General features: G+C 47.2%; 41 protein-coding genes, 2 tRNA genes, 1 rRNA gene and 1 other RNA gene (2 of these 45 running past the window's edge). 7 read left to right on the top strand and 38 right to left on the bottom strand.

Annotated features, from left to right (window positions below; all coding sequences use genetic code 11):
- The 13 genes from DWX26_RS10325 to pheA form a co-directional block, all read right to left on the bottom strand.
- Nucleotides 1-139, bottom strand: a 16S ribosomal RNA gene (locus DWX26_RS10325) (its annotated part extends 1,346 nt beyond the left edge of the window); the annotation flags it as partial.
- Nucleotides 140-258: 119 nt separating this feature from the next.
- Nucleotides 259-432: a hypothetical protein gene (locus tag DWX26_RS16750; RefSeq protein ID WP_158580601.1), complete on the bottom strand. Its 174-nt coding sequence runs from the start codon at nt 430-432 to the stop codon at nt 259-261.
- A gap of 455 nt (nt 433-887) precedes the next feature.
- Nucleotides 888-2,444, bottom strand: a complete 1,557-nt coding sequence (locus DWX26_RS10320) for an ABC-F family ATP-binding cassette domain-containing protein (RefSeq protein ID WP_117761760.1) — start codon at nt 2,442-2,444, stop codon at nt 888-890.
- Nucleotides 2,445-2,852: 408 nt separating this feature from the next.
- The gene (locus tag DWX26_RS10315) at nt 2,853-3,644 is read right to left on the bottom strand and encodes an HAD-IIA family hydrolase (protein ID WP_243030621.1); all 792 of its coding nucleotides are present in this window, start codon (nt 3,642-3,644) and stop codon (nt 2,853-2,855) included.
- A gap of 29 nt (nt 3,645-3,673) precedes the next feature.
- The gene (locus DWX26_RS10310; RefSeq protein WP_117761795.1) at nt 3,674-4,402 is read right to left on the bottom strand and encodes a glycerophosphodiester phosphodiesterase; all 729 of its coding nucleotides are present in this window, start codon (nt 4,400-4,402) and stop codon (nt 3,674-3,676) included.
- Nucleotides 4,403-4,721: 319 nt separating this feature from the next.
- Nucleotides 4,722-6,140 carry an ABC transporter substrate-binding protein gene (locus DWX26_RS10305; RefSeq protein WP_118601379.1) on the bottom strand — a complete coding sequence of 473 codons (1,419 nt, stop codon included), beginning with the start codon at nt 6,138-6,140 and terminating at the stop codon, nt 4,722-4,724.
- A 53-nt stretch (nt 6,141-6,193) separates the two neighbouring features.
- On the bottom strand, nt 6,194-7,006 hold the full coding sequence (locus tag DWX26_RS10300) for a carbohydrate ABC transporter permease (RefSeq protein ID WP_416388109.1): 813 nt from the start codon (nt 7,004-7,006) through the stop codon (nt 6,194-6,196).
- Between the two features lie 101 nt (nt 7,007-7,107).
- Nucleotides 7,108-7,935 carry a carbohydrate ABC transporter permease gene (locus DWX26_RS10295; RefSeq protein WP_117761797.1) on the bottom strand — a complete coding sequence of 276 codons (828 nt, stop codon included), beginning with the start codon at nt 7,933-7,935 and terminating at the stop codon, nt 7,108-7,110.
- Between the two features lie 55 nt (nt 7,936-7,990).
- The gene (locus DWX26_RS10290) at nt 7,991-9,145 is read right to left on the bottom strand and encodes an ABC transporter ATP-binding protein (protein WP_117813997.1); all 1,155 of its coding nucleotides are present in this window, start codon (nt 9,143-9,145) and stop codon (nt 7,991-7,993) included.
- A 621-nt stretch (nt 9,146-9,766) separates the two neighbouring features.
- Nucleotides 9,767-11,953 carry an RNA degradosome polyphosphate kinase gene (locus DWX26_RS10285; RefSeq protein ID WP_118601375.1) on the bottom strand — a complete coding sequence of 729 codons (2,187 nt, stop codon included), beginning with the start codon at nt 11,951-11,953 and terminating at the stop codon, nt 9,767-9,769.
- Between the two features lie 16 nt (nt 11,954-11,969).
- The gene (locus DWX26_RS10280) at nt 11,970-13,511 is read right to left on the bottom strand and encodes a Ppx/GppA phosphatase family protein (RefSeq protein ID WP_117510294.1); all 1,542 of its coding nucleotides are present in this window, start codon (nt 13,509-13,511) and stop codon (nt 11,970-11,972) included.
- Nucleotides 13,512-13,594: 83 nt separating this feature from the next.
- On the bottom strand, nt 13,595-14,923 hold the full coding sequence (locus tag DWX26_RS10275; protein ID WP_118601374.1) for an ATP-binding protein: 1,329 nt from the start codon (nt 14,921-14,923) through the stop codon (nt 13,595-13,597).
- 76 nt (nt 14,924-14,999) lie between these two features.
- Complete coding sequence (gene pheA, locus DWX26_RS10270) at nt 15,000-16,130, bottom strand: prephenate dehydratase (RefSeq protein ID WP_055228688.1); 1,131 nt, start codon at nt 16,128-16,130, stop codon at nt 15,000-15,002.
- A 413-nt stretch (nt 16,131-16,543) separates the two neighbouring features.
- Here pheA and pyrB point away from each other — a divergent pair, with 413 nt between their 5' ends.
- Together pyrB and DWX26_RS10260 are read left to right on the top strand one after the other, a co-directional pair.
- A complete protein-coding gene (gene pyrB / locus DWX26_RS10265) occupies nt 16,544-17,464 on the top strand; it encodes an aspartate carbamoyltransferase (RefSeq protein WP_022462762.1) in 921 nt (306 codons plus the stop codon).
- Between the two features lie 19 nt (nt 17,465-17,483).
- Nucleotides 17,484-17,921 (top strand): aspartate carbamoyltransferase regulatory subunit, encoded by a 438-nt coding sequence (locus DWX26_RS10260; RefSeq protein ID WP_022462761.1) that lies wholly within the window; start codon nt 17,484-17,486, stop codon nt 17,919-17,921.
- A 60-nt stretch (nt 17,922-17,981) separates the two neighbouring features.
- Here the strand turns inward: DWX26_RS10260 and DWX26_RS10255 are convergent, their stop codons facing one another.
- A complete protein-coding gene (locus DWX26_RS10255) occupies nt 17,982-19,163 on the bottom strand; it encodes an MFS transporter (RefSeq protein ID WP_118601373.1) in 1,182 nt (393 codons plus the stop codon).
- A gap of 194 nt (nt 19,164-19,357) precedes the next feature.
- On the opposite strand from DWX26_RS10255, the gene DWX26_RS10250 reads away from it, so the two are divergent.
- Both DWX26_RS10250 and DWX26_RS10245 read left to right on the top strand, forming a co-directional pair.
- On the top strand, nt 19,358-19,642 hold the full coding sequence (locus DWX26_RS10250; protein ID WP_118601372.1) for an autorepressor SdpR family transcription factor: 285 nt from the start codon (nt 19,358-19,360) through the stop codon (nt 19,640-19,642).
- The gene (locus DWX26_RS10245) at nt 19,626-20,258 is read left to right on the top strand and encodes an SdpI family protein (protein ID WP_118601371.1); all 633 of its coding nucleotides are present in this window, start codon (nt 19,626-19,628) and stop codon (nt 20,256-20,258) included. The genes DWX26_RS10250 and DWX26_RS10245 overlap by 17 nt, the downstream gene beginning before the upstream one ends.
- Nucleotides 20,259-20,384: 126 nt before the next feature.
- On the opposite strand, the gene nadC is transcribed toward DWX26_RS10245, so the two are convergent.
- From nadC to DWX26_RS10225, 4 genes are all read right to left on the bottom strand, one after another.
- Nucleotides 20,385-21,245 carry a carboxylating nicotinate-nucleotide diphosphorylase gene (nadC, locus tag DWX26_RS10240; protein ID WP_118601370.1) on the bottom strand — a complete coding sequence of 287 codons (861 nt, stop codon included), beginning with the start codon at nt 21,243-21,245 and terminating at the stop codon, nt 20,385-20,387.
- The gene (locus DWX26_RS10235) at nt 21,211-22,587 is read right to left on the bottom strand and encodes an L-aspartate oxidase (RefSeq protein WP_118601369.1); all 1,377 of its coding nucleotides are present in this window, start codon (nt 22,585-22,587) and stop codon (nt 21,211-21,213) included. Before DWX26_RS10235 ends, nadC begins: the two co-directional genes overlap by 35 nt.
- A gap of 40 nt (nt 22,588-22,627) precedes the next feature.
- Entirely contained in the window at nt 22,628-23,536 is a 909-nt protein-coding gene (nadA, locus tag DWX26_RS10230) for a quinolinate synthase NadA (protein WP_118601368.1), read from the bottom strand.
- Nucleotides 23,537-23,916: 380 nt separating this feature from the next.
- Nucleotides 23,917-25,131: an AI-2E family transporter gene (locus DWX26_RS10225; RefSeq protein WP_243002094.1), complete on the bottom strand. Its 1,215-nt coding sequence runs from the start codon at nt 25,129-25,131 to the stop codon at nt 23,917-23,919.
- A gap of 275 nt (nt 25,132-25,406) precedes the next feature.
- Here DWX26_RS10225 and DWX26_RS10220 point away from each other — a divergent pair, with 275 nt between their 5' ends.
- Entirely contained in the window at nt 25,407-26,561 is a 1,155-nt protein-coding gene (locus tag DWX26_RS10220; RefSeq protein WP_022462754.1) for a DUF4317 domain-containing protein, read from the top strand.
- A 94-nt stretch (nt 26,562-26,655) separates the two neighbouring features.
- Here DWX26_RS10220 and DWX26_RS10215 read toward each other — a convergent pair whose 3' ends face one another.
- From DWX26_RS10215 to DWX26_RS10130, 18 genes are all read right to left on the bottom strand, one after another.
- Nucleotides 26,656-27,078: a flavodoxin gene (locus DWX26_RS10215; protein WP_022462753.1), complete on the bottom strand. Its 423-nt coding sequence runs from the start codon at nt 27,076-27,078 to the stop codon at nt 26,656-26,658.
- A gap of 91 nt (nt 27,079-27,169) precedes the next feature.
- A complete protein-coding gene (locus DWX26_RS10210) occupies nt 27,170-27,724 on the bottom strand; it encodes a DUF3793 family protein (RefSeq protein WP_118601367.1) in 555 nt (184 codons plus the stop codon).
- 18 nt (nt 27,725-27,742) lie between these two features.
- Nucleotides 27,743-28,033, bottom strand: a complete 291-nt coding sequence (locus DWX26_RS10205) for a DUF2325 domain-containing protein (protein WP_022462751.1) — start codon at nt 28,031-28,033, stop codon at nt 27,743-27,745.
- Nucleotides 28,034-28,397: 364 nt separating this feature from the next.
- The gene (locus DWX26_RS10200; protein ID WP_118601366.1) at nt 28,398-30,485 is read right to left on the bottom strand and encodes a heavy metal translocating P-type ATPase; all 2,088 of its coding nucleotides are present in this window, start codon (nt 30,483-30,485) and stop codon (nt 28,398-28,400) included.
- Nucleotides 30,486-30,582: 97 nt separating this feature from the next.
- Nucleotides 30,583-30,894: a DUF6110 family protein gene (locus DWX26_RS10195; RefSeq protein ID WP_022462749.1), complete on the bottom strand. Its 312-nt coding sequence runs from the start codon at nt 30,892-30,894 to the stop codon at nt 30,583-30,585.
- A gap of 176 nt (nt 30,895-31,070) precedes the next feature.
- Nucleotides 31,071-31,526, bottom strand: coding sequence for a transcriptional repressor (locus tag DWX26_RS10190; protein ID WP_022462748.1), 456 nt, complete (start codon nt 31,524-31,526; stop codon nt 31,071-31,073).
- A gap of 33 nt (nt 31,527-31,559) precedes the next feature.
- On the bottom strand, nt 31,560-31,694 hold the full coding sequence (locus DWX26_RS10185) for a FeoB-associated Cys-rich membrane protein (protein WP_022462747.1): 135 nt from the start codon (nt 31,692-31,694) through the stop codon (nt 31,560-31,562).
- A 97-nt stretch (nt 31,695-31,791) separates the two neighbouring features.
- The gene (gene feoB, locus DWX26_RS10180) at nt 31,792-33,942 is read right to left on the bottom strand and encodes a ferrous iron transport protein B (RefSeq protein ID WP_022462746.1); all 2,151 of its coding nucleotides are present in this window, start codon (nt 33,940-33,942) and stop codon (nt 31,792-31,794) included.
- Nucleotides 33,943-34,057: 115 nt separating this feature from the next.
- Nucleotides 34,058-34,279, bottom strand: a complete 222-nt coding sequence (locus tag DWX26_RS10175) for a FeoA family protein (RefSeq protein ID WP_022462745.1) — start codon at nt 34,277-34,279, stop codon at nt 34,058-34,060.
- 19 nt (nt 34,280-34,298) lie between these two features.
- Nucleotides 34,299-34,508 (bottom strand): FeoA family protein, encoded by a 210-nt coding sequence (locus DWX26_RS10170; RefSeq protein WP_022462744.1) that lies wholly within the window; start codon nt 34,506-34,508, stop codon nt 34,299-34,301.
- A 233-nt stretch (nt 34,509-34,741) separates the two neighbouring features.
- A complete protein-coding gene (locus tag DWX26_RS10165; protein ID WP_118601365.1) occupies nt 34,742-36,916 on the bottom strand; it encodes a M3 family oligoendopeptidase in 2,175 nt (724 codons plus the stop codon).
- A 16-nt stretch (nt 36,917-36,932) separates the two neighbouring features.
- Nucleotides 36,933-37,529, bottom strand: a complete 597-nt coding sequence (locus DWX26_RS10160; RefSeq protein WP_117510305.1) for a Maf family protein — start codon at nt 37,527-37,529, stop codon at nt 36,933-36,935.
- A gap of 182 nt (nt 37,530-37,711) precedes the next feature.
- Nucleotides 37,712-38,062, bottom strand: an RNA gene (gene rnpB, locus DWX26_RS10155) — RNase P RNA component class A.
- 91 nt (nt 38,063-38,153) lie between these two features.
- The gene (locus DWX26_RS10150) at nt 38,154-39,809 is read right to left on the bottom strand and encodes a nucleoside kinase (protein WP_242998460.1); all 1,656 of its coding nucleotides are present in this window, start codon (nt 39,807-39,809) and stop codon (nt 38,154-38,156) included.
- Nucleotides 39,810-39,927: 118 nt separating this feature from the next.
- Nucleotides 39,928-40,626 carry a tRNA (adenine(22)-N(1))-methyltransferase gene (locus DWX26_RS10145; protein ID WP_118601364.1) on the bottom strand — a complete coding sequence of 233 codons (699 nt, stop codon included), beginning with the start codon at nt 40,624-40,626 and terminating at the stop codon, nt 39,928-39,930.
- A gap of 22 nt (nt 40,627-40,648) precedes the next feature.
- Nucleotides 40,649-41,791 carry an RNA polymerase sigma factor RpoD gene (rpoD, locus tag DWX26_RS10140; RefSeq protein WP_022462739.1) on the bottom strand — a complete coding sequence of 381 codons (1,143 nt, stop codon included), beginning with the start codon at nt 41,789-41,791 and terminating at the stop codon, nt 40,649-40,651.
- Nucleotides 41,792-41,896: 105 nt separating this feature from the next.
- Nucleotides 41,897-43,675, bottom strand: coding sequence for a DNA primase (gene dnaG, locus DWX26_RS10135; protein WP_118601363.1), 1,779 nt, complete (start codon nt 43,673-43,675; stop codon nt 41,897-41,899).
- Nucleotides 43,676-43,691: 16 nt separating this feature from the next.
- The gene (locus DWX26_RS10130) at nt 43,692-44,699 is read right to left on the bottom strand and encodes a deoxyguanosinetriphosphate triphosphohydrolase (RefSeq protein WP_118601362.1); all 1,008 of its coding nucleotides are present in this window, start codon (nt 44,697-44,699) and stop codon (nt 43,692-43,694) included.
- Between the two features lie 203 nt (nt 44,700-44,902).
- Here DWX26_RS10130 and DWX26_RS10125 point away from each other — a divergent pair.
- Both DWX26_RS10125 and DWX26_RS10120 read left to right on the top strand, forming a co-directional pair.
- Nucleotides 44,903-44,987: transfer RNA gene (locus DWX26_RS10125), tRNA-Leu, on the top strand.
- A 25-nt stretch (nt 44,988-45,012) separates the two neighbouring features.
- Nucleotides 45,013-45,097: transfer RNA gene (locus DWX26_RS10120), tRNA-Leu, on the top strand.
- A 202-nt stretch (nt 45,098-45,299) separates the two neighbouring features.
- On the opposite strand, the gene ilvA is transcribed toward DWX26_RS10120, so the two are convergent.
- Both ilvA and ftsY read right to left on the bottom strand, forming a co-directional pair.
- Nucleotides 45,300-46,511 carry a threonine ammonia-lyase gene (gene ilvA / locus DWX26_RS10115; RefSeq protein ID WP_118601378.1) on the bottom strand — a complete coding sequence of 404 codons (1,212 nt, stop codon included), beginning with the start codon at nt 46,509-46,511 and terminating at the stop codon, nt 45,300-45,302.
- A 35-nt stretch (nt 46,512-46,546) separates the two neighbouring features.
- Nucleotides 46,547-47,274, bottom strand: partial view of a signal recognition particle-docking protein FtsY gene (gene ftsY, locus DWX26_RS10110; RefSeq protein ID WP_022462735.1) — the 3' portion only. 214 nt of this gene lie beyond the right edge of the window; 728 of the gene's 942 nt are visible here — the last part of the coding sequence; its start codon lies off the right edge, out of view; it ends in the stop codon at nt 46,547-46,549.

The following is a 47,274-nucleotide window of genomic DNA, read 5'->3' as shown; positions in this document are numbered from 1 at the left end:
CACCCACGCGTTACTCACCCGTCCGCCGCTCAGTCAGTTAAGAATCATCCGAAGAATCTCCTTAACTGCTTCGCTCGACTTGCATGTGTTAAGCACGCCGCCAGCGTTCATCCTGAGCCAGGATCAAACTCTCTGATAAAATGTTTGTTCCAAGTTCAAAATCAACATACTAGCTAATTTATCCCTTTTACTGTTTTAAAGGATCTTTCGATCGTTTTGAATTACTTATTCAGAACTTTCGAGGATGTGTTTCACTGTTTAATTATCAAGGATCTTTGCTGTTCCGACTTGGATCAGCTCGTTTATTTTATCACAGAACCTTTCGTTTATCAAGAACTTTTTTAATTTATTTTTTGAAGCTTTTTCGAACTTCTTTGCTGTTCTCTCGATCAGCAACTCGTTTATTTTATCAAACTCATTTGCTTTTGTCAAGAACTTTTTTCAAGTTTTTTTGAAGCAGTTTTTGCAACCCGCGGCAGCCACCCGGCTCCGAACTAGGTTTTTCTGTTTCAAAAGAACTCATTCACTGTAGCTCTCGCTGACAGCTTAGTTATAATAACACCACCAAAAGCAAAAGTCAACACCTTTTTTCGAATTTTCTTATTTTCAGAAAAATACACACAATTCTGTATATTCATTTTTTTATCTAACTACTTGTTAAATACAAAAAATCAGCAGAAAACACCTTCTATAAAGTCCGTTTTCTGCTGACTTTTCTTCTTAATATTAGTCAAGCGGATGTTCGCAATCCGTTTCGCTACTTGCTCATAACCAAATAACTGCTTCGCAGCTTATCAGGAGTGACTTGTACCACTCCTGATACAAACAAGTCCCAACCCACTGCTTATTGCTCCACGCAATGGAAGCAGGGAACTTACTTGATTCGATTAAATCACTTTCGTCGTCCACTCCGAGCAGTCCCATACGCTGGTTGCCAGGCCATCATAAAATTCCGGCTCATGGCAGACCATAAGAACAGTTCCTTTGTACTCTTTCAGTGCGTTTTTCAGCTCCTCTTTCGCGTCCACGTCAAGATGGTTCGTCGGCTCGTCGAGGACAAGGAGGTTAGTTTCGCGGTTGATGAGTTTGCAGAGGCGCACTTTTGCCTGCTCGCCGCCGGAAAGGACACGCACCAGGCTTTCAATGTGCTGTGTGGTAAGACCGCATTTGGCGAGCGCTGCGCGGACTTCATACTGGGTATAGGATGGAAATTCTTCCCAGATTTCCTGGATACAACTGTTGGTGTTGCCTTTTGGCATTTCCTGCTCGAAATATCCGATTTCCAGATAATCGCCAAGCTCCACGTTTCCGCCAAGGGACGGAATCAAACCGAGGATACTCTTTAAGAGTGTTGTTTTTCCGATTCCGTTGGCACCGGTGAGCACGATCTTTTCGCCACGCTCGATCGCAAAGGTCAGCGGTCTGGAAAGCGGTTCTTCATAGCCGATCACAAGTTCTTTTGCAGTCACAACGAAACGACCCGAAGTGCGCGCAGTGCGGAAATGAAATTCCGGCTTTGGTTTTTCTTTCGCAAGCTCGATCACATCCATCTTATCCAGCTTCTTCTGCCGTGACATAGCCATGTTTCTGGTTGCCACACGGGCTTTGTTTCGTGCCACGAAATCCTTCAGTTCACTGATCTCCTGCTGCTGACGGTTATAGGCAGCTTCCTTCTGCGCTTTTTTGACCGCATAAACCTCCTGGAAGTGATCGTAATCACCCACATAACGATTCAGCTCTTTGTTTTCCATATGATAGATCAGATTGACAACACTGTTCAGGAATGGGATATCGTGAGAGATCAGAATGAAGGCATTTTCATACTCTTCAAGGTATCGTTTCAGCCAGGTGATATGTTCCACATCCAGGTAGTTGGTCGGCTCATCTAAAAGAAGGATATCCGGTTTTTCCAGCAGCAGTTTTGCCAGAAGGACCTTCGTTCTCTGTCCGCCGGAAAGCTCAGTGACATCGCGTTCGAGACCGATCTCCTCGAGGCCGAGTGCACGGCCGATCTCTTCGATTCTCGAATCCAGAATGTAGAAATCGTGTGCATCCATCATCTCCTGAATCACACCAAGTTCCTCCATCATCTGATTCAGCTCGTCCTCGGAGGCATCTCCCATGGAATCGCAGATCGTGTTCATCCGCTCTTCCATCTCGTACAGCCAGGAAAAAGCGCTTTTTAACACATCACGGATCGTCATACCTTTTTCCAGAACGGTATGCTGGTCCAGATAGCCGACACGGACATTTTTTGCCCACTCAACCTTTCCCTCATCCGGCATCAGCTTTCCGGTGATGATGTTCATAAAGGTTGATTTTCCCTCACCATTTGCGCCTACCAGACCGATGTGTTCCCCCTTTAAGAGGCGGAACGATACATCTTCAAAAATCGCACGGTCGCCGAAGCCGTGGGACAGATGTTCTACATTTAAAATACTCATGCATAAATTCTCCTTCTTCTGTTGTATTGGAATTTTCCGATCTCCTGATCGTTTTCTTTTTCATATGTAACTATTCAGAGCCATGCAAAATGGAAGAAAATTGCGAATCATGCTTGCATGAATGAGCGGTTTTCTTCCTTTTCATATGGCGAGAAGCAACATCGAGATGCAGCGTAAGCGGAATCGAGATGGGGCTCTGAATAGTTACTTTCCTATTATAGTCTGAATCATTATATAGGGAAATTCCCTCTTTTGGCAAGCTTTTTCTATACCGTCCCAGGCTTTTATCCCATATCCGGAAAGTATCCTTTTCCGCAGCAAAAAAGAAGAACTCCTTCGGAAAAAGGTTCTCCTCTCAGAATTCTTCTTTTTGTTTTTTTGTTCCAAAACCATAACCATTTCGGAATTTTAAGAGCATTTCTTTTTTTGTCCATACACCCAATCCGCATACATTTCCTTCACGGATGGATAGACATACTCCACAAGATACTGCGAGTTCTGCATTTCTTCGCGTGTAGATTCGCCTGAAAGCACAAGGGCTGCAGAAATATCCGCCATGTTTGCGCACGCAATGTCCGTATAGAGACGGTCTCCCACAAGAACAGCCTCATCGCGGGTTCTGCCTGTCATATCAAGTGCCATCTCAACCATCCGTGTACCTGGTTTTCCGATATAAGTCGGCATGCGGTGGACCGCATGTCCGATCATCTCGCAGATGGAACCGCAATCCGGCACGTAGCCGAATTCAATCGGACAAGCATAGTCCGGGTTCGTTGCAGCGTAATCGAGCTCCGGGCGCTCTGTCAACAGCCGACAGATATCCGTCAGTTTTTGATACGTCAGTTCATTGTCATAGCTTGCAAGCACACATGCAATTCCTTCTTTCTCCGGATCGTGGGTGGTACACACACCGAAGCTCTCCAATTCCCGGATCAGAGAGTCCGTTCCCAGCACATAGACGGGACGGGATCCATATTTCTGCTTCAGATAATGCGCTGTTGCAACAGAAGCCGTCAGAAAGTTCGCGCTTGTTGTCGGGATGCCCAGCTTTGCAAATTTTTTCCGGTAATCTGCTACGCTCATCGTCGTATTATTTGTGATAAACACATAATCTCCACCGTACTCGGACAGTCCGTTTAAAAATCGGTCTGCTCCCGGAATCAGACGGTTCCCCACGCAGATGGTTCCGTCGATATCCAAAAGGAACAGCTTTTTTTCTCCAATCGGTATCACTTCGCGTTGCGGCAGGAAACGGCCACATCCGGATAATTAGTGATGACTGCGTCAACACCGGCCTCCATCAGACGCTCGATCTCCGCCTTATCATTGACCGTCCACACATGCACCGCAAGATCGCTTTCCACATACTGCTGAAGAAAGTCTGCCATCTGCACATGAAAGGTTGCCGGATGAAGAGCTCCTGTTCCGATTTTTTTCGCATAATTCACGACATCATAAATAATATCTGCGTAGAGGATGCCGGTGCTGGCTTTCGGATCCAGTTCCAGAATTTTTGCAATGCTGTAATGGTTAAAGGAAGAATAAATCACGCGATCTTCCATCTCCATCTCTTTTGTCAGCTCGAGTACCTTTTTTTCCAGGTCTTTATACCAGAAAATACCGGTTTTCAGCTCGACATTGATCGTCATTCCCGTTGGCTTTAATGCTTCATATACTTCGCGAAGCGTCGGAATTTTTACATTCTGATATTCCAGATGTGTCTTATTAAAGTTCAGGTTCTTCAATTCCGCAAGCGTATAATCTTTGACAAATCCGCTTCCGTCACTGACCCGGTCGATTTCTTCATCGTGGACAACAACCATCTCGCCATCTTTCGTCAGCTGTACATCCAGCTCCACACCGTCTGCTCCCTGCTCTGCCGCAAGAAGAAACGCTTCCAGTGTATTTTCCGGTGCATATGCACTGGCTCCTCTGTGTGCCCATACTTTTGTTTTCATCTCGTATCTGTCCTCCATTTTCCGTTCCCATTTCCAAATCTGCACTCTTTTCTATCTTTTGTCCCGACTGCAGCTTTTTTCCTTTTATCGTAAGCCTGAAAACAAGTGAAAAAAGCGGTGCTGATTTTTTTACATCTTCTGCGGGATTGCTATAGATTCGGAAGCGCGCCGGATTTTTGTCTCCGACGCATTTCCAGTCATATCTGAAAAATCATTTCCGTAAATCGGATCTTCCCATTCACAAAACCGTTCAAACACGCTTTGGGAACTCGTTTTTCTTCACTATAGGACGAAATCTTATTTTTGTAAAGCCTGTCTCTTATTCATTTACCAGATTATAATCCTCGATGGAGCTGTTGATCTGGGAAGCCATTGATTCTACTGCTTTCTCCGGGGTCTCATTTCCGTTGATCATATTCTCGATTTCTGTTTCCACAATCTGTCTTGCCTCCGGGAATACAGAGAGAAGTGCGCCGGCGTACTGCGGCTTGGAATCGTGCAGCTGATCAATCGCGGTCTGGAACTGTGGATACTGTGCCACATTATCTTTGAAGGTCTGCTCCTCATCAGCAGCTGTTGTTACTGGGAAGTAACCAGTCTCGGCATTCCAGTATGCCTGAGACTCCGGGGAAATCAGGAATTTGATAAATTTCCAGGTGGCGGCTGCTTTTGCATCATCGTTGTTGTTCAATGCCCAGAGAGATGCTCCTCCGATGGAAACACCGCCCTCATCGCCGTCCTTGATTGTCGGGAAATATGCGGTTCCAACTTCGAAACTTCCGTTGACATCCTGTAAAATCTGTTTCAGGGATGCGGTAGAGCCAAGAGTGATCGCTGCTTTTCCGGAAGTAAAGTCTGTTGTTGCGGTATCGCTTCCGGCACGGCCTACGTTTGGTGCAACGTCGGCATCATTCAGGGCTTTCCACGCATTTAAGATGTTGAGCGCTCCGCCGTTGGAATCAAATTCAACCGCAGTAGCAGCAGCATCACGGCCATTTCCATTATCCGCATAGGAAAGTCCCTGTTTGCAGAGCCACTGTTCGAAATACCATCCATAGATGGAGAGTGCCAGCGGTTCACCGGCTCCGCCCTTTGTTTTCAGATCATCACCGATGGCAAGAATTCCTTCCAGGCTTGTAGGAACCTCGGTGATCCCTGCTTTTTCAAACATATCTTTGTTGTAATACAGAATCGGTGTGGACGAATTGAATGGCATCGAGTACAGCTCATTGTTTACCGTATAATAAGCAGCGATATTCGGCTCGATCTGGGAAATGTCATAGCCATCTGCATTAATCAGCTCCTGCATCGGAATGACCCAGCCGGAATCAATCATAAAGCGTGTTCCGATATCATAAATCTGTACCAGGTCTGCTCCCATATTTCCGATCTGTGCACTTTTCAGTTTGTTAATCGTATCATCATATTCTCCCTGATAAACCGCCTCAACGGTAATGCCATCGGTATTCTCTTCATTGAATTTATTGACAAGATAATCCATTGCCTCGCCATTGACACCGCCCATGGAATGCCAGAAGGTAATCGTGGTTCCCTTCGTATCCTGGTTTAAATCCGGTGCTTCTGCGCCATCTGCCGTACTTCCTGCCTCTGTGCTGGCTGTGGTTTCATCCGTTGTTGCACCCTGTGCCTCACTCGTTGTTTTTCCGCCTCCACATCCAGTAAGCGCCATAGCTGCCATAGAAGCCGCAAGAATCGATGCAATCACTTTTTTCTTCATTTTTTTCTCCTCGTTTTTCATACAGTTTTCTATTCTTTTTTCTGTCACAGGAATCAGCCCTTGACTGCTCCTGAAAACATTCCTTTGATTAAGGCCTTCTGGCCTACGATAAAGATGGAAATGGATGGAATGATAATCATTACCACGCCCGCCAGCATCAGGGTAATCGACTGTGCGTCGACGCTGTTCAGCATACTGATACCAATCTGTACGGTACGCTTGCTGTCCGAACCTGTAACCAGCAGCGGCCACATGTACATATTCCATGCATTGATAAAGGTGTAAACCGCCATTGCTCCCATTGCTGACTTTGTCAGCGGCATCAGGATTTTTACGATAAACCGCAGATTCCCGCAGCCGTCCAGCTTCGCCGATTCATAAAGCGAAATCGGAAAGGTCATGTAGAACTGGCGGAACAGGAAAATTCCCATTGCAGAGGTAAGAGAAGGCAGGATCAGAACAATATAGGTATCGAGCAATCCGAGACTTCCTACTGTCAGATAATTGGAAATAATGGTTGCCTCACCCGGCACCATCATGGTCGCCATGACCAGCATAAACAGAACATTTTTTCCTTTGAAATTCAGGAAAGAGAAGGCAAATGCCGCAAGAGAACACGTTACAATCTGACCCAGCGTAATGCTGCCCGCAACCAAAAATGAGTTCAGGACAAAGCGTACCAGCGGAATTTTATGAAATGCTTCCACGAAATTTTCCAGCGTCGGATGTTTTGGCACGATGTTCATTGCCATTGTGTAAAGCTCGCCGGACGGCATAAACGCTACACTGATGGTATAAAGCAGCGGAAACAGCATAAACAGACAAACGATCAGGTTCATGGTAACCAACGCTGTTTTCTGAAGCATTTTCTTTCTTTTTGCTTTTGCATTCATTGCCAGATGCAGTGCCTGCAGCTCCTCTGCAGAATAAGTTTTTGGTCCGGCAATCGTAGTTGCTATTGTAGACATCAGTATTTTACTCCTCTCTTTTCCACGCGGAACATAACCAGGGTAAGCGCCATGACAATCAGAAACAAAACAACGGACTGTGCGGCTGCGCTTCCAAACCGGTAATTAAAAAACGCATCACGGTATATCGAATATACAATCAGGTTCGTGGATTCTCCCGGTCCTCCCTGTGTCAGGATTTTCACCTGTCCGAATGACTGGAATGCCTGAATAATGTTAACAACCAGTGTGTAGAACATGATCGGAGAAAGCCCCGGCAGTGTCAGCTTAAAAAATTTCTGTACTGCATTCGCTCCATCTACAGAAGCACGCTCATAAATCGAATCATCAATGTTTCCAAGTCCCGCCGAAAAATACAGGAAATTGATGCCACTGTTCAGCCATGCCGTAAGGACAGCCACACAGATCAGCGCATATTTCGGATCACTGACCCAGTTAATGCTCACATGCAGCAATTTGTTTACGATACCGATCGTGGGATTTAAGATAATCTTGAAAATCATGGCACCTGAGCTCGATGCTACTGCCATTGGGAGTGCATAGGAAGTACTGAATACCCGGATTCCCGGAAAAGCCTTGCTGCAAAGAACTGCTCCCAGAAGGCCAAGCGCCATACTTCCGACTACAACAATCGCCACAAATTCCAGTGTAACCCAGAGACTGTTGTAAAAGGATGGATTCGATAATAAGCTTTTATAGTTGTCCAGTCCCACATACAATTTCGCTTCTCCAAGCTTGTTTGTCTTATACAGGCTCAGATAAATGGTTTTAAAAAACGGATAAAACAGAAAGATGCTAAAGATCACCATACTCGGGATCAGATACATATAAACTTCTGCTTTTTTACACTTTTCGATTACTTTTTTCACTTTCTGCTCCTTCTTATGCTGTTGCACGTTCTTCTTTTTCAACCGGCCGAGATAAAATATTTTCTTCTGTAAACGGATCAAAGATCTGTGCTTTTTCCATATCTGCATACAATGTAATGCTTTCCTTTGCAGTAACCGGCACCTCGGAAGGCACTCTTGCTGTAATCAGATTTTTTCCGGTATTCATATGCAGATACGCTTCTGCACCTATCATCTCCCGCAGGTCAACAAATGCCTTCAACTGATTCTCTTTATAACAGATCCGATGTGCGGAAGCGGTTATTTCGTCCTGTAAATCCTCCGGTCTCAGGCCTAAGATCACCATTTTTCCGAGATAAGTGCGACGAAGCACCATTTCGTTCTCTCCTCTGGCACGAAGGGTAACTCCTCCGTCTCCTTCCAGATAAACCGCTCCGTTTCTTTCCGTCACCATCGTTTCCATAAAATTCATACTCGGAGCTCCGATAAAACCGGCCACAAATTTGTTTGCCGGATGGCGGTAAATCTGCTCCGGTGTATCCGCCTGCTGCACAACACCGTCTTTCATGACAATAATTTTTGTACCAAGCGTCATTGCCTCCGTCTGATCATGTGTAACATAAATCACCGTCGTTTTCAGTTCCTTATGTAATTTTGCCAGCTCCACCCGCATCTGTGCCCGCAGCTTCGCATCCAGATTCGAAAGCGGCTCATCCATTAAAAATGCTTTCGGCCGTCTCATAATTGCGCTTCCAATCGCAACTCTTTGTTTCTGACCGCCGGAAAGGGCTGCCGGTCTCCGGTCAAGTAAATGCTCAATTCCAAGCATTTTAGCTGCCTCATGTACCTTTTTATCAACTTCATCCTTGGGCTGTTTCCGGATTTTCAGAGAAAACGCCATGTTTTCATATACCGTCATATTCGGATAAAGCGCGTAGTTCTGAAATACCATCGAAAGATCGCGATCCTTTGCTTCTACATAATTACAAAGCTGTCCATCAATCCAGAGCTCCCCGCTCGTAATCTCCTCAAGACCGGCAATCATCCGAAGCGTCGTCGATTTTCCGCAGCCGGAAGGTCCAACAAAAATCACAAACTCCCGATCCGGTATTTCAAGCGAAAAATCCTGAACCGCATAATGTTCCTTATCATAAGATTTACAGACATTCTTCAACACAATATTTGACATTCGTTTTTCTTCCTCCTCGTCTTGTCGAGATTCATTATACCTTTCCTTCCGTAAAGCCCACTACCACCGCTTTGTAAAATACCCGTTAATAAAATAACCGGCTACTTTACAAAAATCTTTTACATTTTCTCTCATCTCCGTCTCCATCCCCTTCTTTTCCAGCCATTTTTCCAGATCACTCTTTGTAAAATCCCCGAAAATCACCCGCAAAACCAATTTTCAAAACGAGTTCTGAATAGCCATTCCTTTTTCCAATACCAGACAGATTATTTTTAACACACAAAAAAAGCGCCGTAACTATCAAAGTCACCGCACTTTTTCATCACAATATCTATATTCTTCTCTCATCTCAACGCAGTTGGCGCTCCCGCGCCCACGTCCGTGTCCGTCCTTCGCACAGCCCCGTAACGCACACAAGGGTGGTGCGCATTTGCAGGGAGCGTGTAATTCTTAGGTTCTGGTATTTTGCGTTATGCGCCAAAAATCAACTATCTGAGTGACAGCGAGTTTTGATTTTTGGCGCATGGTTTTAGCAAAATGACAGAGCCTTAGAATTACTAGCTCCCGAAACCGCGCATCACCCTTGTGTGCGTTACGGGGCGTCCGTCCCCACCTCAGAGCCTATTCCACCGGTTCCGCCGGCACAAACACCCTGCTGTTTTCCTGTTCTTTCGGTTTTTCCGCTCTTTCCGTTGCCTCCCTGCAGAAATACTCCTGTGAATTCACCAGCATCTTTCCGCGCTTATCCGGCTTTGTATACGTTCCGTCTGCCTGTAAAATACTGGCTTTCACATTATCCTTCATCTGGATATCAAGAATATGCATTACTTCTTTCTTGATCTGCTCATCCTCAACCGGGAACACGATCTCCACCCGTTTTTCCAGATTTCGCGGCATCCAGTCCGCGCTTCCCATAAACACCTCTTCATTTCCACCACTGTAGAAGTAGAAAATCCGCGCATGTTCCAGGAAATTGCCGACAATCGAGCGAACGGTAATATTCTCGCTGACACCCGGGATTCCAACCTTCAGGCAACAGATTCCCCGGATAATCAGGTCAATCTTTACTCCGGCTGCCGAAGCACTGTAAAGCGCCGCAATAATATCGCGGTCGCATAACGAGTTCATCTTCGCAATAATATGCGCTTTCTGTCCCTTCTTTGCGTGCTCCTCTTCCATCGCAATCAGATGCAGGAACCGGTCCTTCATCCAGAGCGGTGCAACAATCAGTTTGTTCCAGCGATCCGGCTCCGAATAGCCCGAAAGCATGTTAAATACTGCTGTTGCGTCCTCACCGATCTTTGCATTGCATGTCAGCAGACCACAGTCCGTATACAGCTTTGCCGTAGAATCGTTATAGTTTCCCGTGCCAAGATGTACATATCTGCGAATACCTGTCTCCTCACGCCGAACCACCAGTGTAATCTTACTGTGTGTTTTCAGTCCCAGAAGACCATAAATTACATGGCATCCCGCTTTCTCCAGCATCTTTGCCCAGACAATATTGTTTTCTTCGTCGAACCGTGCCTTTAATTCCACCAGTACGGAAACCTGCTTGCCGTTTTCCGCCGCCTGCGCCAGTGCCGCGATAATCGGAGAATTGCCGCTCACACGGTACAGCGTCTGTTTGATTGCCAGTACATCCGGATCCTTTGCTGCCTGTTGTACAAATTGCACGACCGGATCAAACGTCATATAAGGATGATGCAGTAAGATGTCTCCTTTTCGGATGTTTGTAAAAATGTCATCCTCATTCATCAGCGCCGGAACTGCTGCTGGAATGTATTTTGGAATTTTATACTCATCAAAGCCGTCGAGCCCATACATTTTCATTAAAAACGTCAGATCGAGCGGTCCCGGAATCCGGAACAGGTCGTCTTCATCGATGTCAAACTCTTTTTCCAGCATCTTCAGGAGCCGCTTATCCATCTTATCTTCCACCTCCAGACGGATCACTTCGCCCCACTGACGTTTTTTAAGCTGCTTCTGGATCTCTTTTAACAGGTCGGAAGCCTCATCCTCATCGATCGAAAGATCTGCATTTCGCATAACACGGTACGGATGCGCGCAGACCACATCGTAGCTTAAGAACAGCTTTCCAATGTTCCGCTCGATGATCTCCTCCAGAAGAATCACATACCGCTGTCCCGTCTTTTCATCCTGCGGAAGCAGAATAAAACGCGGCAGTACCGAAGGAACCTGAACCGTCGCAAATTCCAGTTCTTTTTCCTTTTCCTTCTCCTTGCCTTTCTTCTCTTTCTTATCCTCCGCACGGCTCAGAAGCGAATCCTCTTTCTTCTGCACCAGTGCACCGATATTCAATGTTTTGTTCCGGATCAACGGGAACGGGCGGGCCGAATCCATGGCCATCGGGGTCAGAACCGGGTAAATGTTTTCCTCAAAATAGGAATCCACATACTCCGCCTGCTCCTTCGTCAGCTTCTCGTGCTCACTGATAATCGTAAGGCCAACGTGCTCCATAGACGGAACCGCCGAGCGATTGTACGTATTGTACTGCAGCTGCACCAGCTCATGCGTCCGTTTGCTGATCTCGGTAAGCTGCTCCTTCGCATCCATGCCGGACAGATCCTTTTTCGTATAGTTTGCATGCACCTGGTCTTTTAGTGAAGCCACACGGACCATATAAAACTCATCCAGGTTGGAGGATGTAATGCTGATAAATTTCAGACGTTCAAACAGCGGAATACTCTTATCCCGCGCCTCGTTTAAAACACGCTCGTCGAAGCTGACCCAGCTCAACTCCCGGTTGCGGAAATATTCCGGTTTCTTATATGGTGCAATATCCATCTTTCTTCGCCTCCTTTTACATCTGCCGTTTCAGTTTGATGACCGGCTGTATGCTGAATACCTCATTGAAGAAATCTAATTTTTCCTGGCACAAACCTTGCTCAAGGGTAAAATCGCGGTTGACCGTGAGCGAAAGCTGCAGCTCGCGCTCCTTTAATGTGGCGCGGATCGCCTGAATCTTCTGCAAATGACTCCGGTCGAGCGCATTCGCCAGACGGACGATTGCGGTCAGTTCGGATACTGTCAGATACTGCTCGGCACTCAAGGACGATTCCATCACCAGCTCATCGTAGGACGGGAGCGTAACCGTGTTGTATCTTGCAATCAATGCCACCATCTCACGCTCAATGTGCGACAATCCGATGATTTCATTTGACATGATAATATTATAGGAAGAATCCGCCACATTATTGAAACTGATGTATTTTCCAACGTCATGCAGCATCACTGCCATCTGGAGAAGCAGCCGTTCGCGCTCTTTCATACCGTGCATCTTTTTCGTCGCATCAAACATGGCAAGCGCTGTCATCTCCAGGTTCTGGACATGCGGACGGTTCACTGCGTACCGTTTTCCGATATTTTTTGCCGCCATCAGAATATCATTTTCGAAATTATGACCGCCTTTCAGCAGTTTCATCTGCTCCGCATACTCGTATGCAATACCACGTGTCATATGCACGCCCGGAATCCAGATATGCTCCGCACCCATCATATCAATCAGACATTTATAAATCACAGCAGACGGATACATCAGTGAAGCGTTTTCCAGCGGAATACCAAGTTTTACGGCGAGCTCCATCGGTGACTGGCGGATAATTTTCTCATACCAGGTATTAAAGTTTTCGCGGGAAATGATTTTTGTCGTTTTTTCTTCAATGTTCTGATAAACACTGTCGGTGAAAACATCGCCGATCAGCATAATGTTTTCAATTTTGCGGTCTTTCAGATACATCTTTTTAAAGCTTGATACTTCGTTCCAGATCAGCTCCTCGACCATCTCTTCGTAATGTTCCGTCTCACTCTGAATTCCGGCAAGACGCTCGCGGATGCGAAGACTTCCCATGCGGATGTTCTGTGTTGTGACAAGTGCATCCTTGTCGAACAGGGAAATCTGAAAACTGCCACCGTCAAGATCGAGAATCGCAGTTCCCTTTTCAATGATCTTGTTAAAATTGTCCTCCATCGCCGCGAGCGCTTTATAGCTAAGAAAACGCTGCTCCGAGTTGGAGAGAACCGTGACAGAAAGACCGGTCAATTGATGAATTTTTCCAAGGACATAGAGACTGTTCGACGCCTCACTGATCGCACTGGATGCCGTTGCACGGTAATCGTCCACGCGATAGCCTTCCATAATCCGCACAAAATCTGCGAGTACACGGCACAGCTCTTCTTCCATTTCCGGGCGAATTTTTCCCAGCGTGTACGTATCTTTTCCAAGCTCCATCCGATGGCAGATCTTATCCACGCTTCGGATACCCTGCTTTTTGGAGATCTCGAAAATCTCCAGAATGACGTCGTAGCTGCCGATATCAATGGCAGCAAATGTGGAATACTGCATATATGCTTTTCCTCCTTCTTTTTCAAAGGATATCCCAAAAAGCCCGCTCCCAATACCAAGCGGACTTTTTGACCTTTTTCTTTTTACTGTTTTCCGAGCAGATAATCGATAAACTGCTGTGCGGTACGGCCGGAAAGACCGCCGTGGGACAGTTCCCATTTATTTGCTTCTGCTAAAAGCTCTTCCTCGCTTAACTTCACGCCGTAGCGGTCGGCCAGAACGGAAACGATCTTCTGGAACTCTTTCTTATCCGGCGCACCGAAATAGATGCTGACACCGAAGCGGTATACCAGGGACAGCTTCTCCTGTACCGTATCGGAAGTGTGCATATCCTGTCTCGTTCCCTCTTTGTCGCTGTAGTTCTCCTTGATCAGGTGGCGGCGGTTGGAGGTCGCATAGATGAGGATATTGTCCGGGCGTTTTTCCAGACCTCCCTCGATCACAGCTTTCAGGTATTTGTACTCGATCTCAAACTCCTCGAAAGAAAGATCGTCCATGTAGATAATGAATTTATAATTTCTGTTTTTGATCTGCGCAATCAGCTCGTTCAGATCCTGGAATTGATGCTTGTAAACCTCGATCATACGAAGTCCCTGATCGTAATATTCATTCAGGATGCCCTTGATGCTGGAGGATTTTCCGGTTCCGGCATCGCCAAAAAGCAGACAGTTGTTTGCTTTCTTGCCCTCGACAAACGCTTTCGTGTTGTCGATCAGCTTCTGCTTTGGAATTTCGTAGCCGACAAGATCAGAAAGGCGCACATCCGGAATGTTGGTAATCGGGATAATCTCAACGTTCTCTCCTGTATGCGCAATACGAAATGCCTTGTGAAGTCCCAGTTTTCCCACTCCGAAATCTTTGTAAAACTGAACCATATCAGCCATAAATTCATCTGCAGATGCAGCCTTTGCCAGACGGATGGCCAGCTCACAGATACGATCCCGGACTTCTTTGTTGAATAGTTTATTCGGGCTGTCCGTGTTCTCATAGGAACTGATGACAGAGGCATCACCGGACTCAAAAATCTTATCAAAAACACAGATATCAAAGTCAAACAGTTCTTTGAAACGGACAAAGTCGTGTTTTGCCATCTGGTTGATGCTTCCCTCGACTTTTCCGACAATCTCGCAGGAGGTAGAAAATGCATTTTCTTTGTTGACCAGAAGATATGTCAGATAATCGTGCCAGAGATTTCCGGAGAAGCCGTAGCGGTTTGCCATCTCGACAAGGCGGTTCAGTGCCTCATAAAACTGCGGCTCATATGCGCTCATATTCTCACGGAACCGGCGGTCCTTCAGGGAAATCTGAGCATTGACCAGTTTTTTGTAGGTCTCCACCAGTATCGTCATATCGCGCAGTACCTCCCCCTCTGCGAAATCGCGGTAGAGGATACATTCTTCTATTCTAATCATCTTTTGTCTCTTCCTTCCTGTCATTTTTCATTTTATTTATGCGAAAAGGCCGCTTGGTACGGCCCTCTCTTCTGGATTAATAATTTCCGAAAATCCGGAATTTCGCGGATTCTGCCTGCAATCCGCGCAGTGCGTTTTTGACTGCCGGATCGCTTAAGTTCCCCTCGAAATCCACGAAGAAACGGTACTCCCATTTCCGCTGCGGAATCGGGCGGGACTCGATTTTGGTCATGTTCAGATCGTTGTAAATAAAATGTGCCAGTGCGTTGTAAAGAGAACCGCTCTGATGCGGCAGTTCCATGCATACGCTGATTTTCTGTGCATCTTTTACAAAGCGTTTCTGCCCAGAAATGATAACAAAGCGTGTCGTATTTCCCTGGGCATCAAAAATACCTTCTTTTAAGATCTGCAGTCCGAAATGCTCTGCAGCGTACGGACTTCCGACGGCTGCCATCGTAAGATCACCGCTCTCGGATACTTCTTTTGCAGCGGCGGCTGTATTGAGACGCTCTTCCGTCTTCCAGTTTTCATTGGAATCCAGGAAACGGCGGCACTGCGCCAGCGCCTGCGGATGGGAAATCACGGTGCGGATCTCCTCAGCCTTTGCTCCCGGCAGTGCCATCAGCACATGCTCCACCGGCAATTCCTGCTCACCGACGATGTAGTGCGGATATTCCACCAGAAGATCATAAATATCGGATACAATGCCTGCTGTGGAGTTCTCGATCGGAAGCACGGCATAATCGGCTTCGCCCCTCGTAATCGCCTCCATCGCCTCTTTCCAGGTGTCTACGTGGAAACTGGTGATCGTATCATCGAAAAATTCTTTCATGGCACCGAAGCTATAGGCGCCCTCCACACCCTGGAAGACAACTCTTCTGCCGTGCGTTGGGAGATGGTCAACCTGTGTGTAATCGGTCATCTCCTCGCCGCCGTTCTCGGTCAGCAGCTGATACTGGCGCTTCCGGCTGATCGACATGATCTGCTGGAACAGCTCCTGGATGCCTTTTGTATTGAATGCATTTGTTCCCTCGCCTGTCAGCTTTTCCAGCTTCTGGCGCTCGCGTTCCGCATCAAAAACGGCTTTTCCTGTCTCTATCTTGTACTGCGCAACCTCCGCCGTCAGCGCCATCCGGTGCTGGAACAGGCGGACGATCTCGTCATCGGTGACATCGATCTCGTCGCGGATTTTTCCTAAGTCTAGCATATCTGGTCCTCCTGATACTCTGCATTTGTTGCAGATATCAATATTTTACTCCATCTCCGTTTAATTTACAAGAAAAGATCTTCCGAAATTCGGCTTTTGTACAATCTTTTTCCTTTTTGACTGCTATTTCACTTTATTTTTTCACATTTCATATTACTCTGCTTTTCGACCTTTTTCCTGCCATTTTTTATCTTGCATTTATCCTGTTTTTGTGTTAAGGTGGAACACAGAAAAAATAAATTACTGTTCACTCAGCAGTGAAACACCTGCTGTTTCGCTGCGTAAGAAAGTGATTCAGGCGTGAGCAGCCCTCCTTTTGCGAAGCAAAACTTTAAATGAGGGCTGCGAATGTTACCGTTCGCAGGGAACCTGTGAACGGTAACAAAAATAAGGATCTTCATAGGAGGTAATATATGCGACACTTAATGAGTCCCCTTGATTTCTCGGTCGAAGAACTGGATCAGTTAATGGATCTGGCGAACGATATTGAAAAGAACCCGGAGAAATATGCACATGCCTGCGATGGCAAAAGACTTGCTACTTTATTTTATGAACCAAGCACACGCACCCGTCTCAGCTTTGAGGCTGCCATGATGAATCTTGGCGGTACTGTTCTTGGTTTTTCTTCTGCCAATTCTTCTTCCGCTTCCAAAGGTGAAAGCGTAGCCGACACCATCCGCGTGGTATCCTGCTTTGCAAATATTTGTGCCATGCGTCATCCGAAAGAAGGCGCTCCGCTCGTTGCATCGATGTACTCCCGTATTCCTGTGATCAACGCAGGTGATGGCGGACATCAGCATCCGACGCAGACTCTTACCGATCTTCTTACCATCCGTTCTTTAAAGGGTCGCCTGAACAATCTTACCATCGGCTTCTGCGGTGATCTTAAATTCGGCAGAACGGTTCATTCCCTGATTGAAGCGCTGGTTCGTTATACCGGCATTAAAATTGTATTAATCTCCCCGGAGGAGCTTCGTCTCCCGGATTACATCCGTGATGATGTGCTGCGGGCGAACAATGTTCCATTTGAGGAAGTTATTAAAATGGAAGATGTTCTCCCGAAGCTGGATGTTCTTTATATGACCCGTGTCCAGAAAGAACGTTTCTTCAACGAGGATGATTACATCCGCATGAAGGATTTCTATATTCTGGATCAGTCCAAAATGGATCTTGCTTCTCCGGAAATGCTGGTTCTGCATCCGCTGCCGCGTGTCAATGAGATCTCCGTTGACGTGGATAATGACCCGCGCGCTGCTTACTTTAAACAGGTTCAGTACGGTGTTTATGCACGTATGGCCCTGATTCTGACGCTGCTGAACATCAAAGTCGATTAAGAAAGGAGCATCTTTCGCTATGCTGAACGTAGGACGTATTGAAGAGGGCTTCGTGCTCGACCATATTAAAGCAGGAAAGGCTATGACCATTTACCATGATCTGGGACTGGACAAGCTGGACTGTACCGTAGCCATTATTAAAAATGCCAAAAGTGAAAAAATGGGAAAAAAGGACATTCTGAAAGTTGAGTGTTCGGTTGATAAGATGGATCTTGACATCTTAGGCTTTATCGATCACAATATCACTGTCAATGTCATTAAAGACGGCGAGATTACGGAGAAAAAAGAACTTCATCTGCCGAAACAGGTGGTTGATGTGATTAAATGTAAAAACCCGCGCTGTATCACCTCTATTGAGCAGGGATTAAAACATGTCTTTATCCTGGCTGACCCGGAAAAAGAGGTTTACCGTTGCAAATACTGTGATGAGAAGTATACAGGAAACAGAAATAAATAAGAGCTGTACGGCAAAGCGCCCGGAACCACGTTCGGTTTCGGGCGCTTTCTTTTATCTTTCCTATGCAGTTTTTGCTTCTTTCGAACCGAGGCACACAATCAGCCAGCCGATGAGGGCCGCAAGAGATGCGCAGATCAGCATCGCGCCAACACCGGCTGCATCGATAAGCCAGCCGCCAAACAGGGAGCTCATTACATTTCCTGCGGTGATGGTCATTGCCATATATGCCTGTCCTTTAATCGAATCCTGCGGCTCCATGATGCCGTCCACGTAATAGACGCAGGCGACGTTGATCAGCGCCCAGCCGAACATCTGGAACGGCTGAGCAGCGTAGTATGTCGGAATATTAAAGGCCAGGAAGGTTCCTATGCTTTTCAGGACAAAAAACAGGCCGGAGAGGCGGAACCAGAAAACACTGCTCTTCTTTTTCAGCAGATAGCCGAACAGAAACATCGTTGGCAGCTCGGAAACTGCAGAGATGGTCATCGCATTTCCCATCTCACCGCTGCCACCACCTTTTGCCATTGCAATCTGATAATTGAAGCTGTTAATCAGGCTATGTGACATAAAGATCAGAATGCAGCCAAGCAGTACTACCACGAAGGACGGATACCGTTTCAGAAAATCGACCGGACCGGCTGCTCCTGTCTCTTCTTTTTCTGCTTCTGCTTTTTTCCTGTCCTTTTTAAACGGAAAGCGAAATACACAGATGAGGAAAAGAATGGTCAGCGCGATAGCCCAGATCGGAATCATGTCTGCTCCAAAGGATGCGGTCAGCCGGCCGAGCAGCCATGATGCAATCGCATATGCAACGGAACCCATGCCGCGCCCGATTCCGTAATCAAGTTCCTCTCCCTGGCGGATCGTCTCCATACCAAGAGAATTAACGAACGGAATCATCAGCATCAGCATCGTAATGCTTGCGCCGTACAGCAGTGTCCTTACCACCATAGAACTGTTTTCTGCCGTTGCAGCAAGGGAAATGATAAGAACAAGCTGAATCAGGTTCGCTCCAAGGAGCATTGTTCGTACGGACGGGCTTTCCGGCCGATCTGCGTAGGATGCCAACGCAGGCTGCAGAACCGCTGACACGATACAGCCAACTGCCGTCAGAAGGCCGATTTGTGTGTTTGTGAAGCCTTTTTCAAGAAGATAGACGCTGGCATACCCCATCAGTGCCGCGTATCCCATCCAGTAGCAGCCCTGAATCGTGCCGTAGCGCACGGACAGGTGTTTTTTCATGTTTTTGTCCCCCTTTTTCTACAACTTTTCCCTTATCGTAGCGTATTCTGCAGAAAATAGCAACTCAAAATCAACAATAAAACTATTTAGAATTTTTTCGAAATGCTTATTGACTTTTCGCTTTCCCTGTGATAAAAAGTATTTAGATGAATTTCTAATTAACTTGCATTCATACTGCCGGAAAGGAGGTTTCCATGGCATTCGCAGAAACGTTTAAAGCTCTCTCCGATCCTGTCCGGCGAAGGATTCTGGAGCTTCTGAAAAACAAAAGACTTTCTGCCGGGGAGATCGGATCGCACTTTGATATGACAGGTGCAACCATCTCCTACCATCTCGGTATTCTGAAAAAAGCAGACCTTGTTCTGGAATCCCGGGAGAAAAATTTTATTTATTATGAACTCAACACTTCCGTCCTGGAAGAAATCATGCTCTGGATTTCAGAGCTCAAAGGAGGCACTTCTGATGTGGAAAAAATATAAAACAACACTGATTCTGACAACACTCATTTCTCTTTTTCCGATGGTGATCGGACTTCTGCTCTGGAATCGCATGCCGGACACCATTGCCACCCATTTTGGCACAAACAATGTTCCAAACGGCTGGAGCAGCAAAACGATGGCAGTGATCGGTATTCCTCTGTTTCTTGCCGCTCTGCAGATTTTTACCGCTGTTCTCACTTTTTCTGATCCGAAGCGGCAGAACATCGGCCCGAAGATGATCCGTCTTGTTCTGTGGATCATACCCATAACCTCCCTGATCGTCTGCTGCTCCATCTATGCAAACGCAGTCGGCATCGCAGTTGATATCGGTTTTGTTAGCAATGGGATTGTCGGCCTTCTCTTTATTCTCATCGGCAATTACATGCCAAAATGCAAACAGAACTACACAACCGGCATCAAAGTTCCATGGACACTTCACAGTCAGGAAAACTGGAACCGCACTCATCGCCTCGCCGGCCGGGTTTGGATCATCGGCGGCGTTGCCATGATCGTAAACAGCTTTCTGCAGCTTGAATGGATTTTATTTCTCACGATTGCAGCGCTGATTTTGATTCCGATCGGGTATTCCTTTCTCCTGTTTCAGAAAGGAATCTAAACCCGGAGGTTTTTTATAAGAAACTTCAACGAAACTTCCTATTAAAAAAGCTTCTGTTCTTTCCCATTTTCGGGAAGAACAGAAGCTTTTTTGATTTTTGTGTCTGCAAGGAAATACTTCTGGTTTTTATACTTGTTCTATCGGATGCAGATTTTTCAGTGATACATCGAGGATCGGTGCAGAATGGGTCAGCGCACCGCTGGAAACATAGTCTACGCCGGCATCAAGGATCGTGGCAATATTTTCTTTTGTCACATTTCCGGAGCACTCAGTTTTTGCTCTGCCGTTGATAACGGCTACCGCCTCTTTCATCTGCGCCGGAGTCATGTTGTCGAGCATGATAATATCGGCGCCTGCATCTGCTGCTTCACGAACCATATCGAGAGTTTCGCACTCAACTTCGATCTTGCGTACAAACGGAGCATAATCGCGTGCCATCTCGATCGCTTTTGTGACACTACCTGCGGCTCCAATATGATTGTCCTTTAATAAAACGCCGTCGGACAGATTGTAGCGGTGATTCTGGCCGCCACCGATTTTGACTGCATACTTTTCAAAAATACGCATATTCGGGGTTGTTTTTCTGGTGTCGAGAAGGGTTGTTTTGGAACCTTCGAGCAGCTTCGCAACGCTTCTCGTATACGTTGCGATTCCGCTCATCCGCTGCAGATAATTGAGCGCGGTTCTTTCACCGGACAGCAGAACGCGGATATCACCGTTTACCGTTGCCAGCAGATCGCCTTTTTTGACTTCATCGCCGTCTTTCACATACGGGATAATCTCGGTTTGCTCATCGAGCAAGGTAAATACTCTTGCAAAAACTTCCATACCGGCAATAACGCCGTCCTGTTTACAGAGCAGCTGTACCGTTCCCTGGCATGCTTTTGGCATCACGGCGTTTGTCGTTACATCCTCGCTGGAAATGTCCTCCTGCAGTGCAAGCAGCAGCAGATTATCCACATTTAGTGTTCTTGTGATTGGATTCATATTCGTCTTCCTTTCTGATCGCATCCCAGATGCTCTCTTTGCAGCGTTCTGCATATTCTTCCATATTCTGGTAATCTTCTTTTCTAATATCGTACCGTTTTTCCAGGAGCTTCCACTCGTCTTCGTCCGGCTCGCCCGCCGTTTCTCTGCGGCCTGCGTTCTCTGTAAGACCATCTGCGACCAATTCGGCAGCAATCTTCTTTGCCGCGCGCTCTGCAAATACCAGGCTCTCCAGCAGAGAATTGCTTGCCAGACGGTTTGCACCGTGCACGCCGTTGCAGCTCGTCTCACCTGCTGCATACAGATGATCCATCGTCGTTTCGCTATTGCTGTCTACCTTGACGCCGCCCATAAAGTAATGCTGTGCCGGTACAACCGGAATCGGTTCTTTCGTGATATCATATCCCTCTTCCAGGCATTTCTGGTAAATATTCGGGAACCGTTCTTTTACATCAAGCGGAATCGTTTTCATGGAAAGCCATACGTGCTTCGTGTGATCCTTTTCCATCTGGCGGTGAATCTCACGGGATACCACGTCACGCGGCTGCAGCTCATCGGTGAAACGCTCACCGTTTTTATCGAGCAAAACAGCGCCCTCTCCGCGGACAGATTCGGAAATCAGAAAACGGCGGCCTTTCTTTTGGGAATACAGCGTTGTTGGATGAATCTGTACGTAATTGACATTTTTCAGTGCTACGTTCCTGTGGATTGCAATTGCAAGTGCATCTCCGGTCAGATGCGGGAAGTTCGTAGAATTATCATAAATTCCGCCGATGCCGCCGCATGCCCAGATCACATCCCTGGCATAAACCGGAATCAGCTTTCCTTCTTCATCCCGGATCAGAACACCCTCGCAGACATTTTTGCCGGAAAGAATATCACACATTTCCGTGTGCGCAAGAAGCGTCACGTTCGGCAGCTTTTTTACCTGCGCGAGAAGCTTGCTCGTAATCTCCTTTCCGGTTACATCGTCGTGGAACAGGATTCGGTTGGTAGAATGTGCGCCTTCTTTCGTATAGCAGAGTTCTCCGTTCTCATCGCGGCGGAAATCCACACCCCAGGCGATGAGCTGATTGATAACATTTCGGGAAGAACGGATCATAATGTCGACGGATTCCGGCGTATTTTCGTAGTGCCCGGCATGCATCGTATCTTCATAGAACGCATCGTAATCGCTCTCGTTTTTCAGAACACAGATACCGCCCTGTGCGAGGAAGGAGTCGCTGTCCTCGGTATCTGCTTTTGTCATCATCAGAATATCGGCTTCCTGGGGCAGATGAAGTGCCGCAAAGCATCCTGCCACACCGCATCCTACAATCACTGCATCATAATACTTTTTCATTTCGTTTCCTCTTTTCCGCTTCTGCGTTCTGCTTATTTTGTTACTTTGCAAGCTCGAGCATTCTTAACAGCGGCGCATGTGCGTCTGAAATTTCCTGTTCGCTTAACAGAACTTCATTCTCCTCGTTTTCCAGTGCTTCTATTAATTTGTCCAATGTTACTTTTTTCATATTTGGACAGATCTGCGTATTTCCCACTGCATAAAACTTCTTATCCGGGCAGCGCTTTTTCAGCTCTGCGAAAACACCAAGCTCGGTTGCAACGAGAAACTCGGTATCTTTACTTGCCTCGGCATATTTGATGATGCCTGCGGTGCTTCCGACGTAATCGGCAAGTGCAACGACTTCACTTCTGCACTCCGGATGAACGAGAAGCTTTGCCTGCGGGCGCGCCTCCTTTGCAGCCTTTGCAGCTTCCGGACGGATGGCAGCATGTACGTGGCAGAAACCGTCATTTAAGATGATGTGTTTCTCCGGCACCTGCTCAGCCACATAGGTACCAAGATGCTCATCGGGGATAAAGAAGATGTCGTGGTTCGGCAGTTCTTTTACAATTTTCACTGCGTTGGAGGAGGTGACACAGACGTCGGAATGACTTTTTAATTCCGCGGTGGAATTGACATAGCATACGACAGCCACATCCGGGTACTCTTTCCGGACTTCCTCGATTTTTTCAATCGCTGCCATGTGAGCCATCGGGCAGTCGGCATGCAGATCCGGGAGCAGTACTTTTTTGCCCGGGTTTAAGATTTTGGCGCTCTCACCCATGAAACGAACGCCGCAGAGAACGATGACACTGGCATCCACTTTCGTCGCCATGTCGCTTAAGTAATACGAATCTCCGATGTAATCAGCAATTTCCTGCACTTCATCCGGCACGTAATAGTGTGCCATGATGACAGCGTTTTTTTCTTTCTTTAATGCTTCCAGCTTTTCTCTTCTGGTATCCATTGGTTTTGTTTCCTTCCTATTTTTACTATAACGATTCAGAACCCTGAATAGTGATATTTTTTTAACACTTTAGCGCTTAGTATACCACAACTTTTGTCATGTGACAAGACAGTTGTAATATCCATTGTCCATTTTTTTCCTGCCTTTTCCCTTCCCCGTGCTCTATAATAGGAAGTACTTGTCTAAGACATGAAAATCTGTGACGCAGTAATTCACGTTCTGCTGCGCTGAATTTTTGCATTATTTTCCGGGATTGCTATAAAAACACCCGGAAATTTGACGGTTGCATAATGATCTACAAAAAAAACGGCCACAATACCCATATTTACTGGGTTTGTAACCGTTTTATCACCATACAGCCGTCAAAGTACGGGATTCTATCATTTCACCTCTGATATGTCACTATTTACCATTTCTTCCGCCGTATCTTCTTCTATTTCTGTCTTTGTCACCTGTTTGATATGCTTTTTTTTCAGATGCAGATATACGAATTCCCGAAAAATAGTATAAAACACGGAAAGCAACGGAATGAAAACAAGCATACCTACAATTCCCATAAGATTTCCGCCGATCGTAACTGCTGCAAGAACCCAAATCGACGGAAGCCCTACAGACTCACCCACAACATGAGGATAGATCAGATTTCCCTCGATCTGCTGCAGCACCAGAAATACTATAATAAATAAAATTGCCTGTTTCGGATTTACCATAAAGATCAAAAAGCTTCCCACTGCACACCCGATGAAGGCTCCGAAAATCGGGATCAATGCCGTAAACGCAATTAAAACTCCAATCAAAAGTGCATATGGCATCCTCAAAATGCTCAATATCACAACAAACATACAGCCAAGGATCACGGCTTCCAGACACTGACCTGTAAGAAAATTTGCAAATGTCCGATAAGTCAGAGAGCAGACTTTAAGAAAAGCATCTGCTTTTTCCTTTGGAAGAAAAGCGAAAAATACTTTTCGAATCTGCACCTGCAGCGTTTCCTTCTGAAAAAGGACATAGCATGCAAAGGAAAATGCAACAAAAAAGGCTGCCAATCCACTAACTATGGAACCCACTGCTGACATTGTGATATTCATCATATTTCCTGCACCATTTCCAAGCAGGCTTATCCCCCACTTGATCGCCTGATCTGGATTAAACTGTACCTGATCTACAAGCTTCATGATTTCCTGGTTATTATGGGAAAACTCCCGGATCCAGCTTTGCATCTGCGGAATAAAATCAGCGATACTCATCATCAGGGTTCCTATTGTCCGCGTAAGCTGCGGAATCACACCAAACATCACCAGCACAATCACGCCAACCGCAAATACGATCGTGAGGAACAGGCTTATCGGTCTTGCCAGTTTTTCGACGATCTTATTTTCTTTTTTGGCCCTTCCAAAAATTTTCTTTTCCAAAAAGCTCATTGGCACGTTGGTCACAAATGCGATCGCTCCGCCAAGTACAAAGGGAAATACGATCCCCCATATTGCTTTCAACACATCAAGCACCACATTAAACTTCCACAGCGCGACCACAAGAAATGCTGTAAACACAATAAGTTCCCGGATTTTTTTTACAGATTTTTTACTTATATCCACTGTCATTCTCCTCTTTTTCTTAATTTCATGCGTATCCATTTAAGCAGCTGAATAATCGGAAGACTTGCAAACGCAAATTTTCAAACTTAAATTACTCCCCTTTATTAGACCTAATCGTATAACAGAATCGGTACCTCTGTCAAGATTTTTGAAATTATATTTAAAGTGTAAAAAGATATAGTCGCCATTTTCTTTCTTGCCTTTTCCCTTCCCTATGGTCTATAATAGAAAGTACTTGTCTAAGATACGAAATTGCTGATAAAGGAGCATTCTATATGAACAAAAAGGAAATTGCTGAAATTAAAAAACTGTTTACCCCATCCCACTGTGCGATCACGCGAATCTGCGGATGCTATGTGGATGCGGAAAAGAATATTAAGACAAAATTAAAAGAAGCGTTTCTCTCTCTCGAAGAGGAAGAAATGTTTAAATATTTTAAGATTTTTAAAAGCACCCTCTCCGGTACCATCGGAAAGAATCTGCTGAATATGGAGTTCCCGCTCTCCCAGGAAAGTGAGGGCGGCACACAGGAGTTTCTCTTAAAACTCCGCAACAGTGAGCTGAAGGACGAAGCACTGATTGATGAATTTTATGAAAAGGTAATGGCGGATTATCTCTATCCGGAAAACTACTATATTATTCTGATCCATGGTGCCTACGATGTACCGGGACGCGCTTCGGATAATCTGGATATGGACGATGCTTCCGATTACGTCTATGAATTTATCCTCTGCAGCATCTGCCCGGTAAAACTCGACAAACCGGGCCTCTGCTACAATGTGTCCCACAATACGATTGAAAACCGCGTGCAGGACTGGGTGGTCGGCGCACCGGAAAACGGTTTTCTCTTCCCGGCCTTCACAGACCGCAACACGGATATCCACAATCTGCTGTATTTCACGAAAAACGCAGAGATGGATCAGCCGGACTTTCTCGACCACTTCCTAGGCTGTCAGGCGCCACTCTCCGCGAAATCCCAGAAAGAAACGTTTCAGTCTATTATAGAAGAAACTCTCGATTCCGCCTGTGATTTTTCTACTGTTATGACCATTCAGGAGAACTTAAATACCATGATTGAAGAGCGGAAAGACGATCCGGAACCGGTGGTGCTCGATAAACACGAGGTAAAACGTCTGCTCGCCAGCAGCGGCGTACCGAATGAACAGCTTGACGAGTTCGACGAGAAGTACGAATCCATTGCGGATGAGAAAGCAAGCTTCGTTGCCTCGAACGTGGCCAGTACACGGAACTACGAGATCCGCACCCCGGATGTTATCATCAAAGTCAGCCCGGAAAAGGCCCAGCTCATCGAAACCCGTACGATCGACGGAACACCGTATATTCTGATCGAGGCAGCCGATGAAGTGGAAATCAACGGAATTCTTTTAAAACCGTCACGGCCATCCGATGCGGATGATACCGAATTTTAACAGCCAAATGACAGCGAGTCTTTCTCATTGTCCGAAAAAAAAAGCGGCAGTCCCAGACAAAAGGGCTGCCGCTTTTTCTTCCTTTTATTTATGCTTAGCAGAGTGCTTTTCCAAGTGCAATGCATGCTGCCTCAGCTTCATCATCTGGCGCGTCTGCGCAGATCACGCTGTCGCATACCAGCTCGGCGCCATCATTTTTGCAGCTTTCTTCCCAGGTGCGCATCCACTCGCCGTCTCCCCATCCATAGGAACCGAACAGAGCGATTTTCTTTCCGGAGAGTTTGGATTCACATGCGGAGAACATTGGCTCGAACTCGGTATCTTCCAGCTCTTCTGCCCCCATAGCCGGGCATCCGAAAGCGATTGCATCGTATGCATCTACATCATCCGCAGAGAAATCTGCGCAAGTCAGAACAGAAACTTCTGCGCCTGCCTCTTTTGCTCCCTCTGCTACTTTCTGTGCCATCATTTCTGTGTTGCCGGTTCCACTCCAATAAACTACTGCTACTTTGCTCATGTTTCAAATCCTTCTTTCTTTATTTTCTGATTCCGGGGGATTTTTCTTTCCCCGATCCTACTGCCCTTTTTATGGTATGCAGGATTTTATGTTAAACAGCTACGGTGAGCTGTAAAACGCTTCTTCCCTGCTTCCAGAGACGCAGATACACGTTTCTGCATTTCTGATAGCGCTGAAATGTTTTCTGTGTTTCGCACTCATTGCAATAGACCTTCCAGCATCCCTTGCATTTATAATTGTGGCCTTTGTTCTCAATAAAACCGATCACATCACCGAGCGGATAGTTGAGAAACACACCGATCTCATGCGGAAATCCTTCTTTACACTCTACTACCCGGGTTTTCAGGCGATTCAGTGCATAGGCAATGTCTGTATTTTCATATCCATAGGATTTTAAAAACGCTGCATTCTCCGGATTTTCCAGCTCCTTCTGGAGAAGCCCTTCACGGTACACATAGACCAGTGCTCTCGTCTCATGCTCCCGCAATACAAAGATGTGAATTCCTTTTGGTTCCAGACAGGCACTCCAGTATGAAATCTGATCTTCCAGTTCTTCTTTGGATGAAAATGTCATATTACATAAATTTGCGGCTTTGATGGAAGCCAGCGTTGCCGAACAGTGTTCGATCAGAAATCTCTCAATCATGCCTTTTACGTCTCCTTCTTACATTGCTGCTGCGCAGTGCTCATCTAATACCGAGCGAAGTGCGGTGGCACTGCTGGTATGGATTCTTGCGATCGGAATATTGTTTTTCTTTGCTTCCTGGGAAGCAGTGATGACCATTTTGTGGGATACGGTGTTGGTAAAGAGAATCATCAGATCCGGATTCCCAATTTTTTTCTTAACGGAGCCATGCTCTTTCGGGAACACCTTTGCTTTACATCCATAGTCTTTACAGATATCTGTATATTGACACACCATTCTTTCATTTCCACCGATAATTACGACACTCATCTTCTCTACCTGCCTTTCTGTTGTTATCTTATGCTACTTGAAATTAGTTTATTCTAACTCCTGTGTTTTAAGAAAGAATCCATCTACCGGGATCCCGTATAATTTTTGGTTTTATCCGTTGTACTTTAGTTAGCTACATCTAACTGTTGGGTATATCATACCGTTTTTGTCGGATTTTGTCAAGGATATCCTGCAAATTTTTCCGGCTTTTCTTGAGAAAATTGTATCATTTTCTTTTTCACATCACACTGGTGAAAGAATATTCGCAATGGAAGCAGAGACTTTCCCTGCTTTTGTTAAAAAGCCGCTGGAATCTTAAGAAGAAGACTCCAGCGGCTTTCCCGTTGCTATTCTGTTCTGTTTTTTATACCGGCTCGTCCAGCAGGTTACCCATACTCTTTAAGCCAATGTAAAGAGTAGATGTATTGTGAAGCAGTGCGGAAGTGGTTGGCTGTAAAATGCCGCCCACGCCGAGCAGAATCAGTCCGGCATTGAACGTAACGATAAAGCGGTAATTCTTATGAATCCGTTTCATCAGACGGTTGCTCAGCATACGAAGCACCAGAATTTCTGCCAGATCGTCTGCGGCAACGGTGATATCCGCGATCTCACGCGCAATCTCTGCGCCCTCGCTGATGGCGATTCCAACGTCTGCGGCAGAAAGTGCCGGTGAATCGTTAATACCGTCACCGATCATAATGACTTTACGTCCCTCTGCTTTTTCTTTCTCCACAAAGTTTGCCTTATCCTCCGGCAGTACCTCAGCATAGTACTCGTCCACGCCGACCTTCTTCGCGATCGCTTTTGCCGTGCGCTCGCTGTCTCCGGTCATCATGACGATCTTTTTCAGACCTGCTTTTTTCAGCTGACGGATAATTTCGGCCGCCTCCGGACGAAGCGGATCCTCAATGCAGATAACTGCTGCAAGTACACCTTCTAAGGCAAGATAGAGATGAGAATACTCCTCCGGCAGATGACGGAACTTCTCTTCCATTCCTTCCGGAATGATACTGTTCTCATCCTCAAATACGAAGTGATAACTTCCAATAATCGCTTTTTCGCCATTGATCGTTGTAGAAATACCGTGTGCAACGATATATTCTACTTTGGAGTGCATCTCCTCGTGATCCAGATATTTCTCTTTTGCCGCGTCTACTACGGCTTTTGCCATGGAATGCGGAAAATGCTCTTCCAGGCAGGCTGCGATGCGCAGAAGCTCATCCGGGCTCTTTGTTTCGCTGAAGGATACCACCTCTGCTACGGTCGGCTGCGCTTTTGTCAGTGTTCCGGTCTTATCGAAAACGATCGTATCCGCTTCCGCCACAGCCTCCAGGAATTTACCGCCCTTTACGGTGATCTTGTGCTGGTTTGCCTCGCGGATTGCAGAGAGAACGGAAATAGGCATGGCAAGTTTTAACGCGCAGGAGAAGTCTACCATCAGAATAGAAAGTGCTTTCGTTGCATTTCTGGTCAGAAGATACGTCAACGCCGTTCCGCCAAGGGAATACGGTACAAGACGGTCTGCCAGATGCTCTGCCTTGCTCTCCAGTCCGGATTTCAGTTTCTCGGACTCTTCGATCATCGCGGTAATCTTCTCGTAACGGCTGGATCCGCCGGTCTGCTTCACAAGAATGGTAAGCTCGCCCTCCTCAAGAACCGTTCCCGCATAGACAACGGAACCTAAGGTACGGCGTACCGGAACAGATTCTCCGGTCAGAGAAGCCTGGTTTACCATACCCTCGCCGTTGGATACCTCGCCGTCGAATGGAATCAGATTTCCCATATGTACGACAATCTCGTCGCCCGCAACAATTTTTTCAGACGGAACGAGAATTTCCTGGCCGTCTTTTTTCAGCCATACCTTTCCGACGTTCAGCGACATGCTGCGTGCCAGATCTCCGACGGATTTTTTATGCGTCCATTCCTCAAGCAGCTCTCCTACGCCGAGCAGGAACATGACAGAGCCTGCGGTTCCATAGTCGCCGCGGAGCATCGAAACACCGATTGCGGTTGCATCAAGAACCGGAACTTCGATCTTTCCCTGTGCCAGTGTCTGGATTCCTTTCCAGATATATTTTACGGAAACAACCGTAGTATAGATGGCACGGATCGGTGCCGGAAGAAGCCATTTTCTTCCAAAGTGGTAAATCACTTTGCTGATCAGCTTTTCCTGATATTCGTTGTTTAACGCTCTGCCGGAGCTCTCAAGCAGTCCGGTCGGCAGCTCTACTTCCTCGTAGTGGAAGAGCTGTATCATCCGAATCACAGCGGCTCGTTCTCCCTCGTAACAGATCACGGCATCGCCGGTTCTGTCATATACCTTCGCGAAAGATACCTGGTTCTGATTCTGCAGATAGTACAGCAGTGTCTCTGCCTGTACGGAGGACATGCGCTTCTGTGCCAGATGGATTCGGATTCTGCCTCTGCTTTCGTGTTTAATATAAAATTTCAAATCTTATGCCTCCTAGAAAAACACCTGCAGAGAATTCTGCAGGCGTTTTGTTTTTTCCGTATGAATACGACGTAAATCAGATGTTGCTGTGTACAGCTTATGCCTCAACCGTATCCTCTGCTTCTGCTTCAACAGCTTCCTCTGCTGTCTCTTCAGCTACATCCTCTACTGCCTCTTCTGCTGCTTCACGCTCTTCGTTGATCTGTTTTGCGTCAGCATAGATGTCCTCCGCATTCTCCTGGATGGTCGTTACCGTATCCATAACAACTTTCTTTGCACGAAGAACAGCTGCGGTGCAGTTGGTGTAAAGTTTTTTCGCATCCTTGCTGGACAGTGCTTTGATACCTGCTGTTCCGAATAATACTCCTGCTGCGAAAAGTCCTGGATGTTTTAAATCTTTGATTGTCATATTACATTTCCTCCTATTGTTAAAATAAATTTTTCCTGAATTTTACATCTTCCCCCGCTGTGGTTCACAGTATAGCACTCACCTGCTCGGTTAGACAATACGTACAGTTCTTTTTGATAATTATTTTCATTAAAACAGGGAAAACGGAAGGAATTTTCACCCGTTTTCCCCGTTTTTCAGCCTTCCACCGCTGAAACAATCACATTTTCAATATCCTGATTCTGAATATAGCCCTTTGCCTTCAGTCCGGATTTCATCACGTCCATCCACATCTCTCCGCTTAAGCGGCAGATGGTATGATCGCTCAGTTCTACGGTACAGCCCTGATCTTTGAAGCATTCTTCTCCACAGGCAATCTTGTAAAAATTTTTGCGGCTGATTGCACCGATGCTCTCCAGTGTATTCACCATGCGATACACCGTAGCAGGCCCGATGCTGCTGTCTTTCTGCAGAGCTTTATAGTAAATTTCTTTACAGCAGGAGCACTCCTCTTCCAGGATAATATCGAGCAGAATCCGTCTCTGTCTGGTTATTCTGCATCCCTGTTCCCGGAGCTTCTGAATAATCAGTTCTCGCTTCATCTGTGTTCTGTGATAATTTCTGGCTTCATGCTTTGTCTGTTCCTGCGGCATACGTTCTACCTCCTGATGATGATTCCTGTCCTGTCAGTCGCAATGTCCCTTGCACTGCCCGCAGTTACCACCACAGCTTCCCTTGCCACTTTTTTTATCTTTAATCATACTGCGTACTGCAAGTCCTACCAGACCAACAACGACTACAAGTGTGATAAAAGTTCCCATAGAAACAACTCCTTTCTTTTCAAAAGAGTCCGCATCCTGCAGCGGATGCCGGATACGGACTCTTCATCAGATACATGTTCTCTATCTGTCACAGCAATTATTTGCTGAACATTTTGTTGGTGGAAACGCTCAGAGTTGCGCTCTCTTTGTAAGGTCTTACCAGCAGATATACAAATCCAATGATGAGCAGAACAGCAACTACCGTTCCGATTCCAAAACCGCCGCCGATGAACAGGTTACCGATCTGATAAATGCACAGGGATACAACATAGGCAAGCAGTGTCTGATATCCGATTGCAGTAAAAAACCATTTGGTATTGTTCATCTCACGTTTGATTGCACCCATTGCTGCGAAGCACGGTGCGCACAGAAGGTTGAATACCAGGAAGGAATAAGCTGCTACCGTAGATAAGCTTCCTGCGAGCTGTCCCCAGATCTCGGCACCGTCTTCTGCAACTTCACCAAAGCCGAACAGGATACCGAAGGTACCAACAACGTTCTCTTTTGCGATCAATCCGGAAACAGCTGCAACAGCCATCTTCCAGTCGCCCCATCCAAGAGGTGCAAACAGAGGAGCGATCACGCTTCCGATGGAAGCCAGGATACTGTCATTTAACTGCTCAGCTTCCAGCATTCCGAAGGATCCGTCAACCCATCCGAAGTTCATCAGGAACCACAGAACGATGGTAGACATCAGGATGATCGTACCGGCTTTTTTGATGAAAGACCAGCCACGCTCCCACATGCTGCGGAGAACGTTGCTTACCGTCGGCCAGTGGTAAGCCGGAAGCTCCATAACAAACGGAGCCGGATCGCCAGCGAACAGTTTTGTTTTTTTCAGGATGATACCGGAGCAGATGATTGCTGCGATACCAACGAAGTAAGCACTTGGTGCAACCCAGGAAGCTCCATTAAACAGAGCGCCTGCGATCAGGGCGATGATTGGAAGTTTTGCTCCACAAGGTACAAACGTTGTTGTCATGATGGTCATTTTACGGTCACGGTCATTCTCGATGGTACGGGAAGCCATGATACCAGGAACACCGCAACCACTTCCGATCAGCATCGGAATGAAGGATTTTCCGGAAAGTCCAAATTTACGGAAGATACGGTCCATGATGAATGCAACACGCGCCATGTAACCGCAGGACTCCAGAAATGCCAGGAACAGGAACAGTACCAGCATCTGCGGTACGAATCCAAGTACGGCACCAACACCGGCAACAATACCATCCAGGATCAGACCCTGCAGCCAGTCAGCGCAGTGGATCGCGTTCAGCAGATTTTCAATGGCCGGCGGAATGATCTCTCCAAAGAGTACATCGTTGGTCCAGTCCGTTACAAAAGTACCTACTGTTGTGACAGATACATAATATACAACCCACATAACAACTGCAAAGATCGGAAGTGCCAGCCAGCGGTTAGTTACGATCCGGTCGATCTTATCCGATGTTGTCATGGCGTTTTTCTTGTTCTTTGTGACACAGTCACCGATGATGCTGGAAATATAAACGTAACGCTCGTTTGTAATAATACTCTCGGTATCGTCATCAAATTTGTCTTCCAGCTGTTTGATCTCGGCAGATACATCCGGAACGGATTTCATCTGCTCTGTGATCTTATCATCTTTCTCCAGAAGTTTGATTGCAAAGAAGCGTTTCTGCTCATTTACAATATCACTTCCGAGTTTGCTCTCAACGGTGCGGATGACTGCCTCCACATCCTTGTCAAACTCATGAACCGGTACAGCAGCACCTTTTTTCTGTGCAATCTGCACTGCTTTATCAGCAGCTTCTTTGATTCCGGTTCCTTTCAGCGCAGAGATGGTTACAACTTCACAGCCCAGCTTTTTCGCCAGTTTGTCGATATGTATTTTGTCTCCGTTCTTTTCAACAATATCCATCATATTGACAGCCATGATCACCGGAATACCAAGTTCCATGATCTGTGTGGACAGATACAGGTTACGCTCAATGTTGGTACCATCTACGATGTTCAGAATCGCATCTGGTCTTTCATTAATCAGGTAATTTCTGGCTACCACTTCCTCCAGTGTATACGGAGATAAAGAATAGATACCCGGAAGGTCCATGATGGTGACATCTTTGTGGCCTTTGAGCTTTCCTTCTTTTTTCTCGACGGTTACACCTGGCCAGTTTCCTACGAACTGGTTGGAGCCTGTCAGTGCATTGAACAATGTTGTCTTACCGCAGTTCGGGTTTCCTGCGAGTGCAATCTTAATTGCCATTTTTTCCATGCCCCTCTTTCTTTGATTTTTACTGATTTTAATAACTTCACAAGCCTTACCAATATTGGCTACAGCTTGCTTTTGTTAGCATCCGCTAACAAGCAGACAAAAAAATTTACTCTACTTCAATCATTTCGGCATCTGCTTTTCTTAAGGATAATTCGTATCCTCTGACGGTTACTTCGACCGGATCGCCGAGCGGAGCAACTTTGCGCACGAATACGTCAACACCCTTGGTGATTCCCATATCCATGATTCTTCTTTTGACCGGACCGGAACCGTTGAGTTTTACAACTTTAACGGTTTCTCCTACGGAAGTCTCTTTTAAAGTCTTCATCTTCTCTCCTTCTTTCCTATCAAATCAGGATTTTGGCTGCCATATCTTTTCCAACGGCTACCCTGGAATCTTTCACATTCACGATGAGATTGCCGTCGATTTCCGATACGACTGTCACGTTTCCGCCAACGACGAAGCCAAGATTTTCAAGAAATCTTCTGGTCTCTTCTTTTCCGCCAACTTTTCTGATTGTGTAACATTCGCCTGGATTTGCCATCGTTAAAGGCATAGTCAATTACCTCCTGTGTATGATAATGAGTTTCATCTCTATTTCAGTTGTTAGTATATGCTAACGTACGTTAGATGTCAACTGCTTTTTTACTATTTTTTTGTATTTTTTTCTGAAATTTACTCCGTTACTGAGAAAAAGCCTTCGTTAAGGGCCCTGTTTTTTTGAAAAATAAGGCAGAACAGAGAAATTTCGTATCTCCCTGTTCTGCCCTTTTTGCTTTCCATTTTTTTTTAGAAACGGTACATCATCTTATGCCATTTTGCACCGCCATGTGTCGAGTCGGAAAGTTCAATATATTCGTATCCGATCCTTTTGTAGAATGGAATCATATGATCCTTGCACGTAAGAACAACGGCTTTTTTGTCACGCTCTCCTGCGCTTTTTACCATATGACGCATCAGTGCTTCTCCAATGCCCTGTTTCTGGAACTTCGGATTGACGTCCAGTCCGAAAATCATCTGATAATCACCGTCCGGGTTGTGCAGCGTGGCGTCATGGTAGAGTGCATCCGCCAGATAATCGGTATCCGCACAGCAGCCATTGCAGAAGCCTGCGATTTCGCCGTCTTCAGTTTCCGCTACAAAAAAGCTGTTTTTGCAGGTTTTGTACCGCTCCATGAAGTCTTCATAACCTGCCGCCTCGGCAGCCGGGAAACATAGCGCCTCCACCTCGGCTACCTTTTTCAGATCTTCCTCTTTTACCGGACGGATCGTATACTTTACTTTTCGTTTTAAATAGGGCTTCAGTCCCGCAACGACTTCTTCCACCGTTCCATCCACGAACGGATTCTTCAGTCCGGCCAGCTCCAGCAGTGCAAAATATCCCTTGCTTCCGCCTGCCTGGCAGAGACGGTAATAATCGCCCCACGCCTTTTCCGGCTCTTTTTTGGAACGCTCAAAGAACTGGAAAGCACAGATCTGTGCCAGCGCATAATCAATATAATAGAACGGGTTCACAAAGATATGCTGCTTCTGCATCCAGAAACCGCCCTCCTCGAGGAACTTGTGGCCGTCATAATTTCTCCATGGCATATAGGTCAGCTCTAACTGATGCCAGATCGCACGGCGCTCCTTGGCCGTCATGCCGATATTTTCAAATACCTTATGCTGGAACTCATCCACACATACCATGTACGGAATCACTTCCAGCGCGCTCATCAGGTGCGCATAACGGTAATCATCTGCTTTCTCTCCAAAGAATGCATTCATCCAGGGGTATGCGAAATGCTCCATTGTCATCGAGTGAATCTCCGCCACCTCGCTTGTCGGGAATACCATATCCATAAACGGAATCTGTTTTGCCGCCGTATAAGCCTCGAATGCATGGCCCGCCTCATGAGTCAGAACATCAACGTCCGCGCTCGTACCATTAAAGTTGGAGAAGATGAACGGCGCCTTGAACGTATTCAGAAATGTGCAGTAACCGCCTGTCTGTTTTCCCGGCTTCGTCTCCAGGTCAAACAGCTCATGCTCCACCATAAAATCAAAGAACTCACCCGTCTCTTTCGACAGCTCATGGTACATCTTCTGCGCCTTCGCAACCAGTTCCTCCGTCGTTCCTTCCGGAACCGCATTTCCTTCCGGGAAAATCAGCTCCTCATCGTAATAATGCAGCCGGTCCACTCTAAGCCGTTTCTCCTGCTCCTTCCGAAGCTCCAGGCAGAGCGGTACAATCTTCTCCTTCACCTGCGCACGGAACTTTGCAACATCCTCCGCCGTATAATCGTATCTTCCATAGCTCAGGTAAATAAATTCAATGTAAGAAGAAAATCCCAGCTTCTTCGCAATTTTATCGCGCAGCGGAACCATCTTGTCATACAGCGCATCCAGCTCCCCGGAAATCTCTTCATACAAATCTCCCCATGCCGTCATCGCCTCTTTCCGCATCTGGCGGTCCGTACTCTGCATCGCCTTCAGCAGTCCATAAAAATTACACGTTTCGCCCTTAAATTCCGTCGAAGCATTCGCCGTAATTTTACTGTACTGCTGCGTCAGATTCGCCTCTTCGATCAGATCCTCCACGATACAGTCGTCCGCTAATTTTTGGCCAACCTCCATATTCTTCACAAAAAATTCCCCGAACTCCTCTGCAAACTCTTTGATAAACGGAGACTCCAGAATCACCTTCTCTGCCTTTTGTATCAGCAGATGGATCGCCGGAATCGTCTCATTCCAGAACTGAACCTCTCCTTCATAAAACGAATCTCTGGTGTCCACCGTATATCTTACCTGCGCCACTTCCGCCATTGTCGCCCAGGCATCCTCGCGCGTTTTTTCTTCCATAAAAAGTCCGCGCAGCTCCTCATATGATTTTGCCTCTTTGAGCGCCTTCGTATACGCTCTTACTTTTTCCTGCTCTGCCTCCATGTCCGGCCTTACGTATTCAATTTCCGAAAACTTTTTCATCTTCTCTTACCTCCTTCTATTCCAGAACGCCCAGATTTTTCAACTCATGATAAACCCGGGACGCCGGCAGTCCCATCACATTATAATAGTCTCCCTGGATTCCTTTCACAAACTTTGTCCCAAACACCGTCTGAATTCCGTATCCTCCAGCCTTATCCGACCACACAGGAGCCTCCCCCTCTTTCTCAAGAGCAAGATACCCGTTTATCTCCTCCTCTGTCATCGCATAAAACTCTACATCTGTACGGTCACAGAACGATACCACACGCTTTGCGTCCCCCTCTGTTACCGCAATCGTAACTCCAGTATACACCTGATGCACCCTTCCCTGCAACTGCTGCATCATGCTTCTGGCATGTTCTATCCCTTTCGGCTTGCCAAGGATCTCCCCTTCAAAAGCCACAACCGTATCCGCCCCGATCACAACGGCATCCCCTTCGGTAATCTCCGCAACATCCAGACATTTCAGCCGTGAAAGCTCCTCCACAACCTTCTCCGGTTCCGCAGACGTCACAACTTCTTCCGCCCCTGAAGCCTGAACCTTACACCGTATTCCCAACATCTCCATCAACTCTCTTCTTCTGGGTGACCCCGAAGCCAATATCACTTTCATCCTGCTGTCTCCTTTATTTTTTCTTTCATGACATGCATTTTTTTCACACCATGCAGCGGTCCGCGGGAATGTGCGGCTTGCGCCAGATGGCCGGATAAAATAAGTACGCCGGGAACAAACACAATCCACTCGTGTCCGTTCCCGGCGTACTTATTTTATCCAGATGCCTGAATTTCCGTCTTATGCAAAGCAAAACGATAAGCCGGGTTATGTCGTGTGTAATCATCTATCCAATGGAACTGTCGCCAGTCCCCTTAAGCGACCCACCTGAAAACATGACGGGCAGCCATATACGTTTTCTATTCGGTCTTGCTTCGGATGGGGTTTACATGGCTTTCTCTGTTACCAGAGAAACGGTAGTCTCTTACACTGCCTTTCCACCCTTACCAGGAAAAACCTGGCGGTATCTCTCTGTTGCACTATCCCTGGAGTCGCCTCCGCCGGACGTTATCCGGCATCCTGCCCTGCGAAGCCCGGACTTTCCTCACCTGGCCCCTTTCGGTCCTGCCAGCCGCGATTACATATCTTACTTTGTCAAAAACGGAACATCAGACAGTTAATAATCATATCACAAACTTTCTCTGTTGTCCATCCCCCAAATCACAGATCCCGCAAAGCAGCCTCTCATACATCAAAACAGCTTCCGCCCACAAACTCCCGCAGAATCGAATTCTTTGGAATATCCTCAATCGGCACTCCGACAAAATAATCCAAAAACTTCAGCAGCCGCTTTGCTTCCTGGTACTCCGGCTCTCCCTCCTCAATCTGGAACAAAAGCGGCTCCGCATACAGCTTCAGCACCGAAAGCTCATACACCAGCGCTGAATTGAACATCACATCCGCCTTCTCCTGATTCGGGAAAATATTACGATCTTCCCCGCGGCGCACCGACGGCCACATCGCAATCGTCTCCTTCGCCGATGTCGCCCGTGTCCGGCTGTCACGCACCATACGCCGGATCAGCCGGCCGTCCGTCGTTGGAATCCGGTTGTGCTCATCCACATTGATCTGCGTCAGCGCACTGATATAAATCCGGAATTTACTTTCCGAAGGAAGCGACCATGTCAGTTTTTCATTCAGCCCGTGAATCCCCTCCAGCACCAGCACATCCGTCTCCTTCATCTGAATAAAATTCCCCTTGTACTCGCGCTTGCCCGTCTTAAAATTAAAATACGGCAGTTCCACACGCTCTCCGTTCAAAAGTGCTGTCATATCCCGATTCAAAAGCTCGATATCCAGTGCTTCCAGGCATTCAAAATCATAATCGCCGTTTTCATCCCGCGGCGTATCTACCCGGTTCACATAGTAATTATCAAGGCTGATCGGATGCGGCGTCAGACCATGCGCTGAAAGCTGGATGGAAAGCCGGTTGCAGAACGTTGTCTTTCCGGAGGAAGACGGACCCGCAATCAGCACAAATTTAACCTGCTTTCTTTCCGCAATCTGCTCCGCAATCTTCGCAATCTTCTGCTCCTGCAGCGCCTCCGCAATCAGCATCATCTGCTGAATATTGCCCTTCGTGATGCGTTCATTTAAGTCGGCAACCGTGGAAATTCCCATCTGCTCACCCCAGCGCTCCGATTCCCGCTGCACCTGGAACACCTTCGGGGAGAGATTCGCCGCCGGCACCGTCTCCGGCGCCTTTTTCTCCGGCATCTGCAGCACAAAGCCGTCATCGTATAAATAGAGATCAAAATACTTCAGATAACTCGTATCATACGTCATAAATCCATAATAATAGTCTTCAAAATCCCCGAGACTGTACAGATTCACACGGGAGACACGGCGGTAACGGAACAAGCGGTCTTTATCCGTCATGCCATGCAGCCGGAACCGTTCTCTCGCCTCGTGCGTATCGACACTCCGCTTATAAATCGGCACCGCCTTTTCCACCTGTTCATGCATATACGCTTTTACTTCGTCCAAAAACGCCTGATTCAGCGTGATATCGCCGTCCACCGTATAGAAAAAGCCCGAACCCGCCGAAAAATGCAGCATCACATGACGGATCTTATCGTAGCCGCCCACATGGTATACTGCTTTGACCAGCAAAAGGGAAAGACTTCTCTGATACGTTTTATGTCCGATCTCATCCTTCGTCGTCACAAATTCCAGTTCACAGTCTTTTTTCAGCTGCTTGTGCAGCTCCCTCAGCCGTCCGTCCACCTTCACCAGGACAATCGGAGCATCCATCGTTTTCTCAAAATCTTTTGCAATCTCATAATAAGAGCAATTTTCCGGATATTCATATTTCTTTCCATCAATTGTTACCTGAATCACTTGTAATTCCTCCTTTTTGCAAAACTTTCTGAAAATTCAGAAGTAAAAACGAAGGCGCGCCCGAAAATTATAAAACCTGAAATTTTCAGACACGCCTCCTCATGATAAAACGCTGTCGTTACATCGTATGGAACCGCGCAAGCGCAGATTCCAGTATTGCCTCTTTTTCTTTTAATTCACAAAGCCTCTGTGTCGCCTTCTCCCCCGGATTGCCAGAGAGCTGGCCGATCAGCATTCTGTTCTGGTTCTGCTGCTTCTGCAGATATTCCAACAGCACCGGATTCTGGTTTTCCAGAAGGCGCGGTCCATAGAAAAGCTCCTCCGCCTTCAGATTCTCCTTTTCCCCTGGCACTGCCCGCAGAATCGGATAATATTTTCCATCCTCCTCTACAAAATTCTCCTGTGCAAGGAAAAATCCGTGTTCCAGAAGCCATGCACGCACGCGGTCGATATCCGACTGCGGCTCCAGGATCAGCTCCCGAAAACCGGACAGCAGCGGCTCACCTTCGCTTAAAATTCTTATGGTAAGCCCGCCGCCCATGCCCGCGATGAGAAGAGAATCACCCTCTCCCGCACGCAGGGCATGGAGTCCGTCGGAAAGTCTTGTTTCTATGTAGTCCCCCATCTGGTACTGCGCAATATGCTCCCTGGCCCGCTCCAGCGGTCCGCGGTTCACATCCATGGCGATTGCGGAGGAAATCTTCTTCTGTTCCAGCAGCGCAATCGGCACATAGCCGTGATCTGTTCCCACATCGACCAGGCAGCCGCCCGGGGTGACAAACTCCGCTACCGCGGAAAGTCTTTTTGATAACTGCATGTCTTTTCTCCTGACCGAAAACTTAGTCCAGATAATCTTTAAGTTTTCTGGAACGACTCGGATGGCGGAGCTTTCGAAGCGCTTTCGCCTCAATCTGACGGATACGCTCTCTTGTAACGTTGAACTCTTTACCAACCTCTTCGAGGGTTCTCGCACGGCCGTCATCGAGTCCGAAACGGAGACGCAGAACCTTCTGCTCACGGTCGGTCAGTGTGCTTAAGACATCCTCCAACTGCTCTTTCAGCATCGTGAATGCTGCCGCATCTGCCGGTACCGGCACATTGTCATCCTGGATGAAGTCACCGAGGTGGCTGTCCTCCTCCTCGCCGATCGGGGTCTCAAGAGAAACCGGCTCCTGGGAAATTTTCAGGATCTCGCGGACACGCTCCACAGACATGTGCATCTCCTCTGCGATCTCTTCCGGCGTAGGTTCGCGGCCTAACTCCTGCAGTAACTGACGGGAAACGCGGATCAGCTTGTTGATCGTTTCTACCATATGAACCGGAATACGGATTGTTCTCGCCTGGTCTGCAATCGCTCTTGTGATCGCCTGGCGGATCCACCACGTTGCATACGTAGAGAATTTGTATCCTTTGCGGTAGTCGAATTTTTCCACCGCTTTAATAAGACCTAAGTTACCTTCCTGAATCAGATCCAGAAACAGCATACCACGGCCTACGTAACGTTTTGCAATCGAAACAACAAGACGAAGGTTTGCCTCTGCCAGACGTTTTTTTGCTTCCTCATCTCCCTCTTCCATTCTCTGTGCCAGCTTAATCTCTTCCTCTGCAGAAAGAAGCGGCACTTTACCGATCTCTTTTAAGTACATGCGGACCGGATCCTCAATGCTGACGCCTTCCGGAACGGAAAGGTCGATGTTCTCCATATCGATCTCTTCTTCTTCAGAAAGATCGATGTCATCGTCGTCCAGAAGGAGAAGATCACGGTCTGCCGCATTTGGATCCTCGGTCATGTCTGAAAGACGCAGTACATCGATGCCGCTTGCCTCCAGGTATTCAAATACCTTCTCCATCTGCTCCGCATCCAGCGGCATATCGCGGAAAAAGTCGTTGATTTCCTGATATTCCAGGACGCTCTTTTTCTTTTTGCCGTATGCTACCAGCTCTTTTAATTTTTCCATAAATTTTGCTTTATCGAACTCCATTGACTGTCCATCCTTCCATAGCTTGTATATATTCTGTCCCTGCCCTGCGAAATTAAACACGCAGAACAGAAGATTCCAGGGTTTTTCTTTGGTATCCAGGCCTCCTTAAAAAGCGAAATCCGGAAGTTCCCCTGCTTTCCACCGCTCCAGGCTCTTTTTGTCCGCCATCAGCTTCTGCAGCGCCGCCATATCGGTCACATTCATATGCGCCGACTGATACGCAATGCTGTTTTCTTTCATATTGCAGATCACATCATGCAGCGCGCGCCGTTTTTCCTCCTCTGTCTCCAGCGGGATTCTGGCATTAAAAAGGCCTGCAACTTCTTTCTGCTCCTCGGAATCAACAAACTGATTCAAAAGCTTTGCCGGATTCACCCCGTCCTCGTGATACTGCAGCACAATCATCTCTGCAATCTGGCGGTAAAGAGGTGTGGTAAAATCCTCCGGCGTAATATATTTTTCCAGTTTTCCAATGAGCGCCGGATAAGAGGTCATCCATGTCAGCATCAGCTTCTGTGCTTTTTCGACACCGCCCTCTTTCTCTTTTTTGTTTGCGGCTGTATTCCGCGGCTTGACACGCTCCGTCCTTCCGGCTCCTGATAGTGCCATCTGACCGACCTGCTTTCGCAGTACTTCGACGGCAATCCCGTATTTTCCTGCCACTGCCTCAAGATAACTGTTCCGCTCGATCTCATCCTCGATTGCAACGAGACGACGCACCGCCTCATGCAGGAAATCGGATTTGCCCTGCGGGTCGGCAAGGTCGAAATCGCGTTCCTTCATGCGGATCTCATACAAAACGCTGTTCTCCGCCTCTTCCAGACGTTTTTCGAACGCTTCGCAGCCCTCGTGCTGGATAAACTCATCCGGGTCCTTATACGGTCTCAAATTGACGACACGCGTTGTAAGACCAACCCCTTTGAGCATCGGAATCGCACGAAGCGCCGCTTTGACGCCTGCCTCATCGCTGTCATAGATCACAAGAACCTCGTCGGTATACCGTTTCATCAGCCCCGCCTGCAGCGATGTGAGTGCTGTTCCAAGAGAAGCTACCGCGTTATTGAATCCTGCCTGGTGCATGGAGATGACGTCCATATAGCCCTCGCAGATAATCAGATTTTTTCTCCGTGAAGAGCGCGCCAGATGCAGCCCGTAGAGATTGCGGCTCTTATCGAAAATCTTTGTCTCCGGCGAATTCAGGTATTTCGGCTTTCCATCCCCCATCACACGGCCTCCGAAGCCGATGACACGGCTGTTGGCATCCATGATCGGGTAAATGACACGGTTCCAGAACTTGTCCTGCATGCCATGCACCTCGTCCGCCAGAAAAAGGCCCGACTGACGCAGGATTTCATCGTCATACCCTTTTTCTTTTAAGAAACGGTACAGCAGGCTTCCATACTTATCTGAATAGCCAAGGCCGAATTTTCGAATCGTATCATTCGAAAGGCCGCGCCCCTTCAGGTAATCGTAGCCCTGCTTTCCGCGCTCGGTGTGGAGCTGGTAATAATAGAATTTCGCCGCCTGCTTATTGATCTCCAGCAGCGTATTCTTTAAATCCGCCTGCTCCTTTGCTTCTTTCGAATACTCCATCTGCGGAAGCTCCACCCCGGCCCGGTCGGCCAGAAATTTCAAGGCTTCCACAAACGTGAAGTTTTCGTATTCCATCAAAAATGTGAAAACATTTCCTCCGGCTCCGCATCCGAAGCAGTAATACATCTGCTTTCCTGGGCTGACGGAAAAGGAAGGGGACTTCTCATTGTGGAACGGGCAGAGCCCGAAGTAAGAGCTTCCTCTTCTTGTCAGCTTTACGTAGCCGGATATCACATCTACGATGTCATTTTTCATACGAATCTCTTCCACTAAATCATCGGAATATCGCATTTTTTCCTCCCTGTATCTAATAAACCGCCCAGGCTTTCGGCACGAACAGCTCCTCGTATTTGTGCATGGAATACTGATCGGTCATACCGGCAATGTAATCGCATACTACCTGTGTCTTGTCCTCGCCGCACCCGATCAGATTCCGGTACTCGCGGGACATCTGTTCCGGGTGCTCCTGGTAGTAGGTGTAGAGGGAAATCAGCATCTTCTTTGCCTTCTCCTCCTCTTTTTTCGCCTCCTGGTTGCGGTAGACGTTCGCGAACATCAACTCCCGCAGCATGCGCATTCCCTCGGCAATCTCCGCCGACTGGCGCACATACTCCGTTCCGCGGCTCTGCTCCACAATGTCGTGGATCAGCGTATTGAGCCGCTCGCGGCATGTATCGCCAAGGACGACGCGGATCGTAATCGGGATGTCATCCTCGCTTAAAATGCCGGCACGGATGGCATCGTCCATATCGTGGTGGATGTAGGCGATCTTGTCGCAGAGACGCACAACCTGTCCCTCCAGGGTCGACGGCTTTCCCGCCGTGCGGTGGTTCAGAATTCCATCCCGCACTTCCCAGGTCAGGTTCAGGCCCTGTCCTTCCTTTTCCAGAACCTCCACGACACGGACGCTCTGTTCCGCGTGGCGGAAGCCCCCGGGATGCACCGCATTGAGCGCCGCTTCCCCGGAATGGCCGAACGGCGTGTGGCCGAGATCGTGGCCGAGCGCAATGGCTTCGGTCAGATCCTCATTCAGATTCAGCGCCCGCGCAATCGTGCGGGCAATCTGGGACACCTCGAGTGTGTGCGTCAGGCGGGTCCGGTAATGATCTCCCTGCGCAGCAAGAAACACCTGTGTTTTGTCTTTCATCCTGCGAAAGGCTTTGGAGTGGAGAATCCGGTCCCGGTCTCTCTGGTAGACGGTGCGGATGTCACACTCCGGTTCATATCGGTCCCTTCCTCTGGAATTCCGGCTGTGCGCCGCATAAGGACTCAGCTCCTGAAATTCCCGTTCTTCAAACGATTCTCTCAAGTTCAAACGAAGACCACCTCTTTCCCGGTAATATGCCTGTAACAGTTCTTTTCATTGTCCTCCTATTTCCTATATTCGGTGCCCGATTCCGATTTCCTTTTTTATTTTTCAAATTTTTCAAATTTTTTCAAAAAAAGTGTTGACGGCTTACAACTCTGGTGCTATAATACATCTTGTCGTCAGCGAGATGACAAAAACTTAAAGAACATGCGGAAGTGCTGGAATTGGCAGACAGGCCAGACTAAGGATCTGGTGGTCATTGCGATCGTGTGGGTTCAAGTCCCATCTTCCGCATGAAATTCAAAAAACTACATAACATGCGGAAGTGCTGGAATTGGCAGACAGGCCAGACTAAGGATCTGGTGGTCATTGCGATCGTGTGGGTTCAAGTCCCATCTTCCGCAGAACGAAAACCCTTGTGCATGCAAGGGTTTTTTCCTGTTCAAAAAAAATCAGACCAGACAAAATCCAGATAAAAATTTCTACTGCTCTTTTTTTTATTTCCTAAACTATTTTTCTTTCAAAAAAATCAGAGGAAATTCCTTTCTGGATCCCTCTGATTTTTTATTTTTCTTTTTTTCAGAATTTTCTCTGCAATTTCTGTTTTTACAGGTTCGGTCTTACAATCTTCGGTGTATAACCAGCCTCTTCCAGTGCTTTGACGATACGGTTCTTGTGATCGGTGCCGAATGCCTCCATTGTGATGCGGAGCTCTACTGCAGCACTTCTGTTCGTTGTAAAGAACTGGTTGTGGTCCAGTTTGATGACGTTTCCGTTCTCGTTTGCAATCACCTGGGAAACGCGTACCAGCTCGCCTGGTTTATCCGGCAGAAGAACGGATACAGTAAAGATACGGTCTCTCTGGATCAGTCCGTTCTGGATCACGGAAGACATGGTGATGACGTCCATATTTCCGCCGCTTAAGATAGAAACAATCTTTTTGCCCTTGACATCCAGATGCTTTAATGCAGCCACAGTCAGAAGACCGGAGTTCTCAACGATCATCTTGTGGTTTTCTACCATATCAAGGAATGCTACGATCAGCTCATCATCATCCACAGTAATGATCTCGTCCAGGTTCTGTCTTACATACGGGAAAATCTTGGATCCCGGTGTCTGTACTGCAGTACCGTCTGCAATTGTGCTGACAGGAGATACGGTCGTTACCTCGCCTTTTTCAAAGGAAGCCTTCATACAGGCTGCTCCGGACGGCTCAACACCGATGACTTTGATGTTTGGTTTCAGCAGCTTTGCCAGTGCGGAAACACCGGTAGCCAGTCCGCCTCCTCCGATCGGAACAAGGATATAATCTACGAGCGGAAGCTCCTGAATCACTTCCATAGCGATGGTTCCCTGGCCGGTTGCAACGGTCAGATCATCGAACGGGTGAATAAAGGTATAGCCATGCTCTGCTGCAAGCTCGTATGCTTTTGCACATGCCTCATCGTACACATCTCCGTACAGAACAACCTCAGCGCCGTAGCTCTGGGTACGCTCTACTTTGATGAGCGGTGTGGTAGTCGGCATTACGATGACAGCCTTTGCACCGTAGCATTTTGCCGCATACGCAACGCCCTGTGCATGGTTTCCTGCAGATGCGGTGATCAGTCCTTTTGCGCGCTCCTCTTCACTTAAGGTGCTGATTTTGTAATAGGCACCGCGCAGCTTATAGGCGCCGGTCAGCTGCATATTTTCCGGTTTTAAGTAGACTTTATTTCCCGTCTGCTCGCTGAAATATTTGCTGTAAACCAGTTTGGTCTCCTGTGTTACTTTTTTTACGATTTCAGACGCTTCCTCAAATTTCGGGAGTGTCAGCATTTCTTCTGCCATAGTCTTTTCTCCTTGTTGTCTTTTTAAGCATTCTCTTCGGATGTATGGAACAGTGCATTTACAAACTGGTCTGCATCAAATTTCTGTAGATCGTGGATGCTCTCGCCCACGCCGATGTATTTGACCGGAATATCAAGCTCGGACTGGATGGCAACGGCGATACCGCCCTTTGCAGTTCCGTCCAGCTTCGTCAGAATGATACCAGTGACATTTGCCACTTCTGCAAACTGTCTTGCCTGCTGCAGCGCATTCTGGCCCGTGGTACCGTCCAGCACCACCAGCGTTTCCAGGTATGCCTCTGGGTACTCTTTTTCCAGAATCCGGTAAATCTTGTGGAGCTCTTCCATCAGGTTCTTCTTGTTGTGAAGTCTTCCTGCCGTATCACAGATCAGCACATCCGCATTTCTGGCTTTTGCCGCTGCGACTGCATCGTACACGATGGACGCCGGATCTGCTCCGTTCTGTCCGCCGATGATATCCACGCCGGCGCGGTGCGCCCACTCCGTGAGCTGCTCGCCTGCCGCTGCACGGAACGTATCTGCTGCCGCAAGAACAACCTTTTTGCCCTGATCCTTCAGAAGGCCGGCCAGCTTTCCGACGGAGGTCGTTTTTCCGACTCCATTGACACCGATCACCAGCACTACCGATTTCCGGTTTTCAAATTCATAGGCTGTATCGCCTACATCCATCTGTTTTTTAATGCTCTCGATCAGAAGCTGTTTGCACTCTGCCGGATCGGTAATGTGCTCTT

This window comes from Blautia sp. AF19-1 (assembly GCF_003479155.1).
Taxonomy (GTDB): Bacteria; Bacillota; Clostridia; order Lachnospirales; family Lachnospiraceae; genus Fusicatenibacter; species Fusicatenibacter saccharivorans.
This window is presented reverse-complemented; position numbering and strand designations above follow the sequence as displayed.

What these genes read in the sequence shown, in the direction of transcription:
- DWX26_RS10320 (WP_117761760.1), bottom strand. Translation starts at nt 2,444, where the DNA reads ATGAGTATTTTAAATGTAGAACATCTGTCCCACGGCTTCGGCGACCGT.
- DWX26_RS10310 (WP_117761795.1), bottom strand. Translation starts at nt 4,402, where the DNA reads ATGAAAACAAAAGTATGGGCACACAGAGGAGCCAGTGCATATGCACCG.
- DWX26_RS10305 (WP_118601379.1), bottom strand. Translation starts at nt 6,140, where the DNA reads ATGAAGAAAAAAGTGATTGCATCGATTCTTGCGGCTTCTATGGCAGCT.
- DWX26_RS10300 (WP_416388109.1), bottom strand. Translation starts at nt 7,006, where the DNA reads ATGCTTCAGAAAACAGCGTTGGTTACCATGAACCTGATCGTTTGTCTG.
- DWX26_RS10295 (WP_117761797.1), bottom strand. Translation starts at nt 7,935, where the DNA reads ATGTATCTGATCCCGAGTATGGTGATCTTTAGCATCTTTCTGTTTTAT.
- DWX26_RS10290 (WP_117813997.1), bottom strand. Translation starts at nt 9,145, where the DNA reads ATGTCAAATATTGTGTTGAAGAATGTCTGTAAATCTTATGATAAGGAA.
- DWX26_RS10285 (WP_118601375.1), bottom strand. Translation starts at nt 11,953, where the DNA reads ATGGATATTGCACCATATAAGAAACCGGAATATTTCCGCAACCGGGAG.
- DWX26_RS10280 (WP_117510294.1), bottom strand. Translation starts at nt 13,511, where the DNA reads ATGCAGTATTCCACATTTGCTGCCATTGATATCGGCAGCTACGACGTC.
- DWX26_RS10275 (WP_118601374.1), bottom strand. Translation starts at nt 14,923, where the DNA reads ATGATTAGAATAGAAGAATGTATCCTCTACCGCGATTTCGCAGAGGGG.
- pheA (WP_055228688.1), bottom strand. Translation starts at nt 16,130, where the DNA reads ATGCTAGACTTAGGAAAAATCCGCGACGAGATCGATGTCACCGATGAC.
- pyrB (WP_022462762.1), top strand. Translation starts at nt 16,544, where the DNA reads ATGCGACACTTAATGAGTCCCCTTGATTTCTCGGTCGAAGAACTGGAT.
- DWX26_RS10260 (WP_022462761.1), top strand. Translation starts at nt 17,484, where the DNA reads ATGCTGAACGTAGGACGTATTGAAGAGGGCTTCGTGCTCGACCATATT.
- DWX26_RS10255 (WP_118601373.1), bottom strand. Translation starts at nt 19,163, where the DNA reads ATGAAAAAACACCTGTCCGTGCGCTACGGCACGATTCAGGGCTGCTAC.
- DWX26_RS10250 (WP_118601372.1), top strand. Translation starts at nt 19,358, where the DNA reads ATGGCATTCGCAGAAACGTTTAAAGCTCTCTCCGATCCTGTCCGGCGA.
- DWX26_RS10245 (WP_118601371.1), top strand. Translation starts at nt 19,626, where the DNA reads ATGTGGAAAAAATATAAAACAACACTGATTCTGACAACACTCATTTCT.
- nadC (WP_118601370.1), bottom strand. Translation starts at nt 21,245, where the DNA reads ATGAATCCAATCACAAGAACACTAAATGTGGATAATCTGCTGCTGCTT.
- DWX26_RS10235 (WP_118601369.1), bottom strand. Translation starts at nt 22,587, where the DNA reads ATGAAAAAGTATTATGATGCAGTGATTGTAGGATGCGGTGTGGCAGGA.
- nadA (WP_118601368.1), bottom strand. Translation starts at nt 23,536, where the DNA reads ATGGATACCAGAAGAGAAAAGCTGGAAGCATTAAAGAAAGAAAAAAAC.
- DWX26_RS10220 (WP_022462754.1), top strand. Translation starts at nt 25,407, where the DNA reads ATGAACAAAAAGGAAATTGCTGAAATTAAAAAACTGTTTACCCCATCC.
- DWX26_RS10215 (WP_022462753.1), bottom strand. Translation starts at nt 27,078, where the DNA reads ATGAGCAAAGTAGCAGTAGTTTATTGGAGTGGAACCGGCAACACAGAA.
- DWX26_RS10210 (WP_118601367.1), bottom strand. Translation starts at nt 27,724, where the DNA reads ATGATTGAGAGATTTCTGATCGAACACTGTTCGGCAACGCTGGCTTCC.
- DWX26_RS10205 (WP_022462751.1), bottom strand. Translation starts at nt 28,033, where the DNA reads ATGAGTGTCGTAATTATCGGTGGAAATGAAAGAATGGTGTGTCAATAT.
- DWX26_RS10195 (WP_022462749.1), bottom strand. Translation starts at nt 30,894, where the DNA reads ATGACAATCAAAGATTTAAAACATCCAGGACTTTTCGCAGCAGGAGTA.
- DWX26_RS10190 (WP_022462748.1), bottom strand. Translation starts at nt 31,526, where the DNA reads ATGCCGCAGGAACAGACAAAGCATGAAGCCAGAAATTATCACAGAACA.
- DWX26_RS10185 (WP_022462747.1), bottom strand. Translation starts at nt 31,694, where the DNA reads ATGGGAACTTTTATCACACTTGTAGTCGTTGTTGGTCTGGTAGGACTT.
- feoB (WP_022462746.1), bottom strand. Translation starts at nt 33,942, where the DNA reads ATGGCAATTAAGATTGCACTCGCAGGAAACCCGAACTGCGGTAAGACA.
- DWX26_RS10175 (WP_022462745.1), bottom strand. Translation starts at nt 34,279, where the DNA reads ATGAAGACTTTAAAAGAGACTTCCGTAGGAGAAACCGTTAAAGTTGTA.
- DWX26_RS10170 (WP_022462744.1), bottom strand. Translation starts at nt 34,508, where the DNA reads ATGCCTTTAACGATGGCAAATCCAGGCGAATGTTACACAATCAGAAAA.
- DWX26_RS10165 (WP_118601365.1), bottom strand. Translation starts at nt 36,916, where the DNA reads ATGAAAAAGTTTTCGGAAATTGAATACGTAAGGCCGGACATGGAGGCA.
- DWX26_RS10160 (WP_117510305.1), bottom strand. Translation starts at nt 37,529, where the DNA reads ATGAAAGTGATATTGGCTTCGGGGTCACCCAGAAGAAGAGAGTTGATG.
- DWX26_RS10145 (WP_118601364.1), bottom strand. Translation starts at nt 40,626, where the DNA reads ATGCAGTTATCAAAAAGACTTTCCGCGGTAGCGGAGTTTGTCACCCCG.
- rpoD (WP_022462739.1), bottom strand. Translation starts at nt 41,791, where the DNA reads ATGGAGTTCGATAAAGCAAAATTTATGGAAAAATTAAAAGAGCTGGTA.
- dnaG (WP_118601363.1), bottom strand. Translation starts at nt 43,675, where the DNA reads ATGCGATATTCCGATGATTTAGTGGAAGAGATTCGTATGAAAAATGAC.
- ilvA (WP_118601378.1), bottom strand. Translation starts at nt 46,511, where the DNA reads ATGCTGACACTCCCGAAATTTGAGGAAGCGTCTGAAATCGTAAAAAAA.